Source organism: Streptomyces sp. NPDC002835, from assembly GCF_053591995.1.
The window spans coordinates 1-54,771 of sequence record NZ_JBSFUW010000029.1; the positions used below are offsets into that span (position 1 = coordinate 1).

At 72.2% G+C, this 54,771-nt stretch carries 53 protein-coding genes and 7 tRNA genes (1 of these 60 only partly in view); 19 read left to right on the forward strand and 41 right to left on the reverse strand.

Annotation, left to right across the window (positions count from 1 at the left end; all coding sequences use genetic code 11):
- Positions 1-177 precede the first annotated feature (177 nt).
- From ruvA to pgsA, 9 genes are all read right to left on the reverse strand, one after another.
- A complete protein-coding gene (gene ruvA, locus ACWD01_RS26445) occupies positions 178-786 on the reverse strand; it encodes a Holliday junction branch migration protein RuvA (RefSeq protein ID WP_451165298.1) in 609 nt (202 codons plus the stop codon).
- Entirely contained in the window at positions 783-1,325 is a 543-nt protein-coding gene (gene ruvC / locus ACWD01_RS26450) for a crossover junction endodeoxyribonuclease RuvC (protein WP_451165299.1), read from the reverse strand. The genes ruvA and ruvC overlap by 4 nt, the downstream gene beginning before the upstream one ends.
- A gap of 119 nt (positions 1,326-1,444) precedes the next feature.
- Positions 1,445-2,197: a YebC/PmpR family DNA-binding transcriptional regulator gene (locus tag ACWD01_RS26455; protein ID WP_356898259.1), complete on the reverse strand. Its 753-nt coding sequence runs from the start codon at positions 2,195-2,197 to the stop codon at positions 1,445-1,447.
- Between the two features lie 62 nt (positions 2,198-2,259).
- Positions 2,260-2,850: a pyridoxal 5'-phosphate synthase glutaminase subunit PdxT gene (gene pdxT / locus ACWD01_RS26460; protein WP_451165300.1), complete on the reverse strand. Its 591-nt coding sequence runs from the start codon at positions 2,848-2,850 to the stop codon at positions 2,260-2,262.
- Positions 2,850-3,758, reverse strand: coding sequence for a pyridoxal 5'-phosphate synthase lyase subunit PdxS (pdxS, locus tag ACWD01_RS26465; protein WP_451165301.1), 909 nt, complete (start codon positions 3,756-3,758; stop codon positions 2,850-2,852). Before pdxS ends, pdxT begins: the two co-directional genes overlap by 1 nt.
- 114 nt (positions 3,759-3,872) lie before the next feature.
- Positions 3,873-4,379, reverse strand: coding sequence for a hypothetical protein (locus ACWD01_RS26470; protein WP_451165380.1), 507 nt, complete (start codon positions 4,377-4,379; stop codon positions 3,873-3,875).
- 494 nt (positions 4,380-4,873) lie between these two features.
- On the reverse strand, positions 4,874-6,037 hold the full coding sequence (locus tag ACWD01_RS26475) for a glycosyltransferase family 4 protein (RefSeq protein WP_451165302.1): 1,164 nt from the start codon (positions 6,035-6,037) through the stop codon (positions 4,874-4,876).
- The gene (locus ACWD01_RS26480; RefSeq protein ID WP_451165303.1) at positions 6,034-6,930 is read right to left on the reverse strand and encodes a phosphatidylinositol mannoside acyltransferase; all 897 of its coding nucleotides are present in this window, start codon (positions 6,928-6,930) and stop codon (positions 6,034-6,036) included. The genes ACWD01_RS26475 and ACWD01_RS26480 overlap by 4 nt, the downstream gene beginning before the upstream one ends.
- On the reverse strand, positions 6,930-7,595 hold the full coding sequence (gene pgsA / locus ACWD01_RS26485; protein WP_451165304.1) for a phosphatidylinositol phosphate synthase: 666 nt from the start codon (positions 7,593-7,595) through the stop codon (positions 6,930-6,932). The genes ACWD01_RS26480 and pgsA overlap by 1 nt, the downstream gene beginning before the upstream one ends.
- Before the next feature lie 299 nt (positions 7,596-7,894).
- Here pgsA and ACWD01_RS26490 point away from each other — a divergent pair, with 299 nt between their 5' ends.
- Entirely contained in the window at positions 7,895-10,105 is a 2,211-nt protein-coding gene (locus ACWD01_RS26490; protein ID WP_451165381.1) for an elongation factor G-like protein EF-G2, read from the forward strand.
- Positions 10,106-10,359: 254 nt separating this feature from the next.
- Complete coding sequence (locus tag ACWD01_RS26495) at positions 10,360-12,015, forward strand: hypothetical protein (RefSeq protein WP_451165305.1); 1,656 nt, start codon at positions 10,360-10,362, stop codon at positions 12,013-12,015.
- Positions 12,016-12,026: 11 nt separating this feature from the next.
- On the opposite strand, the gene ACWD01_RS26500 is transcribed toward ACWD01_RS26495, so the two are convergent.
- The 4 genes from ACWD01_RS26500 to ACWD01_RS26515 form a co-directional block, all read right to left on the reverse strand.
- Positions 12,027-12,584: an HIT family protein gene (locus tag ACWD01_RS26500; RefSeq protein WP_356894934.1), complete on the reverse strand. Its 558-nt coding sequence runs from the start codon at positions 12,582-12,584 to the stop codon at positions 12,027-12,029.
- A gap of 147 nt (positions 12,585-12,731) precedes the next feature.
- Positions 12,732-14,705, reverse strand: coding sequence for a threonine--tRNA ligase (thrS, locus tag ACWD01_RS26505; RefSeq protein ID WP_451165306.1), 1,974 nt, complete (start codon positions 14,703-14,705; stop codon positions 12,732-12,734).
- A gap of 115 nt (positions 14,706-14,820) precedes the next feature.
- Entirely contained in the window at positions 14,821-16,056 is a 1,236-nt protein-coding gene (locus ACWD01_RS26510) for a hypothetical protein (protein ID WP_451165307.1), read from the reverse strand.
- Positions 16,056-16,622: a DUF4365 domain-containing protein gene (locus tag ACWD01_RS26515; protein ID WP_451165382.1), complete on the reverse strand. Its 567-nt coding sequence runs from the start codon at positions 16,620-16,622 to the stop codon at positions 16,056-16,058. The genes ACWD01_RS26510 and ACWD01_RS26515 overlap by 1 nt, the downstream gene beginning before the upstream one ends.
- 121 nt (positions 16,623-16,743) lie before the next feature.
- On the opposite strand from ACWD01_RS26515, the gene ACWD01_RS26520 reads away from it, so the two are divergent.
- Positions 16,744-17,469 carry a 3'-5' exonuclease gene (locus tag ACWD01_RS26520; protein ID WP_356894942.1) on the forward strand — a complete coding sequence of 242 codons (726 nt, stop codon included), beginning with the start codon at positions 16,744-16,746 and terminating at the stop codon, positions 17,467-17,469.
- Between the two features lie 69 nt (positions 17,470-17,538).
- On the opposite strand, the gene ACWD01_RS26525 is transcribed toward ACWD01_RS26520, so the two are convergent.
- Together ACWD01_RS26525 and ACWD01_RS26530 are read right to left on the reverse strand one after the other, a co-directional pair.
- Positions 17,539-17,610: transfer RNA gene (locus ACWD01_RS26525), tRNA-Val, on the reverse strand.
- 39 nt (positions 17,611-17,649) lie between these two features.
- Positions 17,650-18,096 (reverse strand): SRPBCC family protein, encoded by a 447-nt coding sequence (locus tag ACWD01_RS26530; RefSeq protein WP_451165308.1) that lies wholly within the window; start codon positions 18,094-18,096, stop codon positions 17,650-17,652.
- A 90-nt stretch (positions 18,097-18,186) separates the two neighbouring features.
- Between ACWD01_RS26530 and ACWD01_RS26535 the strand changes: the two genes are divergently transcribed.
- Complete coding sequence (locus tag ACWD01_RS26535) at positions 18,187-20,670, forward strand: SCO7613 C-terminal domain-containing membrane protein (RefSeq protein WP_451165309.1); 2,484 nt, start codon at positions 18,187-18,189, stop codon at positions 20,668-20,670.
- 69 nt (positions 20,671-20,739) lie between these two features.
- On the opposite strand, the gene ACWD01_RS26540 is transcribed toward ACWD01_RS26535, so the two are convergent.
- Both ACWD01_RS26540 and ACWD01_RS26545 read right to left on the reverse strand, forming a co-directional pair.
- Positions 20,740-20,814: transfer RNA gene (locus ACWD01_RS26540), tRNA-Val, on the reverse strand.
- 54 nt (positions 20,815-20,868) lie between these two features.
- Positions 20,869-21,357 carry a TIGR02611 family protein gene (locus tag ACWD01_RS26545; protein ID WP_451165310.1) on the reverse strand — a complete coding sequence of 163 codons (489 nt, stop codon included), beginning with the start codon at positions 21,355-21,357 and terminating at the stop codon, positions 20,869-20,871.
- Between the two features lie 190 nt (positions 21,358-21,547).
- Here ACWD01_RS26545 and ACWD01_RS26550 point away from each other — a divergent pair, with 190 nt between their 5' ends.
- Complete coding sequence (locus ACWD01_RS26550) at positions 21,548-21,961, forward strand: SsgA family sporulation/cell division regulator (protein ID WP_451165311.1); 414 nt, start codon at positions 21,548-21,550, stop codon at positions 21,959-21,961.
- 202 nt (positions 21,962-22,163) lie between these two features.
- Positions 22,164-22,721 (forward strand): CGNR zinc finger domain-containing protein, encoded by a 558-nt coding sequence (locus ACWD01_RS26555; RefSeq protein WP_451165312.1) that lies wholly within the window; start codon positions 22,164-22,166, stop codon positions 22,719-22,721.
- 314 nt (positions 22,722-23,035) lie between these two features.
- On the opposite strand, the gene ACWD01_RS26560 is transcribed toward ACWD01_RS26555, so the two are convergent.
- Positions 23,036-23,485: a hypothetical protein gene (locus tag ACWD01_RS26560; RefSeq protein WP_451165313.1), complete on the reverse strand. Its 450-nt coding sequence runs from the start codon at positions 23,483-23,485 to the stop codon at positions 23,036-23,038.
- A gap of 177 nt (positions 23,486-23,662) precedes the next feature.
- On the opposite strand from ACWD01_RS26560, the gene ACWD01_RS26565 reads away from it, so the two are divergent.
- The gene (locus tag ACWD01_RS26565) at positions 23,663-24,175 is read left to right on the forward strand and encodes a DsbA family protein (protein WP_451165314.1); all 513 of its coding nucleotides are present in this window, start codon (positions 23,663-23,665) and stop codon (positions 24,173-24,175) included.
- Positions 24,176-24,186: 11 nt separating this feature from the next.
- On the opposite strand, the gene ACWD01_RS26570 is transcribed toward ACWD01_RS26565, so the two are convergent.
- From ACWD01_RS26570 to ACWD01_RS26580, 3 genes are all read right to left on the reverse strand, one after another.
- Positions 24,187-25,038 (reverse strand): GNAT family N-acetyltransferase, encoded by an 852-nt coding sequence (locus ACWD01_RS26570; protein ID WP_451165315.1) that lies wholly within the window; start codon positions 25,036-25,038, stop codon positions 24,187-24,189.
- Between the two features lie 62 nt (positions 25,039-25,100).
- The gene (locus ACWD01_RS26575; protein ID WP_451165316.1) at positions 25,101-25,931 is read right to left on the reverse strand and encodes an aminotransferase class IV; all 831 of its coding nucleotides are present in this window, start codon (positions 25,929-25,931) and stop codon (positions 25,101-25,103) included.
- Positions 25,928-26,977: a chorismate-binding protein gene (locus ACWD01_RS26580; RefSeq protein WP_451165317.1), complete on the reverse strand. Its 1,050-nt coding sequence runs from the start codon at positions 26,975-26,977 to the stop codon at positions 25,928-25,930. The genes ACWD01_RS26575 and ACWD01_RS26580 overlap by 4 nt, the downstream gene beginning before the upstream one ends.
- Before the next feature lie 167 nt (positions 26,978-27,144).
- Here ACWD01_RS26580 and ACWD01_RS26585 point away from each other — a divergent pair.
- The 5 genes from ACWD01_RS26585 (at position 27,145) to ACWD01_RS26605 (ending at position 27,626) form a co-directional block, all read left to right on the forward strand.
- Positions 27,145-27,217: transfer RNA gene (locus ACWD01_RS26585), tRNA-Gly, on the forward strand.
- A gap of 37 nt (positions 27,218-27,254) precedes the next feature.
- A tRNA-Cys gene (locus ACWD01_RS26590) sits at positions 27,255-27,328 on the forward strand.
- 1 nt (position 27,329) lies between these two features.
- Positions 27,330-27,401: transfer RNA gene (locus ACWD01_RS26595), tRNA-Val, on the forward strand.
- Positions 27,402-27,421: 20 nt separating this feature from the next.
- A tRNA-Val gene (locus tag ACWD01_RS26600) sits at positions 27,422-27,493 on the forward strand.
- Positions 27,494-27,551: 58 nt separating this feature from the next.
- A tRNA-Val gene (locus tag ACWD01_RS26605) sits at positions 27,552-27,626 on the forward strand.
- Positions 27,627-27,683: 57 nt separating this feature from the next.
- On the opposite strand, the gene ACWD01_RS26610 is transcribed toward ACWD01_RS26605, so the two are convergent.
- Both ACWD01_RS26610 and ACWD01_RS26615 read right to left on the reverse strand, forming a co-directional pair.
- Positions 27,684-27,971, reverse strand: coding sequence for a TFIIB-type zinc ribbon-containing protein (locus ACWD01_RS26610; RefSeq protein ID WP_356894962.1), 288 nt, complete (start codon positions 27,969-27,971; stop codon positions 27,684-27,686).
- Between the two features lie 68 nt (positions 27,972-28,039).
- Positions 28,040-29,017, reverse strand: a complete 978-nt coding sequence (locus tag ACWD01_RS26615) for a phosphotransferase family protein (protein ID WP_451165318.1) — start codon at positions 29,015-29,017, stop codon at positions 28,040-28,042.
- 103 nt (positions 29,018-29,120) lie between these two features.
- Here ACWD01_RS26615 and ACWD01_RS26620 point away from each other — a divergent pair, with 103 nt between their 5' ends.
- Complete coding sequence (locus ACWD01_RS26620; protein WP_451165319.1) at positions 29,121-29,957, forward strand: endonuclease/exonuclease/phosphatase family protein; 837 nt, start codon at positions 29,121-29,123, stop codon at positions 29,955-29,957.
- A gap of 182 nt (positions 29,958-30,139) precedes the next feature.
- Here ACWD01_RS26620 and ACWD01_RS26625 read toward each other — a convergent pair whose 3' ends face one another.
- Together ACWD01_RS26625 and ACWD01_RS26630 are read right to left on the reverse strand one after the other, a co-directional pair.
- Positions 30,140-30,343 (reverse strand): hypothetical protein, encoded by a 204-nt coding sequence (locus ACWD01_RS26625; protein ID WP_451165320.1) that lies wholly within the window; start codon positions 30,341-30,343, stop codon positions 30,140-30,142.
- A gap of 222 nt (positions 30,344-30,565) precedes the next feature.
- On the reverse strand, positions 30,566-30,796 hold the full coding sequence (locus ACWD01_RS26630) for a hypothetical protein (RefSeq protein WP_356894970.1): 231 nt from the start codon (positions 30,794-30,796) through the stop codon (positions 30,566-30,568).
- 232 nt (positions 30,797-31,028) lie between these two features.
- Here ACWD01_RS26630 and ACWD01_RS26635 point away from each other — a divergent pair, with 232 nt between their 5' ends.
- A complete protein-coding gene (locus ACWD01_RS26635) occupies positions 31,029-32,201 on the forward strand; it encodes a serine/threonine-protein kinase (protein ID WP_451165321.1) in 1,173 nt (390 codons plus the stop codon).
- Positions 32,202-32,237: 36 nt separating this feature from the next.
- On the opposite strand, the gene ACWD01_RS26640 is transcribed toward ACWD01_RS26635, so the two are convergent.
- From ACWD01_RS26640 to ACWD01_RS26680, 9 genes are all read right to left on the reverse strand, one after another.
- The gene (locus ACWD01_RS26640; protein ID WP_451165322.1) at positions 32,238-33,053 is read right to left on the reverse strand and encodes a TrmH family RNA methyltransferase; all 816 of its coding nucleotides are present in this window, start codon (positions 33,051-33,053) and stop codon (positions 32,238-32,240) included.
- 64 nt (positions 33,054-33,117) lie between these two features.
- Positions 33,118-34,350, reverse strand: a complete 1,233-nt coding sequence (gene cobA / locus ACWD01_RS26645) for a uroporphyrinogen-III C-methyltransferase (RefSeq protein ID WP_451165323.1) — start codon at positions 34,348-34,350, stop codon at positions 33,118-33,120.
- Between the two features lie 223 nt (positions 34,351-34,573).
- The gene (cobT, locus tag ACWD01_RS26650; RefSeq protein WP_451165324.1) at positions 34,574-38,269 is read right to left on the reverse strand and encodes a nicotinate-nucleotide--dimethylbenzimidazole phosphoribosyltransferase; all 3,696 of its coding nucleotides are present in this window, start codon (positions 38,267-38,269) and stop codon (positions 34,574-34,576) included.
- Between the two features lie 309 nt (positions 38,270-38,578).
- Positions 38,579-39,829, reverse strand: coding sequence for a precorrin-6y C5,15-methyltransferase (decarboxylating) subunit CbiE (gene cbiE / locus ACWD01_RS26655; protein WP_451165325.1), 1,251 nt, complete (start codon positions 39,827-39,829; stop codon positions 38,579-38,581).
- Positions 39,830-39,957: 128 nt separating this feature from the next.
- On the reverse strand, positions 39,958-40,605 hold the full coding sequence (locus tag ACWD01_RS26660) for a GNAT family N-acetyltransferase (protein WP_451165326.1): 648 nt from the start codon (positions 40,603-40,605) through the stop codon (positions 39,958-39,960).
- Between the two features lie 165 nt (positions 40,606-40,770).
- On the reverse strand, positions 40,771-41,631 hold the full coding sequence (locus ACWD01_RS26665) for a MetQ/NlpA family ABC transporter substrate-binding protein (protein ID WP_451165327.1): 861 nt from the start codon (positions 41,629-41,631) through the stop codon (positions 40,771-40,773).
- Between the two features lie 76 nt (positions 41,632-41,707).
- Positions 41,708-42,379, reverse strand: a complete 672-nt coding sequence (locus ACWD01_RS26670) for a methionine ABC transporter permease (RefSeq protein ID WP_451165328.1) — start codon at positions 42,377-42,379, stop codon at positions 41,708-41,710.
- The gene (locus tag ACWD01_RS26675; RefSeq protein ID WP_451165329.1) at positions 42,376-43,431 is read right to left on the reverse strand and encodes a methionine ABC transporter ATP-binding protein; all 1,056 of its coding nucleotides are present in this window, start codon (positions 43,429-43,431) and stop codon (positions 42,376-42,378) included. Before ACWD01_RS26675 ends, ACWD01_RS26670 begins: the two co-directional genes overlap by 4 nt.
- 380 nt (positions 43,432-43,811) lie before the next feature.
- Positions 43,812-44,459 (reverse strand): HAD family hydrolase, encoded by a 648-nt coding sequence (locus ACWD01_RS26680; RefSeq protein ID WP_451165330.1) that lies wholly within the window; start codon positions 44,457-44,459, stop codon positions 43,812-43,814.
- An 86-nt stretch (positions 44,460-44,545) separates the two neighbouring features.
- Between ACWD01_RS26680 and ACWD01_RS26685 the strand changes: the two genes are divergently transcribed.
- Both ACWD01_RS26685 and ACWD01_RS26690 read left to right on the forward strand, forming a co-directional pair.
- Entirely contained in the window at positions 44,546-44,905 is a 360-nt protein-coding gene (locus tag ACWD01_RS26685) for a hypothetical protein (protein WP_451165331.1), read from the forward strand.
- Between the two features lie 2 nt (positions 44,906-44,907).
- Positions 44,908-45,327, forward strand: coding sequence for a hypothetical protein (locus ACWD01_RS26690; RefSeq protein ID WP_451165332.1), 420 nt, complete (start codon positions 44,908-44,910; stop codon positions 45,325-45,327).
- A gap of 28 nt (positions 45,328-45,355) precedes the next feature.
- Here ACWD01_RS26690 and ACWD01_RS26695 read toward each other — a convergent pair whose 3' ends face one another.
- From ACWD01_RS26695 to ACWD01_RS26705, 3 genes are all read right to left on the reverse strand, one after another.
- Entirely contained in the window at positions 45,356-45,859 is a 504-nt protein-coding gene (locus ACWD01_RS26695) for a GNAT family N-acetyltransferase (RefSeq protein WP_451165333.1), read from the reverse strand.
- A gap of 38 nt (positions 45,860-45,897) precedes the next feature.
- Complete coding sequence (locus ACWD01_RS26700; RefSeq protein ID WP_451165334.1) at positions 45,898-46,437, reverse strand: sigma-70 family RNA polymerase sigma factor; 540 nt, start codon at positions 46,435-46,437, stop codon at positions 45,898-45,900.
- 155 nt (positions 46,438-46,592) lie between these two features.
- On the reverse strand, positions 46,593-47,756 hold the full coding sequence (locus ACWD01_RS26705) for a glycerophosphodiester phosphodiesterase (RefSeq protein WP_451165335.1): 1,164 nt from the start codon (positions 47,754-47,756) through the stop codon (positions 46,593-46,595).
- Positions 47,757-47,903: 147 nt separating this feature from the next.
- On the opposite strand from ACWD01_RS26705, the gene ACWD01_RS26710 reads away from it, so the two are divergent.
- Positions 47,904-48,665, forward strand: a complete 762-nt coding sequence (locus ACWD01_RS26710; RefSeq protein ID WP_451165336.1) for a lysophospholipid acyltransferase family protein — start codon at positions 47,904-47,906, stop codon at positions 48,663-48,665.
- 141 nt (positions 48,666-48,806) lie between these two features.
- On the opposite strand, the gene ACWD01_RS26715 is transcribed toward ACWD01_RS26710, so the two are convergent.
- Together ACWD01_RS26715 and ACWD01_RS26720 are read right to left on the reverse strand one after the other, a co-directional pair.
- Positions 48,807-50,351: an MFS transporter gene (locus tag ACWD01_RS26715; protein WP_451165337.1), complete on the reverse strand. Its 1,545-nt coding sequence runs from the start codon at positions 50,349-50,351 to the stop codon at positions 48,807-48,809.
- On the reverse strand, positions 50,348-50,899 hold the full coding sequence (locus ACWD01_RS26720; RefSeq protein WP_451165338.1) for a TetR/AcrR family transcriptional regulator: 552 nt from the start codon (positions 50,897-50,899) through the stop codon (positions 50,348-50,350). The genes ACWD01_RS26715 and ACWD01_RS26720 overlap by 4 nt, the downstream gene beginning before the upstream one ends.
- Positions 50,900-51,101: 202 nt before the next feature.
- Between ACWD01_RS26720 and ACWD01_RS26725 the strand changes: the two genes are divergently transcribed.
- Complete coding sequence (locus ACWD01_RS26725; protein ID WP_451165339.1) at positions 51,102-51,608, forward strand: HAD domain-containing protein; 507 nt, start codon at positions 51,102-51,104, stop codon at positions 51,606-51,608.
- A gap of 42 nt (positions 51,609-51,650) precedes the next feature.
- Here ACWD01_RS26725 and argH read toward each other — a convergent pair whose 3' ends face one another.
- Positions 51,651-53,078, reverse strand: a complete 1,428-nt coding sequence (argH, locus tag ACWD01_RS26730) for an argininosuccinate lyase (RefSeq protein ID WP_451165340.1) — start codon at positions 53,076-53,078, stop codon at positions 51,651-51,653.
- 113 nt (positions 53,079-53,191) lie between these two features.
- Complete coding sequence (locus ACWD01_RS26735; protein WP_451165341.1) at positions 53,192-54,388, reverse strand: argininosuccinate synthase; 1,197 nt, start codon at positions 54,386-54,388, stop codon at positions 53,192-53,194.
- Between the two features lie 147 nt (positions 54,389-54,535).
- On the opposite strand from ACWD01_RS26735, the gene ACWD01_RS26740 reads away from it, so the two are divergent.
- Positions 54,536-54,771 carry the 5' portion of a hypothetical protein gene (locus tag ACWD01_RS26740; RefSeq protein WP_451165342.1) on the forward strand. The gene runs 1,186 nt beyond the window's last position, so only the first 236 of its 1,422 coding nucleotides appear in the window; the start codon lies at positions 54,536-54,538; the stop codon falls past the right edge of the window.

A 54,771-nucleotide genomic window follows, 5' to 3' on the forward strand; every position in this document is an offset into this window, starting at 1 on the left:
CTACCGGGCCGTGGGAGGTGCCCCCACCCACGGCCGCCAGGCCGTAGGGGGAGTTTGAGGCCACCGCGCGAAGCGCGGTACCGGGGTCCGGGGCCTGCCCCCCACGCGGCGGAGCCGCACATCCGGCACAGCGGGAAGGGGCGGGGTGGGGAACAAGCCCCGCCGCGGCGGACAGCGTCATCGCGCGCGGTTCAGGGACTGCAGTGCCGCCCGCAGCAGCGGCCCCACCTGCGGCGACTCCCCCATCGCCGCCGCCTGCGGCGCCACCGCCGTCACCGCTTCGTCCGCCTCCCGCGTCGCATAGCCGAGCCCGATCAGCGCCGCGTGCAGCTGGTCGCGCCAGGAACCGGTGAGCGGGGAGCCGACGGCCGGGGACGAGCCCAGCGGCTCGCCCAGCCGGTCCTTCAGCTCGAGCAGCAGTTTCTGCGCGCCCTTCTTCCCGATGCCGGGCACCGCCATCAGCGCCTTCTCGTCACCGCCGGCGACTGCGACCCGCAGCGCGTCGGGGCTGTGCACGGCGAGCATCGCCTGCGCGAGCCTCGGCCCGACGCCGCTCGCGGTCTGGAGCAGCTCGAAGACCTGGCGCTCGTCGTCGTCGGCGAAGCCGTACAGCGTGAGCGAGTCCTCACGGACGACGAGCGAGGTCGCGATCTTCGCCTCCTGCCCGATCCGCAGCGTGGAGAGCGTGTTCGGCGTGCACTGGACGGCCATGCCGATGCCGCCGACCTCGATCACGGCGGTGGTCGGTGCGAGCGCGGCGACGGGGCCGCTGAGATACGCGATCATGCGGTACGGCCTTTCGATGCGTACGCCGTGCGGTGCGCGGCGACGGCTTGCTGGAGGCGGTTCTGGGCGGGCGCGCGCCAGATGTGGCAGATGGCGAGGGCGAGGGCGTCCGCGGCGTCGGCCGGCTTCGGCGGGGCGTCGAGCCGCAGCAGCCGCGTCACCATCGCGCCGACCTGCGCCTTGTCCGCGCGTCCGCTGCCGGTGACGGCGGCCTTCACCTCGCTGGGGGTGTGCAGGGCCACGGGGATGCCGCGCCGGGCCGCGCAGAGCATGGCGACGGCGCTGGCCTGGGCGGTACCCATGACCGTACGCACGTTGTGCTGGCTGAAGACCCGCTCTACGGCGACGAATCCGGGGCGGTGCTCGTCGAGCCACTCCTCGATGCCCTGCTCGATCGCGACCAGCCGGCTGCCCAGCTCGGCGTCGGCCCGTGTCCGGACGACACCGACGCCGATCATCGTCAACGGACGGCCGGCGACGCCCTCGACGACGCCGACACCGCACCGGGTGAGCCCCGGGTCCACCCCCAGCACGCGCACGCCGCCGCCTCCTTCGCTCAACTGTTTGTGCAGGCTATCGGTCGGCACCGACAACGCACGGACGGGCCGACGGGAGTGTGTCCCGTCGGCCCGTCCGCGCACGCGGCCATGAGCGTCCGTCAGGCGTCGACCTTCTCCATGACCTCGTCGGACACGTCGAAGTTGGCGAAGACGTTCTGCACGTCGTCGCTGTCCTCGAGCGCGTCGATGAGCTTGAAGATCTTCCGCGCGCCCTCCTCGTCCAGTTCGACCTGCATGGTCGGGACGAAGTTGGCCTCGGCGGAGTCGTAGTCGATGCCGTTGTCCTGCAGCGCCGAGCGGACCGCGACCAGGTCGGTGGCCTCGCTGAGCACCTCGAAGGACTCACCGAGGTCGTTGACCTCCTCGGCGCCCGCGTCGAGCACCGCGCCCAGGACGTCGTCCTCGGTCAGCTCGCCCTTGGGGACGATCACGACGCCCTTGCGGTTGAAGAGGTACGACACCGAGCCCGGGTCGGCCATCGAGCCGCCGTTGCGGGTCATGGCGACCCGGACGTCGGACGCGGCGCGGTTGCGGTTGTCGGTCAGGCACTCGATGAGCACCGCGACGCCGTTCGGACCGTAGCCCTCGTACATGATCGTCTCGTAGTCGACGCCGCCGGCCTCGAGGCCGCCGCCGCGCTTGATCGCCGAGTCGATGTTCTTGTTCGGCACCGAGCTCTTCTTGGCCTTCTGCACGGCGTCGAAGAGGGTCGGGTTACCCTCCAGGTCGGCGCCGCCGGTACGGGCCGCGACCTCGATGTTCTTGATGAGCTTCGCGAAGAGTTTGCCGCGCTTGGCGTCGATCACGGCCTTCTTGTGCTTCGTCGTAGCCCATTTAGAGTGGCCGGACATCTGCCTGTCTCCTTCGCGTAACCCTTTACGATCCGAACCCGAGAGATCCTACCGGGATCGCGTCACCCGCCCGCGCGCACCATGTCCACGAACAAGCCGTGGACCCGGTGGTCGCCCGTCAGTTCGGGGTGGAAGGAGGTGGCCAGCGCGTTGCCCTGCCGGACGGCGACGATGTGGCCGTCGTGCTCGGCGAGCACCTCGGCCTCCGCGCCGACGGACTCCACCCACGGCGCGCGGATGAAGACGCCCTCGACCGGGTCACCGTCGATGCCCTTGACGTCGACCGCCGCCTCGAACGACTCGTTCTGCCGGCCGAAGGCGTTGCGGCGGACGATCATGTCGATGCCCCCGAACGTCTCCTGGCCCGACCTCGGGTCGAGGATCTTGTCGGCGAGCATGATCAGACCGGCGCAGGTGCCGTAGACGGGCATGCCCGCTCGCAGCCGCTCGCGCAGCGGCTCCATCAGGCCGAACAGCACGGCCAGTTTGGAGATCGTGGTGGACTCGCCGCCCGGGATCACCAGGGCGTCGACGTCGTCCAGTTCCTCGGGGCGCCGGACCGGCCTGGCCACGGCGTCGGCCGCGGCCAGGGCGATCAGGTGCTCCCGTACGTCGCCCTGGAGAGCCAGGACACCGATCACGGGAGTGGTCATCACCAGCCCCGGTTGGCGTAGCGCTCGTTCTCGGGCAGGGTGTCGCAGTTGATGCCGACCATGGCCTCGCCGAGGTTGCGGGAGGCGTCCGCGATGATCTTCGGGTCGTCGTAGAAGGTGGTGGCCTTCACGATGGCCGCGGCGCGCTTGGCGGGGTCGCCCGACTTGAAGATGCCGGAGCCGACGAAGACGCCCTCGGCGCCGAGCTGGCGCATCAGCGCGGCGTCCGCGGGGGTGGCCACACCGCCGGCGGAGAACAGCACGACCGGCAGCTTGCCGAGCTCGGAGACCTCCTTGACCAGCTCGTACGGGGCGCGGAGCTCCTTGGCGGCGGCGAACAGCTCGTTGTTGTCGTAGCCGCGCAGCCTGGCGATCTCGTTCTTGATCTGGCGCAGGTGGCGGACGGCCTCGACGACGTTGCCCGTGCCGGCCTCGCCCTTGGAGCGAATCATGGCCGCGCCCTCGGCGATACGGCGCAGGGCCTCGCCCAGGTTGGTGGCGCCGCACACGAACGGGGTGGTGAAGGCCCACTTGTCGGAGTGGTTGACCTCGTCGGCCGGGGTGAGGACCTCGGACTCGTCGATGTAGTCGACGCCGAGGGACTGGAGGACCTGGGCCTCGACGAAGTGGCCGATACGCGACTTGGCCATCACCGGGATGGAGACCGCCTCGATGATCTCCTCGATCATGTTCGGGTCGGACATCCGGGCGACGCCGCCGTCCTTGCGGATGTCGGCGGGCACGCGCTCCAGCGCCATGACGGCCACGGCGCCCGCGTCTTCCGCGATCTTCGCCTGCTCGGCGTTGACCACGTCCATGATCACACCGCCCTTGAGCTGCTCGGCCATGCCGCGCTTCACGCGCGCGGTGCCGGTCTCGGGGGTCTGCGGGGTGGGGGTGACGGACACGGGAACCTCACTAGATGACGACGTTGTGGTGCAACGTCGATGGAACACGCGCGGACCAGTCCACTGCAAGGGCCAATGAACAGCCGGTGGATTGTTTTCGCCGTGCGGTGCAGGTCATGCGCTGCCGGTCACGGGACGGTCCGCGAGGGCGACGGGCGGCTCGTCGTCCATCTCGAAGGCCAGCGGGAACGGGGCGTGGCCCGCGAGCCGGAACCAGCGGACCGTACGGTGCCGGCGCAGCGCGCGGGCGGCGCGCACGGAGTCGTTGTGGAACCGGCGCGCCATGGGCACTCGGCGCACCGCCTGCGCGAGCTCCCCGGCGGCCTCCTCGCCGCCGGGCACCTCCCGTACCGCCTCGACCTGCTCGACCGCGCCGAACACGGCCCGCAGCGCCGCGCTCAGCTCGCTCTCCGCGACCTCGCGGTGCTCCTCCTCCGCCTGGCGGGCCTCGTGCGCCGCCTCGTACAGCACGATCGACGCGGCGGGATCGAGCACGCCGGCGGTCGCGAGCTCCTGGGCGACTGAGGCGCGCCGCAGCAGTTGCGCGTCGAGCGCGGCGCGGGCGGCGTCGATGCGGGCGTGCAGCCGGTCGAGACGGCCGGCGGTCCAGGAGAGGTACATGCCGATGGCGACGAGCGCGACGACGATCCAGATCAGGGTGCTCACGGGCGGCAAGGCTACCGGTGCGTCCGCTGCGCGAGCCTGTTCCCCTACCCGCCCCTTCCCGAACCGGGGGCGCTGCCCCCGGGCCCCTGCGCCTCAAACGCCGGCGGGGCTGGGTGTGGCGGTCATGTCGGGGCTCCGCCCCGAACCCCGCGCCTCAAACGCCGGCGAGGCTGGAGTGGCCGGGTTCCGCCCGGTCCGGACACCTTGCGCGCCGGCTGGGCTGGGTGCCGCGCAGCGGCATTTCCAGCCCGGCCTGGGGGTACCTCCACAGCCGCCAGGCCGTAGGGGGGATTGAGCCCACCGCGCGGAGCGCGGTACCGGCCCGGGCGAAGCCCGGCCCACCGCCCGGAGGGCGGTACGGGGCCCGGGGGCGGAGCCCCCGGTTCGGGAAGGGGCGGGGTGGGGAAAGGGCCCCGCGCAGCCGCCCCCACCCGCCGCGGCCCGCCCCCTCAGTCCCGCGCCGCCAGCCCGAACCGCGCCCGCAGCCCCACCCGTTCGTCCGTCGCGACCGACGCCGCCCCGTCCGTGACGGTCTCGTAGACCGCCAGGATGTCCGCGCCGACCGTCGACCAGTCGAAGCGCCGCACGTGCGCGCTGCCCCGGGCCCGCAGTTCCGCGCGCCGGTCCGGGTCGCGCAGCAGCCGCACGGCGGCGGCGGACAGCGCCGACGCGTCCTCGTTGGTGAACAGTTCGCCCGCCCCGCCGTGGTCCAGGACCTGGGCGAACGCGTCCAGGTCGGAGGCGAGCACCGGCGCCCCCGCCGACATCGCCTCGACGAGGATGATGCCGAAGCTCTCGCCGCCCGTGTTGGGCGCCACGTACACGTCGACGCTGCGCAGCAGCCGCGCCTTGTCCTCGTCGCTGATCATGCCGAGGAACTCGACGCGTTCGCGAACGGCGGCCGGCAGGGTCGCGACGGCCTCCATCTCGTCGCCGCGGCCGGCGACCAGGAGCCGTGTCTCCGGGCACTGTTCGAGGATCGCGGGGAGCGCCTTCATCAGGACCGGCAGGCCCTTGCGGGGCTCGTCGATACGGCCGATGAAGCCGATCGTGTTCCCCTGCCACTCCTTCTTGGGCTCGGCCTTCTCGAAGAAGCCGACGTCGACACCGTTCGGGATGACGACGGCGTCACCGCCGAGGTGCTCCACCAGCGTCCGTCGCGCGTACTCGCTGACCGCGATCCGCGCGCTGATCTTCTCCAGCGCCGGCTGGAGGATCGGATACGCGGCGATCATGGCCCGCGACCGCGGGTTCGACGTGTGGAAGGTGGCCACGATCGGCCCCTGCGCCGCCCAGCACGACAGCAGCCCCAGCGACGGCGACGCCGGCTCGTGGATGTGGATCACGTCGAAGGTGCCGTCGTGCAGCCACCGCCGCACCCGGGCCGCAGACAGGAAGCCGAAGTTGAGCCGTGCCACGGAACCGTTGTACGGCACGGGCACGGCCCGCCCGGCGGAGACGACGTACGGCGGCAGCGGTGTCTCGTCGTCCGCCGGGGCGAGCACGGAGACGTCGTGGCCGAGACGGATGAGATGGTCGGCGAGGTCCCGGATGTGGAACTGCACACCGCCGGGCACGTCCCACGAGTACGGGCACACGATGCCGATCTTCACGCCCGGCGCTCCTCGAGGTCCGCGAGCCACAGCCGCTGCAACATGTGCCAGTCCTCCGGGTGTTCGGCGATCCCTGTGGCGAAGGCGTCGGCCAGCGCCTGTGTCATGGAGGACGTCTTCTCGGCCCGCGTACCTGTCTCCGGTACCTCGACGGGGGCGTGGACCCGCCCGTGCATGACCGGCTCCGCGCCGTACCAGAGGGTCACGGGCAGCAGCAGCGCCCCGGTCTGCTGCGCGAGCAGCGCCGGTCCCGCCGGCATGCGCGCCGTCTCGCCGAAGTAGTTGACCTCGACCCCGGACGCCGACAGGTCGCGGTCGGCGACCAGGCAGACCAGCCCGCCGGAGCGCAGCCGGCGCGCGAGGGTGCCGAAGGTCGCGCCGCCCGAGTGCGGCAGCACCTCCATACCGAGGCTCTCGCGGTAGGCGACGAACCGGTCGTACAGCGACTCCGGCCGCAGCCGCTCGGCGACCGTCGTGAACGGCACCCCGAGGGCCCTGGTCACCCACACCCCGGCGAGGTCCCAGTTGGCCAGGTGCGGCAGCGCCAGGACCACGCCCCGGCCGGAGGCCAGGCCGTCGGTCAGACGGTGCACGTCCTGGATGAAGACGTTGCGCTCGACGCGTTCACTGCTCCACGTCGGCAGCCGGAACGACTCCATCCAGTAGCGCATGTACGACCGCATACCGGCCTTGGACAGCTCCCGGAGCCGTTCGGCGCCGGCGTCCGGCACCACCCGGGCCAGGTTCGACTCGAGTCGCAGCACGCCCTTGCCGCGCCGCTTCCACGCGGTGTCCGCGATGGTCCGGCCCAGCCGGGCGGCCATCGGCTCCGGCATCTTCTTGACGGCGCCCCAGCCCAGTCCGTACAGCGCGTCCGTAAGCCTGTCCCGCATCACGACGCCTCCGCCCCGCGGTCGCCCTTCGCGGCCGCGTCGGCCTCCGCCGACTCACGCCGCACGGTCACCACCCGCTGCCCCAGCGTCACGGCACTGCCCACGGCGACGATCCACAGCGCGATCGGCAGCAGGATGTCGATCCCCGGCACGCCGAACCCGTGCAGACCCGCGAGCCCCGCGGCGACCAGCGAGATCACCAGGCGCTCCGCGCGCTCGACCAGCCCGTTGACCGCCACCGGCAGACCGATCGACTCGCCGCGCGCCTTCGTGTACGACACCACCTGCCCACTGGCCAGGCAGAAGATGGCCACCGCGCACAGCACGTTGTCGTCACCGCCGCCCGCGTACCAGAGCGCGAAGCCGCCGAAGATCGCGCCGTCGGCGACCCGGTCCAGAGTCGAGTCCAGGAAAGCGCCCCAGCGGCTGGAAATCCCCGCCTGGCGCGCCATGTTCCCGTCGACCAGGTCGGAGAAGACGAACAGCGTGATGACGATCGTGCCCCAGAAGAACTCCCCGCGAGGAAAGAAGACCAGCGCCCCCGACATCACCCCGGCCGTACCGATGAGCGTGACCGCGTCCGGGCTCACCCCGCGGCGGAGGAGAAACGCGGCGAACGGTGTGAGGACACGCGTGAAAAATGCACGCGCGTACTTGTTCAGCATGGCCTTCCCGAGGGTCCGGTGGGCCGCGTGGCCCCTACGGCCACCGGCTGGCCCATCGTAGCCACGACCCCGCCGCCCCAGCGCCGCGCACCCGTCCCCGGAGGCGGCGTCGGACGTATGGACGCACAGTGACGGGAGTGGAAAGCTCGAAAGACCACCGCGGGCACCGCCGGAGCTGCCCCGGACGCCCTTCGGGACGCCTTCACGGCTCCCCGCCCGCCCGCGGCTTCCTTCCTCACCGTGCATATCGACTTCCTCACCGTGCATATCGAGCCGTGAATCGACCGGGAGGCAAGACCATGGGCGACAAGGCGCACGCACACCACCCCGGAGCCGCCGGCAGGGCAGTAACGGCCGACCGCCCCGCATCCGTACGGAATGTGGTGCTGGTCGGCCACAGCGGATCCGGCAAGACGACCCTGGTCGAGGCGCTCGCGCTGACCGCAGGAGCGGTCAACCGGGCCGGCCGGGTCGAGGACGGCGCGACGATCTCCGACTACGACGAGATCGAGCACCGCCAGCAACGCTCCGTACAGCTCTCCCTCGTCCCCCTCGAATGGGGCGGCTGCAAGATCAACCTGCTGGACACCCCCGGATACGCCGACTTCGTCGGCGAGCTGCGCGCCGGTCTGCGCGCCGCGGACGCGGCCCTCTTCGTCGTCTCGGCCGCCCAGGAGGCCGACGCCGTCGACGGCGCGACCCGTGCCGTCTGGGAGGAGTGCGCGGCGGTCGGCATGCCCCGCGCGATCGTGGTGACCCACCTGGAGACCGCACGCACCGGCTACGACGAGCTCACCGGCGTCTGCGCCCGCATCTTCGGCGGCGACGACCCCGACGCCGTACTGCCGCTGTACCTGCCGCAGTACGGGCCCCAGCACGCCGACGGCCACGCACCCGTCACCGGCCTCCTCGGGCTCCTCACGCAGAAGGTCTACGACTACTCGTCCGGCGAGCGCAAGGAGAACCCGCCCCAGGACGACCAGGCAGCGCTGCTCGAGCAGGCCCGCGGCCGGCTCATCGAGGGGATCATCGCCGAGAGCGAGGACGAGACCCTCATGGACCGCTACCTCGGCGGCGAGGAGATCGATCTCAAGACGCTGATCGACGACCTGGAGAAGGCGGTCGCCCGCGGCACCTTCCACCCCGTCCTCGCCGCCGCGCCGGCGGCCGACGGCGCGGCGGCCGGCCTCGGCACCGTCGAACTCCTCGAACTGATCACCGGCGGCTTCCCCACCCCCCTCGAACCCGTCCCGCCGACCGTGACCACCCCCGACGGCAGGCCCGGCCCGCTGATCAGCTGCGACCCCGCCGGCCCGCTCGTCGCCGAGGTCGTCAAGACGGCCTCCGACCCGTACGTGGGCCGGATCTCGCTGGTCCGCGTCTTCTCCGGGACGCTGCGGCCCGACGACACCGTGCACGTGTCCGGCCACGGCCTCGCGGACCGCGGCCACGAGGACCACGACGTGGACGAACGCGTCGGCGCCCTGTCCGCCCCCTTCGGCAAGCAGCAGCGCCCCCTCCCCCACGCCGTCGCCGGCGACCTGGCCTGCGTCGCGAAACTCTCCCGCGCCGAGACCGGGGACACCATCTCCGCCAAGGACAACCCGCTCCTCATGGAGCCCTGGGCCATGCCCGACCCACTGCTGCCCCTGGCCATCGAGGCCCACAGCAAGGCCGACGAGGACAAGCTCTCCCAGGGTCTCGCCCGCCTCGTCGCCGAGGACCCGACCATGCGCCTCGAACAGAACCAGGCCACCCACCAGGTCGTCCTGTGGTGCCTGGGCGAGGCACACGCGGACGTCGCCCTGGAACGCCTCCGCAGCCGCTACGGCGTCCAGGTCGACGTCGTCCCCCACAAGGTGTCGCTCCGCGAGACCTTCAGCACCGGCTCCGTGGGCCGCGGCCGGCACGTCAAACAGTCCGGCGGCCACGGCCAGTACGCGATCTGCGAGATCGACGTCGACCCGCTGCCGCCCGGCTCCGGCATCGAATTCGTCGACAAGGTCGTCGGCGGCGCGGTGCCGCGCCAGTTCATCCCCTCCGTCGAGAAGGGCGTACGCGCCCAGGCCGCCCGAGGCGTCGCCGCCGGCTACCCGCTGGTCGACGTACGGATCACCCTGCGCGACGGCAAGGCGCACTCCGTCGACTCCTCCGACGCCGCCTTCCAGACGGCCGGCGCCCTCGCCCTGCGCGAAGCCGCCGCCGACGCCCGCATCAACCTCCTGGAACCCGTCGCGGAACTGCAGGTCCTGGTCTCCGACGAATACGTCGGCCCCGTCATGAGCGACCTGTCCGGCCGCCGCGGCAGAGTCATCGGCACCGAACAGACCGCCGGATCACGCACCCTCGTACGGGCCGAGGTGCCCGAACTGGAAATCGGCAGATACGCCGTCGACCTGCGGTCCATCTCCCACGGCACCGGCCGCTTCAGCCGCCGCTACGCCCGCCACGAGGCGATGCCGCAACAGGTCGCCGACAGGCTGCGCGAACAGGCCCCCGCCAACGCCTGAGCACAGCCCGCACCTGAACACCGCCCGCCCGCACCGCCCCGCCGACGCCGCCCGCCCCGGCCCCCGATCACGGACCGGTGGCGGGCGGCCGACCCGGTCGCCCTCTCGGCGGCCGACCTGATCGCCCCCTTATCCGACGGCCGCACCCTCGATAAGCTGGGCACTCCGACCGGGCCGGACGGCTCAGAAGGTGTGCGGGGCACGGCAGTTGGGAACAGGCCGCAGTGCGGAAGCACGCGGCGATGGGGGCGGCAGTGGCGAACGACCTATTCGATTTCACGCCCGGGGCACAGGTCCCGCTCATGGGCGCGGCCGGCCAGACCGCGGCGACCCACGCCCTCGCATCGGCCGCCTACCGGGACTCCGAACTCAAGGAGATCCTCAAAGCCAACAGCGAGTGGCACAAGTCCGAGGTCAAACCGGGAAAGATCTCGCTCTTCGAACCCAACCTCGGCGAAGGCTTCTGCCGCGCCGTACAGGCCCGCATGCTCGGCGGAGGCCGGGGCGCACTCATCCAGTCCTTCGGCACCGAACCCCAGACCGTCGTCGAACACTGTCTCGCCGCCACCCGCCTGCGCCGCGAGCGCGACGGCAGACTCACCGCCGTCATGGCCGCCTGCGGACTGCTCTTCCTGCCCGGACTCCTCCTGTGGCTCGGCGTCTTCCAGCTCCGCCGCACCCTCGCCGGCTCACAGAAGAAGAGCGCCGGAGCCCTCGGCAGCCTCCTGCTGGTGGGCATCGGCATCCTCGCCGTGATCTTCCTCGTCCGGCTGCCCTTCGGCGGCTTCTGGGCCTACTACGTCCGCGCCATGCTCGTCGCCCCGGTCATCGGCTGGTTCCTCGCCAAACGCATCTGCGAATCCTCCGCCCAGGACATGCGCGCCCGCTGGGACGGCCTGCTGTCCGGCGGCGGCATCGGCGCCAAAGTGCCCGAAGCCGTACCGGGAAACCCGGGCGACGCCTCCCGCGAGCAGCTCCGCCAGGGCCTCGAGAAGCTCACCGCGGAACAGCAGTCCAACGTCGTCTTCTACGCCGGCCCCAAGGGCATACTCGGCATGGGTACCCGCTGGGGCAGCTGGCAGATGGCCGAGGAGCTCGTCTCCAAGGACGCCACCAAGGAGATCAACCAGTTCCGCAGCTGGGACGTCGTACGAGCCATCCACGACAAGCTCAAGCTCCTGGAACGCGGCCCCCTCAACTCCGGCGGCTTCCCCACCCCCTCGGTCAAGCACTGGATCGTCTCCCCCGTCGGCGAGAACGTCGGCGCCGTCGCCCGCCCCGAGGGCCAGGAGGTCGAGACCTTCCAGATCAAGAGCCACGAAATACAGCGCATCTGCAACCACCAGCAGTTCGGCAGCGGCAACCGCCACTACCTGGGCGTGCAGTTCACCCTCTGGGACGGCCAGCTGGTCATCACCATGATGATCACCGTCACCGTGCTCCACGAGACCCTGCGCGTCGAGGTCACCGGCCACGCCCTCGGCCCCGTCCACTCCCTCTTCACGACAAAGCCGGAGCCCAAGACCGAGACGGTCAGCAAGACGATCCGCTTCTGGGAGACCGTCGACCGGGTCCTGCCCCTCGTCGACACCAAAGAGGTCGTACGCCTCGCCGTGCGCGCCCCGTTCACCTGGTATCCGCCGCTGCTCGACTTCCTCGGCGGCAAGCTCGTCCTCCCCGAGCCCTTCGGCCTCCGCCATGCCTGGGCGGAGAAGCCGTGGCGCCACCGGTTCATGGCCGACGACGCCATGCGCGCCGCTGCCCCCGTACTGCGCGTGGCGCACGCGGCCGCGATCCGCGTCCTCGAGGACAACGGCGTCGACACGGAGCGCTTCGGCAACCGCGCGTCGGTCGTCAGCGGCTTCATCCAGGACCCGTCGCCCGGCAAGGCCGACATCTACGACGCGTAAGGGCCGGGGAGCTACGCGGGCCAGACGTCCGCGAGCATCTTGCGGGTGTCGCCGAGGAGCTGCGGCAGCACCTTGGTGTTGCCGACGACGGGCATGAAGTTCGTGTCGCCGCCCCACCTCGGCACGATGTGCTGATGCAGATGGGCGGCGATCCCGGCACCGGCGGCCGACCCCTGGTTCAGCCCCACGTTGAACCCGTGCGCACCGGACGCCGTCCGCAGCGCGACCATGGCCCGCTTGGTGAACTCGGCCAGCTCGAGGGTCTCGGCGGCGTCCAGGTCCGTGTAGTCGGCGACGTGCCGGAACGGGACGATCATGGTGTGGCCGCCGTTGTACGGGTACAGGTTCAGCACGGCGTAGACCCGCTCGCCGCGGGCGACGACCAGGCCGTCCTCGTCGGACTTCGACGGAATGGAGCAGAAGGGACAGCCGTCCCCGGCACCCGAGCCGGTCGGCTTGTTCTCACCCTGGATGTACGCCATACGGTGAGGCGTCCACAGGCGCTGGAACGCGTCAGGCGTCCCGACCCCGATCTGCTGCTCCGGCTCTGTCGTCATGCGGGCCAGCATATTCGCCGCCGGCGCGGACATGCGGAGAGGGGCGGCCCTGGGTAAGGGGCCGCCCCTCGGTCACCCCCGCGAAGGCGGGGAGCAAGGCACCTTGAGCTTGTGGTGCTTCCGGATCTTGGGATCACCCCCGCTCACGCGGGGAACGCGTCACACCTGCACGCGGCGCTCGACCACATCAACGAGCTTGGCCAGCGCCTCGTCACGGGCGATCCCGTTCTCCTGCGAACCGTCGCGGTAGCGGAAGGAGACCGTGCCGGCGTTCATGTCGTCGTCACCGACGATGATCATGAACGGGACCTTCTGCCGCTGCTGGTTGCGGATCTTCTTCTGCATCCGGTCCGAGGACGAGTCCACCTCGACCCGCAGGCCCTTCTTCTTGGCGTCCGCCGCGAAGGCCTCCAGGTACTCGACGTGCGCGTCGCCGATCGGGATGCCGACCGCCTGCACCGGCGCCAGCCACGGCGGCATCGCCCCCGCGTAGTGCTCCAGCAGCACCGCGAAGAACCGCTCGATCGAACCGAACAACGCGCGGTGGATCATGACCGGACGCTGCTTGGTCCCGTCCGGACCGGTGTACTCCAGGTCGAAGCGCTCCGGGAGGTTGAAGTCGAGCTGCACGGTCGACATCTGCCAGGTCCGGCCGATGGCGTCGCGTGCCTGCACGGAGATCTTCGGGCCGTAGAAGGCGGCGCCGCCCGGGTCCGGGACCAGCGGGAGGCCCTGCTTCTCGGCGACCTGCCGCAGCGTCTCGGTGGCCTCCGTCCACGCCTCGTCCGAGCCGACGAACTTGGTCTCGTCCTTGGTGGACAGCTCCAGATAGAAGTCGGTCAGACCGTAGTCGCGCAGCAGGTTCAGCACGAAGGTCAGCGTCGAGTCGAGCTCGTCCGCCATCTGCTCCTTGGTGCAGTAGATGTGCGCGTCGTCCTGGGTGAAACCGCGGGCACGGGTCAGGCCGTGCACCACGCCCGACTTCTCGTACCGGTACACGGTCCCGAACTCGAAGAGACGCAGCGGCAGTTCACGGTAGGAACGCCCCCGCGCGTCGAAGATCAGGTTGTGCATCGGGCAGTTCATGGGCTTGAGGTAGTAGTCCACGCCCTCGTCGAGCTGCATGGGCGGGTACATGCCGTCGGCGTACCAGTCCAGGTGACCGGAGGTCTCGAAGAGCTTCCCCTTGGTGGCGTGCGGGGTGTAGACGAACTCGTAGCCCTCCTCCTCGTGCCGCTTGCGCGAGTAGTCCTCCATGACCCGGCGGATGATGCCGCCCTTGGGGTGGAAGACGGCGAGGCCGGAGCCGATCTGCTCCGGGACGGAGAACAGGTCGAGCTCGCTGCCGAGCTTGCGGTGGTCACGCTTCTCGGCCTCGGCGAGGAACTCGAGGTGCGCCTTCAGCTCGTCCTTCGACGGCCACGCGGTGCCGTAGATGCGCTGCAGCATGGGGTTTTTCTCGCTGCCGCGCCAGTACGCGGCGGCGTTGCGCATCAGCTTGAACGCCGGGATGTTGCGGGTCGTCGGCAGGTGCGGACCGCGGCAGAGGTCCTTCCAGCACAGCTCGCCGGTCTTCGCGTCCAGGTTGTCGTAGATGGTCAGCTCGCCCGCGCCGACCTCCACGTCCGCGCCGTCGTCCGAGGACGCCGAGCCCTTGAGCCCGATGAGCTCCAGCTTGTACGGCTCGTCGGCGAGCTCCTCGCGCGCGGCCTCGTCGGTGACGACGCGGCGCGAGAAGCGCTGGCCGCGCTTCTGGATCTCCTGCATCTTCTTCTCGATGGCCTTGAGGTCATCGGGGTGGAAGGGCTTCTCGACGTCGAAGTCGTAGTAGAAGCCGTCCTTGACCGGCGGGCCGATGCCGAGCTTGGCCTCGGGGAAGAGCTCCTGCACGGCCTGGGCCATGACGTGCGCGGTGGAGTGGCGCAGGATGTCGAGGCCGTCCGGGGAGGAGATCTCGACGGGCTCGACCTCCTCGCCGTCCTTCAGCTCGTACGCGAGGTCCTTCAGCTCGCCGGCCACGCGGGCGGCGACGACGGTGCGCTCGGGGAAGAGGTCGGCGGCCGTAGTGCCCGTCGTCACCACGCGCTCTTCCCGCTCGGAATCGCGTTGGATGATCACACGGACGTCTGACACCGGTCTCTCCTGACTGAAGGCGGATGCGGCGCCATGTCTGTCGCGCACGCACTCGGAATCGTACCGAGCCGGAGGGACCGCTCGCGAAACGGTTGTGTGCGCGTGGGGACGGCGCCTATCCGTCGGCCGCCTGTTCGCCCGGCTCCTCGAAGAAGTCCGGATTCTCCTGGAGCGACTTCATCAGCCGGTCGCGTTCCGCCTCGTCCACCGGTACCGGTACGAGTCCGGAGGCGTCGGTGAGCCGGCGGAAGCCGCCCCGGCTCTCCAGCCGGCCCGCGACCCGGACCGGCAGTCCCGCCAGGTGCGCGTGGCCCGCGGTGCGGTACGCGTCCTCGTCGAGCGCCACCCGGACATGCGGGACGTCGGCGCCGGCCAGGACCCGCAGCCGCACCGTGCCGGCGCCGCGCGGGCCCGAGCGCCGCATCCGGACGACGGTGCCGGTGATCCGTACGGGCACGGACGGCTCGTCCTGGAGGTAGCGGGCGCCGGCGGCCCGCAGTGCGGGGAGGTCGCCGGGTGAGAACTCGACGGGTTCCATGCGGGCGGCGCAGCCCGGCGGCACTCCGGCGGCCGGTGACCACGCCAGGGCGATGCGGGCGCCTTCAGAGCCGCGGACGAGGGCGATGACGGACTCGGTGAGTTCGCGGCTGACGCCGGCCCGGACCGCCGCGTCGAACGCCTCGGCGCCGCCGGTCGCGCGCTGGTAGTCGATGGCCTCCCTGGTGGCCTGGAGGGCGTGGCTGAGCCGGACGGCGAGGGTGCGCCCGGTCGCCACGGGGACGAACGCGGTGAGGGACCGGCCGCCCGGCGCGGGTCCGACGAGGACGCCTTCGAGGAGGGCCTGGGCAGCTCGGCGGTGGCGTGCGCCGTAGTAGCCGGCGCGTTCGCGTGCGGCGAGTGCTCCGGCGAGCAGCATCTGCCGGGCGGCGGAGCGGAACTGTTCCTGGGCGGTCCATGAGGCGGTGCCAGAGGGCCCGCCGTGCGGGATGTCGCGCCACCAGCGGATCTCGTCGCTGGGAACGGTGAGTCCGACGAGCACTTCCCTGGCGGAGGGCGCCGCGCTGCGGACGAGGGCGGTGATGGCCTCGCCGAGCAGGTCCTCGCAGTCGGGGAAGGCCCGGCTCTCGGGGACGAGCAGGCTGGTGCCGCCGGTGGCGGGTCCGGGCGGGGTCCAGCGGGTGTAGCGGCCGGCGGCGCCGCCGCGGCGGCGCCAGCCGTGCCGGTCGAGGAGTGCGCCGAGGACGACGGGGTCGACGTCCGCGGGGTCGGGTTCGGCCGCGCCGAGCCAGGGGCCGGGAGGTTCGGCGGTGCTCGGGTGGGGGCGCACATGGTCGTCGAAGGGCCGGTGCATCAGGGTCTCCCTCCCGCCCCGACACGCGTCATGATCTCGCAGAGTGCCCGGTCGTCGAAGATCCGCGAGGTCGGGATGCGCACGGTGGTCCTGCGCCTGCCGGTCACTTCTTGGCCGGCCAGGTTGGTCCAGTAGCAGCAGTGCCGCAGGTCGAGCCGGTCGTGGCCGGCCCGCAGCCATTCGTCCTGTGTCCTGGGGACGAGCATCACGACCAGGATCTTGTGCACGGAGACGGGGGTCCGGGCGAGCTTCACCAGATGGTCGTTGTCGAGGGTGAAGGAGAACGCGGGCCCCGGCGGGTGCGGCGGGATCTGGTAGGTGCACTTGAGCTGCACCTTGATGGTCACCTCGTCGTCGACCGCGTGTCCGGCCGAACTGTGGCTGACGTGCCAGTCGATGCCGTTGTCCGGGAACGGCTGGGAGAGCGAGCAGCCGGCGGCCGCGGCGACGGCGTGCAGATAGCCCACCTGAAGCGTCTCCATGCAGGCGGTGGTGGCGAGTGCTCCGCGCAGCGGGGGCGTCCGCTGCGGCAGCAGCCCTCCCTGCTCGGGCTGGGCGAGCGCCATGGCAATTCCCTTTCCCGTCATCTGTGTTGTCACCTGCCTGCGTACGGTGCAAACAGCCCGGGTATCACCGTTTCGGGCAGGGGCTCACGCCATCTGCCGGTTACGGGCGAGGAGTTCGGGGATGACGGACTGGTTCGACGGCCCACTGGCCGCATTTGACACAGAGACAACCGGAGTGGACGTCGAGGAGGACCGGATCGTGTCGGCGGCGGTCGTGGTCCAGGACTCGCCCGGCGGACGGCCGAGGATCAGGCGCTGGCTGGTGAACCCGGGGGTGCCGGTGCCGCCTGGGGCCGTCGAGGTGCACGGGCTGACGGAGGATCACCTCCAGCGCAACGGCCGCTGGCCGGCACCGGTGATGGAGGAGATAGCGAGGGCGCTGGCGGAGCAGTGCGCGGCCGCCCGGCCGCTGGTGGTGATGAACGCGCCGTTCGACCTGACGCTGCTGGACCGGGAGTTGAGGCGGCATCGGGCGTCGTCGCTGAGCCGCTATCTGGACCGGTCGCCGCTGTGCGTACTGGATCCGCGAGTCCTGGACAAGCATCTGGACCGCTACCGCAAGGGCCGGCGGACGCTGACGGATCTGTGCGCGCACTACGAGGTGGTGCTGGACGGCGCGCATGACGCGGCGGCGGACGCGCTGGCGGCGCTGGAGGTCGTACGGGCGGTGGGGCGGCGTTTCAACGCCCGGCTGGAGCGGTTGTCCCCGGCGGAGCTGCACACGCTCCAGGCGGTGTGGCACGCGGCCCAGGCGCGGGGCCTGCAGGCGTGGTTCGCCCGCAGCGGCGCCCCGGAGGCGGTCGATCCGGCGTGGCCGCTGCGACCGGACATGCCTGCGGCGGCCTGACGGCGGGCGGCCGGGTCCTCGCGGACATGAGCAAGGCCGGTCCGTCTTCGACGGACCGGCCTCTCCCGGTGGGCGATACTGGGTTCGAACCAGTGACCTCTTCGGTGTGAACGAAGCGCTCTCCCACTGAGCTAATCGCCCGGGAACGCACTGAACCATACAGGGCTCCGCGGGCTTGGTTCAAACCGCTTCGAGGTACCTCTCCAGTCCTCGCCGTCCACCGCGCATCATCAGCGCGTGGTTGGCGCGGAAGAAGGGGCGGCAGGGGATCGCGAGCCGTCTCATCAGGGGCTTGCGCACCACGACCTCCTGGTCGTACCGGACCCGGGTGCCTCGGCCGCCGGCCCGCAGGGTCCATCGCGACCAGCCCTCGAGGTCGCCGGCCATCCCGATCTCCAGCACGCCGCCCGCCGGGTCGCGCAGCTGTGCGCGGACGCTGACGTGCAGGTCGTACGGGAGGAAGGAACGGAACCTGGCGGTGCCGGAGTCGTCGTCGGCGGGTGTCACCTCGCGGACCTGCGGCCACCAGCGTGGGTAGTCCTCGGCGCGGGAGAGCACGTCGTAGACCCTGCCCGGTTCGGCGGGCAGGTCCCAGGTGCTGCGGAAGCGGTATCGGCACCAGTCCATGGGCCCAGTCTGCGCCTGCCGGGGGGTACTCAGCGGGAATTGAGTACCCGCACCCATGCCCTTGGCTGTGGTGGGGGCCACACTGCGGCCATGAAGAACGTGCCGTCACCGGCTGAGGAACTGGCGATGCTCGACCGTGAGCTGCGCCAACTTGATGCGCGACGCGGGCAGTTGCTGGCTCGCAGGGCCTGGCTGGTCGCCGCGCTGCGGCCTGCCGCCGCACCGTTCGCGCCGCCTGTGCCGCCCACGGCGCCGCCGGCCGGCTTCGGCCCGCCGTCCGGGGCGCCCGCGATGCCCGCGGCTCCGCCCGAGACGTCGGCGCCGGGTGTGCAGAATCTGCTGCTGACGCTCGGTGGCCTGCTGCTGGCGATCGCGGCGATCGCCTTCACCCTGGTCAGCTGGGGCGAGATGGGCATCGGCGGGCGCGCCGTGGTTCTGGGCGTGGTGACGGTCGCGGCCCTCGGCACGCCGGTCGTGCTGCTGCGCCGGGGTCTGGTCGCGACGGCGGAGTCCGTGGCCGTGCTGGGTCTGGTGCTGACGGTGCTCGACGCGTACGCCCTGCACCGGACGGTGCTGGCGGGCACGGACGGGCTCGGTTACGCGGCTCTCGCGTCGGCGGCGCTCGCGGCGCTGTGGTCCGGGTACGGGATGTCGCTGCCCCGGCTGGGTACGCCGCTGCCGGTGGCCTTGGCGGCCGTCCAGCTTCCGTTGCCGCTGTGGGCGCTGACCGCGGACGCCGCGGCCCCGCCCATGGAGTGGGCGCTGCTGCTGACCGCCGTGCTGGACCTGGCGGTCGTGCTGTGGACGCGCCCGGCCGGGGTGCGGGCGGTCGCGTGGACGGGGGCCGCCGCGACGGGCGGCGGGGCGCTGCTGATCGGCGTGTTCCGGTCGGTGGCGGCGGACGGTGCGGCGGCTGCCGCGGGTCCGGCGGTGCTGCTGGTCGTGGCGGCGGCGGTCGCGCTGTTCGCGGCGTGGCGGGTGCCCGCGGCCGGCTGGGTCTCCGCCGTGTCGGGCCTGGCGCTGGTGGCGGGCGTCGGCGGTGTGGTCCGCGCGGTGGTGCCGGACGGCTGGGCGGTCACGGGCTATCTGCTGTGCGCGGTGGCTCTGCTGGGTGTGGCGCGGGCCGTGCTGCCGGCGCGGCTGCTGCCCGGTGCGGCGAGTGCCGCCGGGGCGGTGCACGCCGCCGCGGTGATGACGGCGCTGCCGCTGACCGCGTTGGCGCTCGCCGGCCCCGTCGCGACGCTCGCGGACGTCTGGGCCGGTGCGCCGTCGCTGCTGGAGCCGGACGCGACAGCGGCGGGCCTGCTCCCGGTCCCTGTCGTGCTGCTGATCACCGCGGCGGTCCTGGTCGCGGCCTCGCGTCACAACGGCCCGGCGGCCGTGTCCGCCCCGCCGGCGGCCGGCACGCCGGCGCCCTGGCCGCCGCCCGTCGCGCCGCGCGACCGGTCCGGTCCGCTCCGCGCCGCCGCACGCTGCGGGGCCCTGGTGTCGGCGTGGGCGGCGCTCACGGTCGTGCCGGTCGTGTTCGGTCTGGTGCACGCCGCCGCGCTCTCGTGGCAGCTGGCGCTGACGGCGGCCGTCCTGGCGCTCGGCGTCCGCCGGTCCGGCCCGGCGGGGACGACCGCGCTGGTCTGTGCGCTCGCCGGGTCGGTGAGCGTCGCGCTGCTGGCGCTCGCGACGCGGCCGGGGACCTTCGCCGTGCTCGGCATCCTGGTCGTCGGGCTCGCGTCCGCCGCGCTGCGGACCCGCGGCCCGGTGCAGGCGCTGCTCGCCTGCGCGGCGACGCTCTACGGGGCCGGTTTCGCCGGGGCCGCGGCCGCGGCCTGGGAGCTGCCGCCGCACCGGGCCGCGCTGGTGCTGCTGGCGGTGCCGGCGGTGACCGCGCTGCTCGGCGCCGTACTGCGGCGCCGCCCGGTCGCGCTGTCGGTGGAGGTCACCGGCGCGGCCACGGGGCTCCTGGCGATCGCTCTGGCGGCGGGCGACGCACCGGCGCCGGATCTGGCGCTGATCCTCGCGCTGGCCGGCGTGATCGCCGCGGGCACGGCCGTCCGCCCGGAGCGGCGCCCGGTCGCCGGCATCGTCGCGGCGGTCCTGTTCGTGACGGCGACCTGGGTGCGGCTGGCGGCCTGGGACGTCGCGTCCCCCGAGGCGTACACGCTGCCCGTCACGGTCGCGGCGCTGGCGGTCGGGGTGCTGCGGCGCCGGCGGGATCCGCAGGCGTCGTCGTGGACGGCGTACGGGCCCGGCCTGGGCGCGACGCTGGTGCCGAGCCTCGTCGCCGCCTGGGGCGACGAGCACTGGGTGCGTCCGCTGCTGCTGGGGCTCGCGGCGCTGGCGGTCACCCTGGCCGGGGCGCGGTGGCGGCTGCAGGCGCTGCTGGTGCTCGGCGGCATGGTGCTGACCCTGGTCGCGCTGCACGAGCTGGCGCCGTACGTGGTGCAGGTCGTCGGTGCGCTGCCGCGCTGGCTGCCGCCGGCCTTCGCCGGCCTGCTGCTGCTGGCGGTGGGGGCGACGTACGAGCAGCGGCTGCGGGACGCCCGCAGGCTGCGCGACCACGTGGCCCGGATGCGGTGACGGTCGGGGCCGGGGCCCCGACGCCGAATGCCCCGGAGACTCGAGGGTCTCCGGGGCATTCGGTCCGGGTGGTGGGCGATACTGGGTTCGAACCAGTGACCTCTTCGGTGTGAACGAAGCGCTCTCCCACTGAGCTAATCGCCCGGGCGCATCGCAAACATTACCGCATGTCAGCCGGTGCCCCGGACCGCTTCCCGGTCACTGGTCGATCTTCCACGGCATGGCCAGGCCGAACTTCCAGAGGTAGACGGCGCAGAGCACCGCGACGATGACGAGACCGATCGTGGTGAGGATGATGTTGCGCCGCCGGACCTTCGGGTCGAGCGCCCGCTGGGCCGCCTCCGTGACCTTGCGCTTGGTCCAGCGCAGCACCAGCTGGGCCCAGACGAACTCGGTCGCCCAGATCGCCATGCCGCCGAAGATCACGACCCAGCCGGGACCGGGCAGCACCAGCATCGAGACGCCGGCGAGGACCACGGCGAGGCCGACGACGAAGACGCCGACCTGCCAGCTCACATGCAGCGTTCTGGAGCGCTTGATGAAGTGCGGCGCCCTGGAGCCGAGGGCCCGTTCCTCCTTGGCGGCCTCCGGGACCGGCTCGGCCGTCCCCGTCGTCACGTCCCCCGTCGCGAGGGGGGCCGCCGTCGCCGCGGCGGCCTCGTCCCGCTCGTCACTCTGCGCGTTCATAACTCCAAACCTACCGGATCGAACTCGGTCACCGGAATGGCCGTATAACGCAAAGTAATCCACCGCCGTACGAGCGACCTGAAGGACCCCAAAACGGTCAGAGGGGTTTACAACGGCACCCCAGGTGGCATGTCGATTTCGCCGACGTGCGAATCCCCGAGCGCACACTGAGCGAAAGGCCCTGGCGCTTATGAACACCACGGTCAGCTGCGAGCTGCACCTGCGCCTCGTTGTATCGAGCGAGTCCTCACTGCCTGTACCCGCGGGCCTGCGGTATGACACGGTCGATCCCTATGCCGTGCACGCCACCTTCCACACCGGAGCCGAAGAGACGGTCGAGTGGGTCTTCGCCCGCGACCTTCTCGCCGAGGGTCTGCACAGGCCCACCGGCACGGGCGACGTACGTGTCTGGCCGTCACGCAGTCATGGCCAGGGCGTCGTCTGCATCGCGCTGAGCTCCCCGGAGGGCGAGGCACTGCTCGAGGCCCCGGCGCGGGCCCTGGAATCGTTTCTCAAGCGGACGGACGCCGCGGTGCCTCCCGGCACCGAGCATCGGCACTTCGATCTCGACACGGAGCTGTCGCACATTCTGGCCGAGAACTGACTCCAGTCCGGCCGGCTGAAAGCCGCACGGCGCCGTCCGTCTCGGGGAGACGGCGCCGCGCGGACAACCGCATATGGCGAACACCGGCGCCGTCGTCGCGGAATCCACCGCGGCGACGGCGCCGGTGCGCTCTCGGCACGAACCGCTAGAGTCAGCGCAATTCGGCGGGCACCGGCCCGCATCCGGCCAGGGAGCGAATTACGTGCTGATCCCCCACGACACCCGTAGTGCCCTCGACACCGTGGTCGACCTGATGAACACCGCGCCGCAGAGCGGGCAGGACGACAATCTGGCGGACGTCGAAGCGCTCTACGACTTCGTACGGACGCACATGGTGAGCGGCGTGGGGGAACTGACCCAGCGGGATCTCAAGGCCGTGCACGGCATCCGCGCGCTGTTCGCGGAGGTGTTCGCGGCGACCGACAGCAGGGCCGCCGCGGAGACGATCAACCGCCTGGTGGCGGCGGCGGGCACGACTCCGCAGCTCACGGACCACGACGGGCACGACTGGCATGTCCACTACTTCGCACCGGGCGCGTCCGTGGCCGACCATCTCGCGGCGGACTGCGGGATGGCGCTGGCGTTCATCGTCGTCGCCGGTGAGCAGGAGCGGCTGCGGCGCTGCGACGCCCCGGACTGCGGGCGCGCGTTCGTGGACCTGTCGCGCAACCGTTCGCGCCGCTACTGCGACAGCCGCACGTGCGGCAACCGTCTGCATGTCGCCGCGTACCGGGCGCGCCGCCGGGAGGCCGCGGGCTGAGGGGGTGGTGTGTCATCGCGGCCTCATAACCAGAAGAGGTCGTGAACGGCCGCCATGAGCAGCAGAACGCCGATCACCCCGAGGAAGATCATCAGGGGCGGCTGGGAGAGCGCGAAAAGGCATCCGCGCGGCTCCTGGGTCGGGGCGGGGGGACGGCCCCGCGAGGTATCGAGCATCTCGGGGTGATGATGACGCAGGCCGGACCTTGATCATTACCCAACACGCCCCATGGGCAGGGTTGTTCATCACATCCCGTGGTGCGGCGCCGTGCCTCGCCGGGCCCGGTGGGCGCCGGATTCCGTGGCCGGCGGGCGTCAGATTCCGTGCTTCTTGAGGATGGCCTCGATGTCGCTGAAGTCGTCGTCGGCGGCGGACCCCTTGGGGCGGGCCGCCTTGGGCTTCTCGGCCGCCGGGGCGGAGCCGCCGAGCGAGGGCCGGGAGGCGGCCGGCTCGACGGTGTCCTGGCGGGCCGCCGCGGCGGCGGCCTTGCGTTCCTTGCGGGTGCCGCCCCCTCGGCGTTCGACGGCCCTGGTCGTGATGAACAGCAGCCAGGCGAGGCCCAGGACACCGAATCCGGCCCACGCGGTCGGGCTGAAGGCCGTGCCCACGGCCCACTCGACGGCGCCGGTCATGACCAGGGCGACGGGGACCAGGGAGTAGGCCGCGATGCGCGCCGCGGCGAGGAAGCGCCTGCGGTACGCCGTGATCGCGGCGATGCCCAGGCCCGCCGCGGACACCGCGGAACAAATGGTCTCGGCAAGCATCCGGTCCTCCAGGCGTAGGCGGCTCGAGCGGTTCGTGTCCTTCCATCCTGCACCGACCAGGGGGTCCGGGGCCACGGTCCGGGGCGGGCACCGTGACATCTGGGGGAGATCTCGGGGGCGGACTCCTCCCCAGGTCCCGGTTGGGGCGGCGGGCGGCAGGCTGGGAGACTGGGCGGCATGAGCGACTCCCCGACCGGCTCCCCCGTCGTCCTCGACGTCTGGTGCGAGCTCCAGTGCCCCGACTGCCACAGCGCCCTGGACGATCTGCGGGCGCTTCGTGCCCGGTACGGCGACCGGCTGGAACCGCGGCTGCGGCACTTCCCCCTCGACAAGCACAAGCACGCGTTCGCCGCCGCGCAGGCCGCGGAGGAGGCCGCGACGCAGGGGCAGGCGTGGCCGTACGCGGAGGCGGTGCTGGCGCGCACCGAGGAACTGGCCGCGCGGGGCGAGCCGTTCCTGCTGGAGGTCGCCCGCGAACTGGGCCTGGACGCCGACGAGTTCGACACCGCCCTGATCGACGGCCGGCACATCCTGATCGTCGACGCCGACCAGGCGGAGGGCAAGGCGATCGGCGTGACCGGCACACCGACGTACGTCATCGGCGGCGAGCGGCTGGACGGCGGCAAGAGCCAGGACGGGCTGCGGGCGCGCATCGAGGAGATCGCCGACGGGCTGCTGGCCGGCGGGTAGTGGGTAGCGGTCTAGAGCAGCCGCTTGGCGAAGTTGCGGTGGGTGGTGCGGTAGCCGAGGGACTCGTAGAGGGTGCGTGCCGGGTCGTTGCCCTCGAAGACGTGCAGACCGATCAGCGGCTGCCCGGCGTCGGCCGCGATCCGGTCGGCGAGCTGCATCAGGGCCCTACCGTGGCCGCGGCCGCGGTAGGGCTCGGCGACTGCGACGTCGAACACGTACGCCCCCGGCTCTCCGGGGCCCGCCTCCTGCTCGGAGACCCAGACGTGGCCGACCGCGGCGCCGTCGGCGAGGAGGCTGTGGATGTGGACGCCCGGGGTGGCGCGGCCGTCCGGGAGCAGGCGGGCGTGGATGGCTTCCGACTGGGCGAGGGCCTCGTCCTCGGGCGATCCGCCGGCCGTCAGGGCGTCTGCGAAGTGCCGTATCGCGTGGGAGTACCAGTGGTCGAACTCCGCCTCGGTCATGGGGCGGCTCTCGACGTGGCCGGGCAGTGGGGGCGGCGGCGCGGCCACCGCTTTGATCATGTTGCGGCCGCGTTCCGTGTAGCCGAGGGCGCCGGCCAGGCGCAGCGCGGGGACGGCGTCGCCGTCGGCGGGAATGGGGACGGACGCGCGCACCTCGGTGCAGTGCCACCCGCGCAGCACCTCCTCTGCCGCGAGGGCCGCGACGGTGCCGCGGCCGCGCCGGCGGTCTGCGTCGTCGATGCGCAGGGACCGTATGTAGCCGACGGGGCGGCCCGTGCGGGGTTCGGTGGCGAGCTCAAGGGCGCCGACGGGTCTGCCGTTGACGCACACGTCGTAGCCGCGGGAGGTGGCGCCGGACTCGTCGCGCTGGATCGGCCCGGTGGGCCGCAGAGTTGTGGTCATCGAGGAGTTTCTACCTGACCCGCGGCCGTCCGACACCCGGTTTTACCGCCGGAAGCCGGCCGTCAGCCGGACTTCGGGTCCTGGTCGGCCGCCGCGCGCTCCTCGAAGATGCGCATCGCCTTGCTCGTCACCGGCCCCGGGCCCTCGCCGATGCCGCGCCCGTCGAGGCGTACGACGGCCTGGACGTCGCGGAGTGTGGAGGTCAGGAAGATCTCCTCGGCGCTGTCGAGGACTTCGAGGGGCAGGTCCGTCTCCTTGGCGCCCGTCCATTCGACGGTGAGGGCGCGGGTGATGCCGGCGAGGCAGCCGGAGGCCAGGGGCGGGGTGTGCAGTTCGCCGTCGAGGACGACGAAGACGTTCGAGCCGGTGCCTTCGCAGAGCTGCCCGACGGTGTTGGCGAACAGCGCCTCGGAGGCGCCGTGCTGGTGGGCCCTGGCGAGGGCGACGACGTTCTCGGCGTAGGAGGTGGTCTTGAGGCCGGTCAGCGCGCCGCGTTCGTTGCGGGTCCAGGGGACCGTGACGACCGACGTGGTGTCGGGGCGGCGGGCGGTCTCGCCGATCGCGACGATCAGGGTGGGGCCGTCGGCGCCCCGGTCGGAGCCGAGGGGGGAGAGCCCTCCGGTGTAGGTGATGCGCAGCCGGCCGAGCGGCATCGGGTTGGCGGCCAGCACGGCGGCGCAGGCGCGGCGGACCTCGTCGAGGTCGGGTTCCGGCAGCCCGAGGCCGGCGGCGGAGCGGGCGAGGCGTTCCAGATGGCGGGTGAGGGCGAAGGGGCGGCCGTGGACGGCCTTCACGGTCTCGAAGATGCCGTCGCCCACGGTCATGCCGTGGTCGAGTACGGACACCCGGGCGTCCTCGAGCTCCGAGAGCGCGCCGCCTACCCAAACCTTCATCGAGCTGTCCTTCCGATTGCCGCGTACGCGCCCGACGCTACCGCCAGCAGCCGCGACGCCTTCAGTTCTGTCTCGGCCCATTCGCGCTCCGGGTCCGAGCCCCAGGTGATGCCCGCACCGGTGCCGAACCGCAGGGCGTTCTCCGTGCGGTCGATCCAGAAGGTGCGTATGCCGACGGCGAGCTCGGCGGTGCCGCGGTCGGCGTCGACCCAGCCGATGCCGCCGCAGTACGGGCCGCGCGGAGTGGTCTCCAGCGCCTCGATGATCTTCAGTGCGCTGGACTTGGGGGCGCCGGTGACCGAACCCGGCGGGAAGGTGGCCGCAAGCAGTTCTGCCCAGCCGGCTTCCGGGGCGAGGTCGCCGCGGACGGTGGAGACGAGGTGGACGAGTCCGGGGTGGGCCTCGATCGCGCAGAGCGCCGGCACGGTCACGCTGCCGGTGGCGCACACCCGGCCCAGGTCGTTGCGGACCAGGTCCACGATCATGACGTTCTCCGCGTGGTCCTTCTCCAGGAGGTCGTCGGCGGTGCGGCCCGTCCCCTTGATGGGGCCGGACTCGACGGAGCGCCCCTCGCGGCGCAGATACAGCTCGGGCGAGGCGGTCGCGATCTCCACGCCGTGCGCGGGCAGCCGAATCGTTCCTGCGTACGGGGCCGGGTTGCCGCGGGCGAGCAGGGCGGTCAGCTCGTCGACGTCCGCGGTGTCCGGCTCCGGCAGCGGCGCGGAGAGCACCCGGCACAGGTTGGCCTGGTAGACCTCGCCGGCCGCGATGTGTTCCCGGACACGTCGTACGCCGGCGATGTAGGCGGCGCGGTCCAGTGACGACGTCCACGCGTCGGCCGCCGGTCCCCGCCAGCGTCCCGGGGCCGGCTCCGGAACCGGCTCGGTGCGGACGTCGCCGAAGCGGGCGCAGGTCAGACGGCCCTCGAAGTCGGCCACGACGGCCCAGAAGCCGGTGGAGTCGAGGGCCGCGGGGTCGCTGGTGACGTCCCTGAGGTCGGTGGCGACGAGGGAGCCGAAACGGGCCAGAGGAGCGAGGTCGTGCACGTCTGTGAGTGTATGACCGGCATGGATGCGGCGGGGACGGGCGGCCGGTGAGCTGCCGCGACGTGAACACACGGCGGCAAGCTGCACAAACGCGTTTTTGTACTGGCCCGGGAATCCGCTAGAGTTCAACACGTCGCCGGGACGCGCAAGCGGATCGGAACCGACAAGCGGACGTGGCTCAGTTGGTAGAGCATCACCTTGCCAAGGTGAGGGTCGCGAGTTCGAATCTCGTCGTCCGCTCGAGAAAGTGGGGGATCTTTCCGACCCCCGCACTCCGGGTGGAGTGGCCGAGAGGCGAGGCAACGGCCTGCAAAGCCGTCTACACGGGTTCAAATCCCGTCTCCACCTCCAAGGACGATTAGCTCAGCGGGAGAGCGCTTCCCTGACACGGAAGAGGTCACTGGTTCAATCCCAGTATCGTCCACTGGGTCCGCGAGGACCCGAGCGCGATTAGCTCAGCGGGAGAGCGCTTCCCTGACACGGAAGAGGTCACTGGTTCAATCCCAGTATCGCGCACGCTGTACGCAGTAACGTGGGACGTGGTGACGCAGGTCACTTTGCACTCCGCCGCCCTGCGCGATTAGCTCAGCGGGAGAGCGCTTCCCTGACACGGAAGAGGTCACTGGTTCAATCCCAGTATCGCGCACCAGCCGAAACCCCCGGTCGTCTCGACGACCGGGGGTTTCGTCATGTCCTGCCCGGTCCGTCAGGAGGAGAAGAGCATCCGGCCGAAGCCGCGCTGACGGTGGTGCCCGTGGTGGCCGCCCTGGTGCGGCGCGCCCCAGGCCGGGGCCGCGGGTGCGGGAGCGGCCGGGTACGCCTGCGGGGCCTGCGGCGGGGGCGGGGCCTGCTGGGTCCACTGCGACTCGAGGCGGGTCAGCGACTCCAGCTCGCCGTAGTCGAGAAATATGCCCCGGCAGCCGCTGCACTGCTCGATCTGGACGCCATTGCGGTTGTACGTGTGCATCGCTGCATGGCACTTGGGACACTGCATCGTCCGGTCAGCTCCTCGCCGTCTCGTCGACGTCACCGGGATACGTGCCCGGGGACGAGGTCTTCAGCCTACGACGGAGCCCCGGACTCCAACTCGGGTGCCAGTGTCCCGATTCGGGTACAGGCGTCGAGCATCGCCCGTTCGTCCTCGTCCGGACCGCGGCCCTCCGCCGCCGACTTCGCCAGCGCCAGCGCCGCCGCCTGGACGGTCAACGCCCTGGCGGGCACTTCCAGTTGGGGCCACGGGTCGTCCGCGGACGCGATCGCGGGGCCGCCGGCCGCCGCGTACGCGCCGAGGAACCGCTGCCAGACCTCCGGCGGCAGCAGGCCCGCGGCGAACCACGCGGCCGGGCGGGCGAGGTCCCAGGCCGGGTCGCCGAGGCCGAGGTCGTCGACGTCTATCAGCAGCCAGGGGCCGTCGGGGGCGGGGTGGCGCACGAGTTGGCCGAGGTGGAGGTCGCCGTGGCACACCCTCCGGCGCTCCGCGGCCGAGGGCTCCTCGCCGCGGGCCCAGGCCGGCAGGTGCGCCCAGGCGCGCCGGACGTCGCGGGCGGCCGGGTCGTCGGCCGCGGCCGCCTCCATGCGGGCCACCGCGGCGGCGGCCTTCGCCGGGCCCCGCATCGGCGGCAGCGGGCCCGGGAGCCCCGCGGGCGCGACGCGGTGCAGACGCGCCAGGAGGACCGCCGCGTCCTCCCAGGGCGCGGCGTCCGGGTCCGTGGGGTCGACGGGCGCGCCGTAGGGCCAGGCGGTGACGGGGCGGCCGGGTGCCGGGGGGCTCGCTCCGTGCGGGAGCGGCGGCAGGAGGATGCCCGCCAGCGCCGGGTGCGCCGCCAGCGCCAGGCGCGCGCGGTGGGCGACCGGGTCGGTCCCGGGGGCGTGCGCCTTCGCCACGGCGGAGCCGTGGCGCACGACGGTGCCGTCGGGCCGGTCGGCGAGCGTCTGCCCGTCCTGCGCGGCGCCGCACGCGGCACAGGTCCCCCGCGGTGCCGCCAGGTGGGCGGCGCTCCGGGCGACGGAGGCGAGTACGCGTACGACGGAAGCGGTCACGCGGGGAGCGTAGCGCCGGGTACGAGCGTGTCGGTGACCACCCGGTCCCATAACCTCGTGCAGGAAGACGCCGGATTTCTCCATCCACTTCCAGGAGGCGACAGTGCGCCGAAGGGGCACGCTGCTGCTCGCGGGTGCCGTGATCGTGACCTGCACGGTGCTCATCGGCCCCAGCTCACTCGGCGATGCCCTCTTCACCAGGCCGCTGCCCGCCGAAGCCGTCAAGGACGTCGTGCCGAACCGGGTCATGACGTGGAACATCTGCAACCCGTGCGAGGAGAGCGACGTCGACCGGGCCGCGGAGATCGCCACGTACGCGCCCCAGGTCATCGGTCTGCAGGAAGCCTGCGAGCACGAAGTCGCGAGGATCCGGGACTATCTGGAGAGGCGTCACGGGCTGGTCTACCACGTCGAGTACGGAGCGGTTCTGCAGAATTGGGGGCGCTGCGGTGGAATGCCGTGGAGTCCGGGGGCCTACGGCCAGGCGATCCTCTCGGCGGCGCCGATGACGGACCGCGTCAGCGTGGAGTACCCCGACGGAGGGTCCGAGGACCGCGGATACATGGCTGTCACCACCACGGTGGACGGCCGGCCCGTCCGGGTCTTCAACACGCACCTCGCCGAACGACGCCAGGAGGCGGTCCGAGCGGGCCAGGTCGACGTACTCGCCGCGGAGGTCGCCCGGCACGACCGTGCGATCGTTGTCGGCGACTTCAACGCCGTGCCGGACGCTCCGGAACTCGCTGCGATGCGGGCCCTGGCCACGGACACCGACCCCGATTGCCGCCCCTCGCCCGCCGGCATGTGCAAGACGACGACCGACTGGCGGAGCAAGTTCGACTACGTCTTCCTGCGGGGCGTCGTCCCGCTCGACCACGGTGTGCACCCCACCCCGCACTCGGACCACCACCTGCTGCACGCCGACGTGGACGTCAGCTGAGACCGGCGGCCCCCGGCCACGCCCGGAGACCCGCACTGCCGCCCGCTCGAGGGCAACGCGCGATGGCCGGTCAGCTCCCCAGCTGACCGGCCAAACGCTGCCGTCCGCCGCACCCCCGTCCCCACGGGGTTGTTGGCCGGATGTCCCCGACCCGGACCGCTCTTCCGGGTCCGGGGCGCCGTTCAGCGCCCCAGCATCACGCCTACGGACGACGCCTGTGTGACCACTGCTTCCCAGCCGCCGAAGACGACCACCAGCAGTGCCGCGAGGGGAAGGACCATGGCCGTCGCCACCAGGGGGTGGCGTGTACCGGACCGGCCGCCGAACGCGGCGGATGCCTTGCGTCCCTGCGTGCGGATCACCGTCCGCGTTGCCGTGTCCGTCATGGTCCTTCTCCTGTCGTGGTTGGCAGCGGCGGGTGTCTGACCTCGGGGGACGAGTGCTGCACCCGCCGCTTGACATCAACATTAGGGAAACGGCGGGGCCGGGACGTCATGCCCTCGTACCGATTGCCTGGCCTCCCGGAGGATGAGCCGTCACCCCCCGATGTACTCCCCTGGGTGGAGACGGGGCTCCAGGTCCTGGGGTCTTCCCTGAGGGGACACCGGTCAGTCGGCGGTGTCCTCGCGCGGCACGGGCTGTTCGACCAGGGCGAGGACCCGGGTCGCCATGAATCGGGCGGTGCGGACGACGGAGCCGGAACGAGTGACTTCGCTCACTTCGACCACTCCTCTGCGCACCGCTGTCTCCACCCTGCGGCCCGCCCGGCTTGCCACCACTTCGTACGTACGCGTCGTGTCCCCCGCGTCCACCACTATCTCCACGCGGTCACCCTTCATCGATCCAATCCCCCTTCTGCGACGAGTCGTTGACATCTCGCACGGGTCGAAGGAGGGGGATCCGCCCTCCTTTGACCACTCCTCAAGTATCCCATCGGGCACTGACAATCGATCCGAACGGGAGGGCGCGGCCTATGAGCGCACCGGCGCGGGGGTACGTAAGCTGTGGCACGTCACAAGCGGACGACCGGGCAGCGGGGTGGGGCCTCCCCACCGTAGGTAGGGGACGGACATGGCGATGATGCGGCTCCGGCGCGAGGACCCGCGAGTCGTCGGCTCGTTCAGGATTCACCGGCGGCTCGGCGCGGGCGGCATGGGTGTCGTCTATCTGGGCTCGGACCGGCGGGGGCAGCGGGTCGCGCTGAAGGTGATCCGGCCGGACCTGGCGGAGGATCAGGAGTTCCGGTCGCGGTTCGCCCGTGAGGTGTCGGCCGCGCGCCGTATCCGCGGCGGCTGCACGGCCCGGCTGGTGGCCGCGGACCTGGAGGCGGACCGGCCGTGGTTCGCGACCCAGTACGTGCCGGGGCCGTCGCTGCACGACAAGGTCGTCGAGGACGGTCCGCTGCGGGCCGCCGACGTGGCCGCGGTGGGTGCGGCGCTGTCGGAGGGGCTGGTGGCGGTCCATGAGGCCGGTGTGGTGCACCGTGACCTGAAGCCGTCGAACATCCTGCTGTCCCCCAAGGGGCCGCGGATCATCGACTTCGGCATCGCCTGGGCGACGGGCGCGAGCACGCTGACGCATGTGGGCACGGCCGTGGGGTCCCCGGGTTTCCTCGCACCGGAGCAGGTGCGCGGCGCGGCGGTGACGCCCGCGACGGACGTCTTCGCCCTGGGCGCGACGCTGGCGTACGCGGCGATGGGCGACTCGCCGTTCGGGCACGGCAGTTCCGAGGTGATGCTGTACCGGGTGGTGCACGAGGAGGCGCAGCTGCACGGGGTGCACGACGCGCTGGCCCCGCTGGTGTCGGCGTGTCTGGCGAAGGACCCGGAGGAGCGGCCCAGCACGCTGCAACTGTCCATGCGGCTCAAGGAGATCGCGGCGCGGGAGGCGCAGGGGCTGCAGCACGACGCCCGGCCGCCGGCGCAGCGGGAGCGGGTCGAGTCGAACCGGCCGACCGCGCGCTATCCGGAGCGGCCGGAGCGCACCGAGCGCCTGGAGCGGCGGACGGGCGGCTCGTCGCGGCCGCAGGCGCCCGCCCGCACGGGTGGCGGGTCCCGGCCGCAGCAGCCGCGTACCGCGGGCCGTACGAACGGCCGGCAGGGCAACGGCACCCGGCCGGGGGTGCGGACGACGTCGACGGGCCGGCGGCCGGCCAATCCGCGGCTGCTGCGCCAGCGGATCACCGTCTTCTTCGTGGTGACGCTGATCGTGGCGCTCGGGATCGCCGCGGCGCAGAAGCTGTAGCGGCTACCGGGGGCCTCGGCGCGGAAAGCTGTAGCGCTACGCGGGGCGGCCGGTGGCGACCGCGTAGAAGGCGACGGCGGCCGCCGCACCGACGTTGAGCGAGTCGACTCCGTGGGCCATGGGGATGCGTACCCATTCGTCGGCGGCCATGAGCGCCTTGGTGGACAGCCCGTCGCCCTCGGCGCCGAGCATGAGCGCCACGCGGTCCAGGCGGTGCGGGGCTGCCTCGTCGATCGAGGACGCCTTCTCGTCGGGGGTCAGGGCGAGCAGCCGGAAGCCCGCCTCGCGGACCGTTTCGAGGCCGCGGGGCCAGCTGTCGAGGCGGGCGTACGGGACGGAGAAGACCGCTCCCATGGAGACCTTGACCGAGCGGCGGTACAGCGGGTCGGCGCAGTCCGGGGAGAGCAGCACGGCGTCCATGCCGAGAGCCGCCGCGCTGCGGAAGATGGCGCCGATGTTGGTGTGGTCGTTGACCGACTCCATGACGACCACCCGGCGTGCCGTGCCGAGCAGGTCCCCGGCATCCGGCAGCGGCTTGCGCTGCATGGAGGCGAGGGCGCCGCGGTGCACGTGGTAGCCGGTGACGCGTTCGGCGAGGGCGGGGTCGACCGCGTACACGGGGGCCGGGACCTCTTCGATGACGTCGCGCATGACGTCGACCCACTTGGCGGACAGCAGCATGGAGCGCATCACGTAACCGGCCTGTCCGGCGCGGCGGATGACCTTCTCGCCCTCGGCGATGAACAGCCCCTCCGCCGGTTCGCGGCGGCGGCGCAGTTCGACGTCGGTCAGGCCCGTGTAGTCGTGCAGACGGGGGTCGTCGGGGTCGTCGATGGTGATGAGATCGGCCACGGGGTGATACTGCCTTCTTGGATGTGCGGTGCCAACGGTTCCCGCAAAGTCGGGTTACCGATGGTTACTTGGGCAGGCCGACGGCGACGACGTCACCGATGACGATGACGGCCGGCGGGCGCACGTCCTGGGCCCTGACGGTCTCCGCGACGGTCGCGAGCGTGGCGTCCACCCTGCGCTGGGCCGCGGTCGTCCCCTCCTGGACGAGGGCGAGCGGGGTGTCGGGCGCCTTGCCGTGCGCGACGAGCGCCTCGGCGATGGCGCCGATCTTGTCGACGCCCATCAGGATCACAAGCGTGCCGCGCAGCCGGGCGAGGGACTGCCAGTCGACCAGGGAGCGCGGGTCGTCGGGGGCGACATGGCCGCTGACGACGGTGAACTCGTGCGCGACTCCGCGGTGGGTCACCGGGATGCCGGCCGCGGAGGGGACCGAGATGGAGCTGGAGATGCCGGGCACGACCGTGCAGGGGATACCGGCCTCGGCGAGCGCCTGGGCCTCCTCCATGCCGCGTCCGAAGACGTACGGGTCGCCGCCCTTCAGCCGGACGACGGCCTTGCCGGCCTTCGCGTGCTCGATGAGCGCGTTGTTGATGGCCTCCTGGGCCATGAACCGCCCGTAGGGGATCTTGGCCGCGTCGATCACCTCGACGTGCGGCGGGAGTTCGTCCAGGAGGTCGCGCGGGCCGAGCCGGTCGGCGATGACGACGTCCGCCTCCGCGAGCAGCCGGCGGCCCCGGACGGTGATCAGGTCGGGGTCGCCCGGGCCGCCGCCGACGAGGGCGACGAACGGGGCGCGGCTGCGGCGGTGCGGCGCGGCGAGGGTGCCGTCGCGCAGGCCTTCGACGATCGCGTCGCGGACGGCGGCGGAGCGGCGCGGGTCGCGGCCGGTGAGGACGGCGACGGTGACGCCGTCGCTGCGGCCGGTGGCCGGGGTCCAGGCGGTGGCGGCGTCCGCGTCGTCGCTGCGTACGCACCAGGTCTTGGTGCGCTCGGCCTCTTCGGAGGCGCGGGCGTTGGCGTCGGGGTCGCTGGTGGCGACGAGGGCGTACCAGGCGTCGGCGATGTCGCCGTCCTCGTAGCGGCGACGGGTCCAGGCGATCTCGCCGGACTCGGCCATGGCCTCGACGGAGGGCGTCGCGGACGGGGAGATCAGGGTGACGTCGGCGCCGGCCGCCACCAGGGCGGGGAGCCTGCGCTGGGCGACCTGTCCGCCGCCGATGACGACGACGCGGCGCCCGGCGAGTCGCAGGCCGACGGGGTAGGCGGGGTGCTCGGCGGGCGGGACGTGCTCAGCCATGGCGGTGCGGCTCCTCGGGCAGGGCAGTGCGTGAGTGACGCCGCTGCGACGGTGAAGCGGCTGGCGGGGACAGGTGCGGGGTCCTGGCGACCACGATACGGCCCCGGCCACGGGGCTGTCGGGGGCCGTTGCGGAACGGTTGCCTCCGAGTTCGTCACGCACCCGGCGCGGAGGCGGACCGGGTGCGTGACGCAGGGCGTGCGCGGTGGTGCGTGGCGGGGTGCTACTTCTCGGTGACTCCGGCCGAGTCGAACGTCGCCACCTCGTGCATGGCCCGTGCCGCGCTCTGGACGATCGGGAGCGCCAGCAGGGCGCCCGTGCCCTCGCCGAGGCGGAGGTCCAGGTCGACGAGGGGACGCAGGCCCAGCTTGTTCAGCGCCGCCACATGGCCCGGCTCGGCGCTGCGGTGGCCCGCGATGCAGGCGGCCAGCGCCTCGGGGGCGATGGCGCGGGCGACGAGCGCCGCCGCGCCGGTGCTGACGCCGTCGAGGACCACCGGGGTGCGCAGGGAGGCGCCGCCGAGGATGAGGCCGACCAGCGCGCAGTGCTCCAGGCCGCCGACGGCCGACAGGACGCCGATCGGGTCGGCCGGGTCGGGCCGGTGCAGCTCGAGGGCACGGCGGACGACATCGACCTTGCGGGCGTGCATCTCATCGTTGATGCCCGTGCCGCGGCCGGTGATCTCCGACGGGTCGACGCCCGTGTAGACGGCGATCAGCGCGGCGGAGGTGGTGGTGTTGGCGATGCCCATCTCACCGGTGAGGAGCGCCTTGTTGCCGGCGGCCACCAGGTCACGGGCGGTCTCGATGCCGACCTCGATCGCCGAGAGGACCTCCTCGCGGGTCATGGCGTGCCCGGTGGTGAAGTCGGCGGTGCCGGCGCGGACCTTGCGCGGCAGCAGGCCCGGGGTGGCGGGCAGGTCGGACGCCACGCCGACGTCGATGACGCAGACCTCGGCGCCGACCTGGTTGGCGAAGGCGTTGCAGACCGCTCCCCCGCCGAGGAAGTTGGCGACCATCTGGCCGGTGACCTCCTGGGGCCAGGCCGTGACGCCCTGGGCGTGCACTCCGTGGTCGCCCGCGAAGATCGCGACGGCCGCGGGCTCCGGGATCGGCGGCGGGCACATCCGGGAGAGACCGGAGAGCTGCGCGGAGATGATCTCCAGCATCCCGAGCGCGCCGGACGGCTTGGTCATCCGCTTCTGGCGCTCCCACGCCTCGCCGAGCGCCTTGGCGTCCAGCGGACGGATGTTGGTGACGGTCTCCTGCAACAGGTCGTGCGGCTCCTCGCCCGGCAGCGCACGGCGGCCGTAGGTCTCCTCGTGGACCACCCAGGACAGCGGGCGGCGCTTGGACCAGCCTGCCTGCATCAGCTCGGGCTCCTCCGGGAACTCGTCGACGTACCCGACGCAGAGGTAGGCGACGACCTCCAGGTGCTCGGGCAGCCCGAGCGTACGGACCATTTCGCGCTCGTCGAAGAACGACACCCAGCCGACGCCGAGGCCCTCGGCGCGGGCCGCGAGCCACAGGTTCTCGACGGCGAGGGCGGACGAGTACGGCGCCATCTGCGGCTGGGTGTGCCGGCCGAGGGTGTGGCGGCCGCCGCGGGTGGGGTCGGCGGTGACGACGATGTTCACCGGGGTGTCGAGGATGGCCTCGATCTTCAGTTCCTTGAACTGCTTCGCCCGGCCCTTGGGCAGCGACTTGGCGTACGCCTCGCGCTGGCGCTGGGCCAGTTCGTGCATCGTGCGGCGGGTCTCCGCCGAGCGGATGACGACGAAGTCCCACGGCTGCGAGTGGCCGACGCTGGGCGCGGTGTGGGCGGCTTCGAGGACGCGGAGCAGGACCTCGTGCGGGATGGGGTCGCTGCGGAAGCCGTTGCGGATGTCGCGCCGTTCCCGCATGACGCGCAGGACGGCCTCGCGCTCGGCGTCGGCGTAGCCGGGGGCCGGGGGTGCGACGGGGTGGTCCTCGGCCGGCTCGGCGTCCTCGGGGGCGTCCGCGGGGGCGGGCTGGGCGGCGTCGGGGGCCGGCTGGGCGGGGGCGGGTTCCGCCTCCGGCGGTGCGGCGGCGGCCGGGGCGGCTTCGCCGGGCTCGGGTGCGGCTGCCGGGCCGGCCTCCACGGGCGCGGACGCCTCGTCGGCGGCGGGCTGCGGCACGTCGTGCGCCTGGGTGTCGACGGCGGCGGGCGCGGGGGCCGGCTCTGCCGTCTCGGCCACAGGGGCGGCCTCGGGCTGCGCGTCGGGCACCTGCGGGTCGGCGGGCACAGCGGCGGGCGCCGGCTCCTCGGCGACCGGAACCGCCGGGGCCGGGTCGGCGGGGGCTACCGCATCGGGCTCGGCGGCGGGCGTCTCGGGGGCGGCCGGCGTCGGATTCTCAGCCGGGGGCGGCGTGGCGCCCTCCGGGGCCGTAACGGGGGCGTCCTGAACGGCGGCGGCTTCGGGCGCGTCCGCGCCCGGCTGCTGCTCCGGCTGGGGAGCCGGCGCTTCCGCCTCCGGTGCGACGGCCACCGGCTCCGCCTCGACGGGTACGGGCTGCGCCTCTACGGGGGCCTCGGCCTGCGCGGGCGGCTCCGGAGCGACGGCGGTCTCGGGGGCGACCGTCTCCGGCGCGTCGGCCACGACCGGAGCGGCCGGCTCGACGGCCGGAGCGGGCGCCGCCGCGGGTGCGGGGGCCTCCGGCTCGGCGACTGCCGCCTCCGGTACGGCCGCCTCCGGGGCCACCGGCTGGTCGGACCCGCCGACCCGCGGCGCGGGCACGGTGGCCTGCGCGTTCTCGGGCGCGGGCTCGGGGGCGTTCTCCGGGACGGCCGGGGCGGCCGGGGCGACCGTTTCTGCCGGGGCCGCCGTCTGCTCCTGTACCGGCTGGGGGTCCCAGGGGGCCCCGGCCTGCGGCGGGATCTCGCCCAGCTGCGGGCCCGGCAGTCCGGCGCCCGGGTCCTCCCGCGGCACGTCGAGGTACTCCACGCCGGTGGTGGTGGCGGCGGCCTGGGCCTGCGGGGTGCGGACGACCATCGGGTGCGGCGGCGTACCGGCCGGCCCGCGGTCGGCCAGCGAGCGGACCACACCGCTGGAGGTCTCTGGCACGGGCGGTCCCATGTGGAGCGGGCGGCGCGCGGGCGCCGGCGTCGGCATGGCGGAGGTCGCGGCGGCCGGCGTCCGTACGGCTCCGAGGTCGACGGCGCCCGAATCGCGACCGCCCGCCTCGTGCGCACCGGTCTCGTGAACCGCCGCCTGCGCGGCGGCCTGTGCGGCCTCGGCCTCCACGGCGGCCGGGGCGTCCGCGACGGCCGCGGGCTCCGCGCCCGTCGGCGCGACGCCCGGAACGACGGACATGGTCCCCTGCACCTGCGCCAACGGCTCGTGGGCCGCGGCCTCCTGCGGCTGGACCTCGTGGAACTGCGCCTGCCGGGGCTGCTGCTGCGCGTACTCCGACGCTCCGGCGGCCTGGGTGACCTCGACGAACTCGGGCGCGGGCGCTGCCGCGTTCTCCGTGACCGGGGGAACGGGCTCCGCCGTCTGCTGTGCTCCGTGCGCGACCGGCGCGGCCTGGTAGTCGTGGGGCGCGTAGCCCACCGCGCCGTGGTCCGGCCGGTACTCGCCGCTCTGGTGCTGTGGTCCGGCGGCGTGGTTCGCCATCGGGTGAACGGACGCGGGCGCGGCCGCGTACTGATCGGCGGCGGGCACGCCCTGCGGGTGGTGCCCGCCCTGGGCGGGGGCCGCGTGCTGGGCGGGGGCCGCGTGCTGGGCGTCGCTCCAGGCGCCCTGGGAGCCCGGCATCAGCAGCAGGTCGTCCTCTTCGGGGCTGTTCTCGGAGTTCTCGAGGTAGGTGTACGCGTCCGGAGCGGGGATGCCCGGCTGCTCCACCATGCCTGCGTTCTCCGGCAGCCCCTCGCCCGGGATCTGGCCGGTGTCAGTCATGCGCGTACCCCTCGCCCATCGGTTTGCTCCTTCGCCCTTCGCCCGGGACGTCCGACAGCGGCACACCGGACGCCCGTGAACAAGAACGAGCGTGTGCGCCGCGCGGCACGATTGACCCACGGACCAAAGCATTGTCGCGGTCGTTCGCCGCCACGGCAGCAAGATCCGCCGTGGTTCGCTGTGGGCTGCGCCACGTCGCGCGACCCCCCGGTATCGACGTACCACATACGGGAACCAAAGTGACTCCCTTTTCCGGACATTGACGAACGAAGCGACGAACGCCCGGCTGCGGTACAACGATCGGCCAGCCTACCCCGGACCGTCTGTCACGGGGGGCCGGGGCCGAGGCTCGGACTGCCTTCCGCAGAGCAGGAAGACCACCGAGCGTTCCCGCTCCGACCAGTCGGAGGTGTCCATTTCGACGGACTGGAGGAGGGCGCACTCGACGGTGTATCCACCGGCCGCGAGGGCCGCGCCGATGGCCTCCGCCTCGTCGCGCGTGGAGGCATGGGTGACGATGCGCTCGGGCCTGCGGTCGGCGACGGCGGTGACGACCGGCACCCCCCCGCCGCCGATGCGCACGACGTCGGGCTCGGGCAGCCGTTCGAGGACATGCGGCGCGCGTCCGTGCACGACGTGGAGCTGGACGCCGAGGCGACGTGCCGCCGCCTCGCTGCGGCGGCAGGCTTCGGGGTCGTTGTCGACGGCGATGACGGCCGCGCCGAAGCGGCCGGCCTCCGCGGCGAGCGCGCCGCTGCCGCAGCCGATGTCCCAGACGAGGTCGCCGGTGCGCGGGCCGAGCCGGGCCAGCTGGGCGGCTCGCAGCCCGGCGTACTCGCCCTCGCCGCGGGCGGGCGCCTCTTCTGGCGGCAGCGCCCAGCCGCGTTCGGCCGGCGGATAGCCCGGGTCGCGGCCGGCGATCCAGCCGCCGGTCCCGGTCGGGGAGGGCGCGCTGCCGGTGCCGCCGATGACGATGACGACATTGGGGTCGCGCCACATGTGGTCGGCGACCTTGTCGGAGGTGAGGACGGTGACCTGCTCGCGGGCCGTGCCCAGTTCCTCGCAGATCACGAAGGTGCGGTGGATGCCGTCGAGCAGCAGCGCCAGTTCGGCGGGGCCGGCGCCCGGGGAGGTGAGGACCCCGACCTTGGTGTGGGCGCGGCACACATTGACGGCGCGGCGCAGGGTGCGGCGGTGTGCGACGACGATCTGGGCGTCGTCCCAGGGCATACCGGCCCTGGCGAAGGCCGTGGCCACGGAGGAGACGGCGGGGACGACCTCGACCTCCAGGCCGTACTCGGGCGCGCGCAGGGTGCGTACGACGCCGAAGAAGCCCGGGTCGCCGTCGGCGAGGACGACGGCGCTGCCGCGGTGTCCGGCGATACGGCGGGCGGCGAGGCCGACGCTGCCGAGCCGGATGCGTTCGGCGCTCGGCGGGACCTCGGGCAGTGCCAGGTGGTGGGCGGCGCCGGCCACCAGAGTGGCGGCGGAGAGGGCGGACCTCGCTGCTCGGGTGAGAGGCGAACCGTCCCAGCCGATCACCGTGACCCGGTCGGCCATCGTCGTCAGTCTCCGTCAGTCAGTTGTCGCAGGTGGTGGGCAGTACCGCGGGTACGCGTCGCACCGTGAGCGTACCTGGCGGCCATGACCGTGGGCCGTACGGAGGGTGTCCGGAAGCCCGGAGGGCCTCAGTTCCAGTCGGTGAGGGGGCGGTAGCCGGCCTCGGCCATCCGGTCGGCCTCCAGATCCTCGGGGAGCAGGCTCCAGACGATGAGGTCGGTGCGGATGTCCGTCCAGCTTCCGGTGCCGTCGTCGGGCCTGGTCCGGGCTATCCAGGCGTTGCGCAGGACGCCTTCGCTGATGCAGCCGATCTTCTGCGCCACCTGCTGGGAGGCGGTGTTGTCGGCGGCGGTGCGCAGTTCCATGCGTTCGAACTTCTGGTTGCGGAAGAGCCACCGGGCGACGGCGAGGACGGACTCGGTGGCGTATCCCTCGCCGCGTGCCCAGGGGGCCGTGACGTAGGAGACCTCGGTGGACAGGGTCCGCCAGTCGGTGTTGCGCAGGTGGACGACGCCGACGAGCCGCTGGGTGAGGAACTCGGTGACGGCGAGGACGATGCCGCGACCCTCGGTCCGCTCGGCAGGAGCGATCCTGCGGACCCAGTCCTCGGCGTCCGCCGTCGTATAGGGGTGGGGCACGGAGGTCCAGGCGGTGACCATCTCGTCGTTCATCATCTCGGTGTGGGCCGCGATGTCCGCGTCCTCGTAGGGGCGCAGCACCAACCGCTCCGTGCTGATGGACACGTCCGGGAAGGTGGTAGTCATGCGCAGCTCCATGCCGAAGACTGTCGATAAATGGTCAAAGCCGTTGGGTTGTCGTAGCCGTAAAGGCACAGCATGCAACATCGGATGCGGGCCGCGCATGGCCGGGTGGGGGTACGACACGGCCCCGCGCACCTTCGTAGGTGCGCGGGGCCTGCGTCAAGTGGAGCTGCCGGGGCCCTACTTGGCGGCGTCGAAGGCGGGGACGACGGAACCGGCGTACGTGTCCTCGATGAACTTCTTCACCTCGGGCGAGTTGAGGAGCTTCACGAGCTTCCGCACGCGCGCGTCGTCCTCGTTGCCCTCCTTGACCGCGAGGAAGTTGGCGTACGGGTTGCCTTCGGCCTTCTCCAGGGCCAGGGAGTCCTTGGCGGGCTCCAGGTCGGCCTCGATGGCGTAGTTGCCGTTGATGACGGCGGCGTCCACGTCGTTCAGGGCGCGGGGCAGCGTCGCGGCCTCGAGCTCCTTGAACTTCAGGCCCTTGGCGTCGGCGATGTCGGAGAGCTTGGCGTCGGTGCCGGCGCCGTCCTTGAGGGTGATGAGGCCGGTGTCGGCGAGCAGGGCGAGCGCGCGGCCCTCGTTGGTGGTGTCGTTGGGGACGGCGATCGTCTGGCCGGCCTTGAGGTCCTTGAGGTCGTCGGCCTTCTTGGAGTAGAGGCCGAGGGGCTCGAGGTGGACGTCGGCGACGGGGACGATGGTCGTCCCGTTCTTCTTGTTGAAGTCGTCCAGGTACGGCTTGTGCTGGAAGAAGTTCGCGTCGACCTGGCCCTGCTGGGTGGCGGTGTTCGGCAGGACGTAGTCGGTGAACTCCTTCACCTCCAGCGTCAGGCCCGCCTGCTTCGCCAGGTTGTCCTTGACGTAGTTCAGGATGTCGGCGTGCGGCATCGGGGACGCGGCGACGACGAGGGCCTTGGACGCGTCCCCCTTGGACCCCGAGTCGGCCTGGGCGGCCGGGTCGGAGGCCGTGCCGCAGGCGGTGAGGCCGAGGGCGAGGGCGGCGGAGGCGGCGGTGGCCGCGGTGAACTTGATGGTGCTGCGCACGAAAAGTGCCTCTTTCTTGTGGTGGTGCGTCGCCCGGACAAGGAGTGCGGGCCGTGTGGGGAGAAGGTCTGTGGGCTCAGCCGGCGGTGCGTCCGCGGCGGGCGAGGAGCCGTACGACGCCGTCGCCGGCGAGCTGCACGACCGTCACGAGGGCGATCAGGATCACGACCGTGACGAGCATGAACTGGGTCTCGAAGCGCTGGAATCCGTAGGTGACGGCCTTGGACCCGAGGCCCTCGCCGCCGACCGCGCCGGCCATCGCCGAGTAGCCGACGAGGACGATCACGGTGGTGGTGACGGCGGAGACGAGCGAGGGCAGGGCCTGCGGGAGCAGCACCTTGCGCACGATGGTGGGGACGGAGCCGCCCATGGCCTGGACCGCTTCGACGAGTCCGTGGTCGACCTCGCGGACCGCCGTCTCGACGAGCCGGGCGAAGAAGGGGATGGCGCCGACGGCGAGGGGCACGATCATCGCGGTGGGGCCGATGAAGGTGCCGACGACGAGGGTGGTGAAGGGGATCAGCGCGATCAGCAGGATGATGAACGGCAGCGAGCGGCCGATGTTCACGATCACGCCGACGACCTTGTTCACCGGCGTGTTCTGGAGCAGTCCGCCCTTGTCGGTGAGGACGAGCAGCACACCGAGCGGCAGGCCGCCGGCGACGGTGACGAGGGTGGACCACAGCACCATGTAGAGGGTGTCGAGGGTGCCCTGGCTCAGCAGTGGCTGCATCTCGGACCAGGTCACTTCGCGACCTCCTTGACCAGCGCGGGCGCGGCGGCGGCCACTGTGTCGGTGTCTACGACGTCGATCTGGAGGCCCTGTTCGCGCAGGAAGCCGACCGGGACGACGTTCTCCTCGTAGCGGCCGGGGAGTTCGATCCGCATCCGGCCGATCTGGCGGCCGGCGACGGTGTCCATGGCGGCGCCGAGGATCGATATGTCGATGTTGTAGGTGCGCGAGAGCTGGGAGATGACCGGCTGGGTCGCGGCCTCGCCGTGGAAGGTGACGTCGATGACGGTCCGGTCGGGGCCGGACGCGTCGCCGCCCACCGGGAAGAGCTCGTGGGCGAGTTCGGAGCCGGGGGTCGCCAGCAGTTCGCTCACCGTGCCGGATTCGATGATCTTTCCCTTCTTCATCAGGGCGGCCGAGTCGCAGATCGTCTTGACGACGTCCATCTCGTGGGTGATCAGCAGGACCGTGAGGCCGAGCTGCCGGTTGAGGTCCCGCAGCAGTTGGAGGATCGAGCGGGTGGTCTCCGGGTCGAGGGCGCTGGTCGCCTCGTCGGACAGCAGCACCTTGGGGTCGCCGGCGAGGGCGCGGGCGATGCCGACGCGCTGCTTCTGGCCGCCGGAGAGCTGGCCCGGGTAGGAGCCGGCCTTGTCGGCGAGGCCGACCAGGTCGAGGAGTTCGAGGGCCTTGCGGGAGCGCCGGGCGCCGGGGACGCCGAGGATCTCCAGGGGCAGTTCCACGTTGTCCTGGACGGTGCGCGACGACAGCAGGTTGAAGTGCTGGAAGACCATGCCGATGCGGCTGCGCGCCTCGCGCAGTTCCCTGGAGGCGCGCCGGCCGCGGCCGGCCAGGGCGGTGAGGTCCTCGCCGGCGACGGTCACGGTGCCGGAGGTGGGGCGCTCGAGGAGGTTGACGCAGCGGATCAGCGAGGACTTGCCGGCGCCGCTCTGTCCGATGACGCCGAAGACCTCGCCCTCACGGACGTGCAAGTCGACGCCGTCCAGGGCGGTGACCTCGCGGCCGCCTCGCGACTGGTAGACCTTGGTCAGGCCCGTAGTGGTGATCACAGGGGGTTTCCGTCACTGTCGAGTGCGCGGCGAGGTGTCCGCCGGGCACGGGGCATTTCGGTTCCGACGCGGCACGGGCGGGCTCGGCCTGCGGCCGGGGCGAACGCGTGCGCGGGGCAGCTCGGTCCGGGGCGTTCCTGATCTACGGGGACGGTCGGACGCGGCGCGGCTGTCGGTCTCGCTTCGGGGCGCGAGGCTCAGTCAGGGGCCCTCAGATGGCGCACATTCGACACATGCGGCGAGCACCGGGCGTCGTGTCCGCCTCGGTCGCAGGGGTGCGGCTGCTCGTCGTGGTCATGGCTGCAAGTAAAACAGACAGGTCGGGCACCGAACCGTTCCTGTCCGCATAGCGGACTGGAACGTCGCACCATGTGGACGGATTACTGCGCCGCGGTGATCTCGAAGCCCTCCGACGTGACCTGCACCGACACCGCGGAGAGGTCGGGGACGACGAGGTCGGCGGTGAGTTCGGCGCGGGAGTGCGTTGTGGTCAATGCCACGGTGCGCATACCCGCGGCCCGTCCGGCCGTCAGCCCCGCGGGGGCGTCCTCGAAGACGACGCAGCGGGCGGGGTCGACACCGAGGCGGCGGGCCGCGAGCAGGAACGGCTCCGGGTCGAGCTTGCCCCGGGTGACGTCGTCGGCGGAGACCGTCATCTTGGGCCGTACGCCGACCTCGGCCAGCCGGGCCTCGGCGAGCCTGCGGGTGGCGGAGGTGACCACGGCCCACCGCTCCGGCGGCAGCTGCGCGAGCAGCCGGAGCGTGCCGGGCAGCGCCACCACTCCCCCGGCGACGTCCTCCACCTCGAGATGCTCGATGCGGGCGACCGCCTCGGGGACGAGGTGTGCGGGCAGCAGGTCGGCGGCTATCTCCGCGGCCGGGCGGCCGTGCAGTGCGATCCGGGCGAACGCCTCCGCGGTGATGCCGTACTCGCCGGCCCACCGGGTCCAGCAGCGGTTCACCGACTCCAGGGAGGAGACGAGCGTCCCGTCGTTGTCGAACAGCAGGGCTTCGGCGTGCAGCTTCATGCCCCTGACCCTAGGGTTCCGGTCCTTCTCCCCGTGCGCCGGGGCCGCGCGCATCGCGGCCTTTGGCCCGTAATACCCTCGGGCCCATGCTTGACGCCCTGACGGTCGCGGTCGGTGTGACCGCGCTCGCCCTCGCCGCGTGGTGCGGCTTCGCCGCCTTTCGGGACCAGCCCACCAAGGACTGGCACTTCATCGGCATGGCCGTGGTGACGGTGCTGGCGGTGGCCCAGCTGGTCGTCGGCATCGTGTGGCTGGCCCGCGGCGAGGAGCCCGACCAGGGCACCGCGATCTTCGTGTCGTACCTGATCGGCTCGGCCCTCGCGGTACCGGCGGCCGGTTTTCTGTCGCTGGCGGAGCGGACCCGCTGGGGTTCCGCGACGGTCGCGGCCGGTGCCGTGGTGCTGGCCGTGCTCGAAGTGCGGCTCCACGACATCTGGGGAGGCTGACGATGGCCGGGACCGCGGCGAAGCAGAAGCGGACCAAGCTGGTCGAGGGCCCCGGGCTGCTGCTGGTGTGGCTCTACGGCGTGATGTCCGTCGGCGCCGTGTCCCGGTCCGTCTACCAGATCATCGACGACTTCGGCAGCGCGCCGCTCGCCCATGTGCTGTCGGCCGTCGCGGCCGTCGTGTACGCGTTCATCACGTACACGCTGGTGCGGGGCGGGGAGACCGCCCGCAGGGCGGCGCTGGTGTGCTGCGCCGCCGAGCTGGCGGGCGTCCTCGTCGTGGGGACCTGGACGGTGCTGGAGCCCTCGGCGTTCCCCGACTCGACGGTGTGGTCCGAGTACGGGATGGGCTACCTCTTCATCCCGGTGCTGCTGCCGGTGACCGGGATGCTCTGGCTGCGGCGCTCCCGATCGTCCTCCTGATCCCCCGCGGGTTCCGGCGGGGGACTCCTCAGGCGCCGGCGACGTACGAGCCGGCCTCGGCCTCCTTCTCCAGCGTGACCAGGGTCAGCCGCGGGCCCACCTGCTCGCGGGAGACCGGGACATAGCCGCGGCTGCGGTACAGCCGCAGATTGCTCTCGCTGCGGTGGCCGGTGAACAGCTGGAACCGCTTGGCCGCCGGGTCCCCGGCGAAGCGCGTCTCGATCGCGTCGAGCAGCCGGCCGCCGAGGCCGTGCCGCTGCATCCGCGGATGGACGATGAGCTTGGCGATACGGGCGGTCCCGGTGTCGTCGACCCTGGCGCGTACCGAGGCGACGACCTCGTCCCCGAGCCTGGCCACGAGCGCGGGGCCCTGGGTGAGCTCGGCGCGGAGGTCGGCCAGCGACTGGGTCAGCGGCTCGATGCCGTAGTCGCCGTAGAGCTCGGCCTCGGTCTGATAGCACAGATACTGCAGCTTGAGGATGTGCTCCGCGTCAGCCTCCGCCGCCGCCGAGATGGTCACGCTCATGCCCATGTGCGCACGCCTCCCGCTCACCTGTCACCGCCGGTTGTCTACCGCTCCTTTCCCCGATGTTCAGGAGCTGCAACCTCTGCCGCCAGCATTCTGCGCAGACATCCCAGGCAGCGGGAACGCATCGGCCCCAGACTTCCTTGTGAGATACCCAACGTCCCTGCGATTTCCCGGTAGGTGGGGTCCTGCGGCGACAGCATCGCAGTCAGCAGACGGGGGCAGTTCCCGGGAGTGCGGGCGACGGCCGCCCGCACGGCGCGGCGGCGCTCGTTCCTGAGCAGGGCGCGTTCCGGGCCGGCCACGGGGTCGGCGGAGGGGTCGTGGCGGTGCGGGAGCTCCCGCCGGGCGGTGCGGCGGGCGCGGCGGGCCTCCGCCCGTACGGCCGTCCTGACCCAGCGGGCGGCGTCGGCCGGCGGCCCTTCGCCGTCGAGCCGCTCCAGGAGCCGTACCCATACGGCCTGTTCGAGGTCGCCCGCCTCGATCGCGGCGGCGGGCGCTTCCGCCGTCGCCTCCGCGCTCACCAGCGCCCTCAGGGCGCCGACGACCTGGCCGGAGGTGGCTGCTGCTCGGGATGCGGTCATGCCCGGCGGGACGGCGCCGGGCCGGGCTCCGGTTGCCCGAGCGCGGCAGCCGTCACCCGTACGAGAGCGCCGCGGGCACCGGAATCCGGTGCCCGCGGCGGTGACGGGGCGTCAACCTGACGGTCGTCCCGGGGTTGACGCTCCGGCGGCGCGCGTCAGCCCTTGAACTCGGCGGCGGCCAGCAGGCCGGTGTCCGGGTTGTCGGTGAAGATGCCGTCGATGCCCGTCGCGAAGTACGTCTTGTACGCGCCGAAGACGTCGCCGTAGGCGTTCGGGTCGGTGCCGCGCCGGAAGTCGGCGGGGAGGAAGGCGTTCTCGTTGCGCATCGTGTAGGGGTGCAGGACCAGGCCGCGCGCGTGGGCGTCCCGTACCAGCGTCGTCGGCTCGGTCAGCCGGCCGGCCGCGTCCTTGGGGATGACGAGGTCCAGCAGCGGACCGATGCCCTGGGCGAAGCCGGCGATCCAGTCCAGGCCCTCGGCCGTGATCAGGTCGGCGACCGTGCGCGGGTCACCCGCCTCGCGGAAGTCCCACGGGCGGTCGTCCGGGGTCCACAGCAGGACGACCCGCGGGGTGCCGACCAGGCGGGCCATCCGCTCCATGCTCGTCGGCTCGAAGGACTGCAGGAACGTCGGGGAGTCCGCGCGGTGCCGCCCGTACCGGCGCAGCAGCTTCGCCAGCCGCTCCTCGAGGCCGAGGCCGATGCTCCGGAAGTAGCTGGGGTGCTTGGTCTCGACGTAGAGCCACACCGGGCGGCCGCGGCGGCGGCCCTCCCGCTCGGCCCACTGCAGCACCTCCTCGAAGGTGGGCACGGTCCAGCGGCCGTCGTAGAGGGTGTTCTCCTGGCGGGTGCCCGGGATGCGCTCCTTGGCGCGCAGCGTCTTCAGCTCGGCGAGCGTGAAGTCCTCGGTGAACCAGCCGGTGAGGCTGACGCCGTCGACGGACTTGGTGGTCCGGCGGGACGCGAACTCGGGGAGGTCGGCGACGTCCGTCGTGCCCGTGATGTCGTTCTCGTGACGGCATACGAGATGGCCGTCCTTCGTGGGCACCAGGTCCTGCTCGATGACGTGCGCGCCCATGTCGAGGGCGAACTGGTACGCGCCCATCGTGTGCTCGGGCCGGTAGCCGCTGGCGCCGCGGTGGGCGATCACCGTGGGCACGGGCAGCTCCCGCCGGTCCCTGCCGGACGGGCCACCACCGTGACGCTCGTCCGCACGTGCCGTCGCCGCCGTGCCGACGCCGGCCCCGAGGGCGGCGGTGGTCACGACCGCTGCTCCCAGCACGCTGCGGCGCGCCGGACTGCTGCTCGCACCCTGTGTCATGAAACGTTCCTCCATATGATCTTCGTGTGATGTCCCGCACCTGCCAAGCGACGCCTGATGGTAGGCAGTTGCGCCTTACCTGTGGCAGACCCTGCACGAACACCGTGCAAACGCGCGTCAACACCGCGTATCTCCTGCGTGAACCCGATGTGCGATCGGGGGCGACCCGCGAGTATCGTCCTCACCTGCAGAGATTTCACGGTCATGACCGCCCGTCCCATGACACCGGAGGACCCGTTGTCCCGCTTGACACTCATCAAGGCAGTGCTGGGGCCGATCCTGCGCCTGATGTTCCGCCCCCGTGTGGAAGGCGCCGAGAACATCCCCGGGGACGGGGCGGTGATTCTCGCCGGCAACCATCTCACCTTCATCGACTCGATGATCCTCCCGCTGGTCTGCGACCGCCCGGTGTACTTCATCGGCAAGGACGAGTACGTCACGGGCAAGGGCATCAAGGGCCGCGCGATGGCCTGGTTCTTCACCGGCAGCGGCATGATCCCGGTCGACCGTGACGGCGCCAACGGCGGCGTGGCGGCGCTGATGACGGGGCGGCGGGTGCTGGAGGAGGGCAAGGCCTTCGGCATCTACCCGGAGGGCACGCGCTCCCCCGACGGCCGCCTGTACCGGGGCCGTACGGGCATCGCCCGCCTCACCCTGATGACCGGCGCGCCGGTCGTCCCGTTCGCCGTCATCGGCACCGACAAACTCCAGCCGGGCGGCGCGGGCCTGCCCCGACCGGGCCGGGTCACCCTCCGTTTCGGCGAGCCGATGGAGTTCTCCCGGTACGAGGGCATGGACCGGGACCGGTATGTGCTGCGTGCGGTGACGGACTCCGTGATGACGGAGGTCATGCGGTTGTCGGGGCAGGAGTACGTGGACATGTACGCGACCAAGGCGAAGGCGGCGTAGCGCGTCGCGTGGGGGCTGGAACTTGCCGGTCTCGTCGGGGCGCCGCCCCCGAACCCCGCGCCTCAAACGCCGGCGGGGCTGAAGTTGCCCGGCGCCGGCGCTGCCCGGTAGCGCCGGCGGGCAGGGGAACAGGCGCGTCGCTCAGACGTCCGCCGTGTCCGCCAGCGTCTGGCCCCGCAGCAGGAACCACGCCGCCACCGCCGCCCCCAGCAGCACCGCCGCTCCCACGCCCGCCGCAAGCCGCAGGCCGTCGACGAACGCCTCCTGCGCCGCACCGAGGAGCACTTCCGCGCGGGCCGGCGTGAGCGCCGAGGACGCCTCGACCGCGCCGCCGAGCGACTCGTGGGCGGCCGCGGAGACGCTCGCCGGCGTACCGTCGGGCGCGCTGAAGCCGCCGTAGACGCCGGTCACGATCGAGCCCAGCAGGGCGATGCCGAGCGCGGCCCCCAGTTCATAGGCGGTCTCGGAGACCGCGGACGCGGCGCCAGCCTGTTCCTTGGGGACGCTGGAGAGGATCACGTCCGCGGTGACCGTGAACGAGAATCCCGCGCCCGCGCCGACGACCAGCAGGGCCGCGCCGAGCAGCGGGTAGCCGGTCGCCTTGCCGAGCAGGGTGAGCACGGCCAGCGACAGGCCGACCGCCGCGAGGCCGCCCGCGACCACCGAGCGTACGGAGAAGCGGCGGGCGACCCGGCCTGCCACCAGCCCGGTGGCCACCGCGCCGATCGCCGCGGGCAGTTCGGCCAGCCCCGCCTCCAACGGCTGGCGGCCCTGGACCAGTTGCAGGAACTGGGACAGGAAGAACACGAGCCCCGACAGACCGAGGATGGTCAGCAGATCGGCCAGCACGGCGCCCGAGAACCCCCGGTGCCGGAACAGCCGCATGTCGAGCAGCGGTGTGCTCAGCGTGAGCTGGCGCCGGACGAATCCGTACAGGCCGGCGACGCCGACGAGCGCCGCCACGCCCGCCTCCCAGCCCGGTCCGTGGCCGGCCGCCTCCTTGACCGCGTAGACGACGCCGACCATGCCGACGAGCGAGAGCCCGACACTGGGCAGGTCCCAGGGGCCGGTGACCGGGTTCTTCGACTCGGGCAGCAGCTTGACGCCGACGACGACGAGGACCGCCATCACTGGCAGATTGATCAGGAAGACGGAGCCCCACCAGAAGTGCTCCAGCAGCAGGCCGCCGACGACGGGGCCCACCGCCGCGCCCGCGGACGCGGTGGCGCCCCAGATGCCGATGGCGAGGCTGCGTTCCCTGGGATCGTGGAAGATGTTGCGGATCAGCGCCAGCGTGGACGGCATCAGCGTCGCGCCGGCGACGCCGAGCAGCGCCCGGGCGAGGATCATCATCTCGGGAGTGGTGGCGTACGCGTTGAGCACGGAGACCGCGCCGAAGGCGACGGCGCCGGTCAGCAGCAGCTTCTTGCGGCCGATGCGGTCGCCGAGGCTGCCCATGGAGACGAGCAGGCCGGCGATCACGAACGAGTAGACGTCGCCGATCCACAGCAGCTGCGCCCCGGTCGGCTTCAGGTCCTCGCTGAGGAACGGGGTCGCGAGACCGAGGACGGTGGCGTCGACGGCCACCAGCAGGACGGCGAGGACCAGGACCGCGAGCGCCAGCCAGCGCCCGGGGCGGTACACGGTCTCGTCCGTCCCGCTCGTGGCCCGGACGGTGCTGCTCATTGATCCACTCTCCGTAGTGCGCCGCCGAGCAGCAGCTCGACGGTCATGTGCTGGAAGTCCTTCTGGGCGACGCGGCCGTCCATGACGGCCCAGGCGCAGGAGCCGATGAGGGCGTACAGCGCCTCGGTCAGCCAGGCCGGTGTCAGGTCGATCCGGAACTCGCCCTGATCCTGGCCGCGGCGGAACAGGGCGGCGACCCGGGCGTCGAGGCGGGCCCAGCCCTCGTTGACCTCGTCGCCCTCGAAGAGCTGGCTCTCGCTGTAGAGGAAGGCCAGCAGGTCGGCGGCCGGTTCCACCTCGCCGATCAGCCGGCGCAGTGCGTCGCCCGCGCCGCCTTCGTCCAGGCGCGCCTTGTCCAGAGCGGCCTCGAACTCCTGGATGCCGTGCTGTTCCAGCGCTCTGACCAGCGCGTCCCGGCCCGCGAAGTGCCGGTGCAGGGTGGCTCGGCCGATGCCCGCGGCCCGGGCGACCTCGTCCATGGTGGCGGTCGACTTACGGGCGAGGAGGGCGGCGGCTGCGCGCAGAACATGCTCTCGATCCATGACCATGAGACGACTATAGACCATGTGAGACATCAATGTCTCATTCAGGAGCCGGACGTCTCCTTGCCGCAGGTCCTGAGACCACACTGGACGACGCCGCTAATCTCAAGCGGGGCCTATCAACCGTCGACGGCGTGCGCGCCATGAACGTCGGCTACGCGCGAGCCGTCCGAACCGCCCCCTCTTCCCTTCCTCCAGGAGTGCGCCCGTGAAGCCGTTGCTGTTGATCGACGTCGACGGACCGCTCAATCCGTACGCCGCGAAGGCGCAGCGCAGACCGGAGGGTTACAGCACCCACCGGATGCGGCCCACGGGCTGGACGGAGGGCAAGCCGCTGCGGGTGTGGCTCAACCACGGCCACGGTGCGGAGCTGCTGGCGCTCGCGGAGCACTACGAGCTGGTGTGGGCGACCACCTGGAAGGGCGAGGCCAACGAGTGGATAGGACCGCATCTCGGGCTGCCCGAGCTGCCGTTCATCGACTGGCCGCAGATGCACGGACGGGCGCCGCGGGGCACGTTCTGGAAGACGCAGTACATCCTCCAGTACGCGCCCGGGCGCCCGTTCGCGTGGATCGACGACGACATCACGCGGCTCGACCACGAGTACGTGGAGCAGAACCACCTCGCCGCCGCCCTGCTGCTGCGCATCGACGAGCGGATCGGGCTGACCCGGCCGGACTTCGACGCGCTGGCGGACTGGGCGGCGGCGCTGTAGTGCCGTCGGCTGCCTCTCGGCGTGGAGCTACTTCTTGGCGGCCTACTTCTTGGCGTCGGCCCAGGCGTGCTGTATCACCAGGTCGGCCTTGACCTCGTTGAGCTGGGTCCGGACGGCCGAGGGGGCCGTGCCGCCGCGGCCGTCGCGGGAGGCCAGCGCGCCGGGGACGTTCAGGACGGTGCGGACCTCCGGGGTGAGGTGCTCGGAGATCTTCGCGAACTGCTCGTCCGTGAGCTGGTCCAGCTCGATGCCCTGCTGCTCGCACTCCTTGACGCACTCGCCGGCGACCTCGTGCGCGACGCGGAACGGCACGCCCTGCTTGACCAGCCACTCGGCGATGTCCGTGGCGAGGGAGAAGCCCGCCGGGGCCAGCTCCTCCATCCGCTCGCGGTTGACGGTGAGCGTGGCCATCATGCCGGTGAACGCCGGGAGCAGGACTTCCAGTTGGTCGCAGGAGTCGAAGACCGGCTCCTTGTCCTCCTGGAGGTCTCGGTTGTAGGCGAGCGGCAGGGCCTTGAGGGTGGCGAGCAGCCCGGTCAGATTGCCGATGAGGCGGCCCGACTTGCCGCGGGCGAGCTCCGCGATGTCCGGGTTCTTCTTCTGCGGCATGATCGAGGAGCCGGTGGAGAAGGCGTCGTGGAGGGTGACGAAGGAGAACTCCTTCGTGTTCCAGATGATGATCTCCTCCGCGATCCTGGACAGGTTGACGCCGATCATCGCGGTGATGAACGCGAACTCGGCGACGAAGTCCCGCGAGGCCGTGCCGTCGATGGAGTTGCCGACAGAGCCGCGCTCGAAACCGAGGTCGGCGGCGACCGCCTCCGGGTCGAGGCCGAGCGAGGACCCGGCGAGCGCGCCGGAGCCGTACGGGGAGACGGCGGTCCGGGCGTCCCACTGCCGCAGCCGCTCCGCGTCCCGCGACAGCGACTGCGCATGTGCCAGGACGTGGTGGGCGAAGAGGACGGGCTGCGCGTGCTGGAGGTGCGTACGGCCCGGCATGGCGACGTCCGGGTGGGCCTCGGCGAGAGCGACGAGGGCGTCCTGGAGGTCGGCGATCAGGCCGCCGATGACGCGGGCGTGGTCGCGCAGATACATCCGGAAGAGCGTGGCGACCTGGTCGTTGCGGGACCGGCCTGCGCGGAGCTTGCCGCCGAGGTCGGGGCCGAGCCGCTCCAGCAGGCCCCGCTCCAGGGCGGTGTGGACGTCCTCGTCGGCGATGGTGCCGGTGAAGGAGCCGTCGGCGACATCGGCCTCGAGCCGGTCGAGTCCGGCCAGCATCCGGGTCAGCTCGTCGTCGGTGAGCAGGCCCGCCTTGTTGAGGACGCGGGCGTGGGCACGGGAGCCGGCGATGTCGTACGGCGCGAGGCGCCAGTCGAAGTGCACCGACGCGGACAGCTTCGCCAGCGCCTCCGCGGGGCCGTCGGCGAAACGGCCGCCCCAGAGCCGGACGTCACCGTTGTTGCTGCTCACAGCTGAAACTCCTCGGAGTCCTCAAAAGGTTGGATGTGCGGCCTCCTCCCCGCCCGTACGGGGCGGGGAGACGGTCTGCTTGACGGGCGGGGGTTACGCGAGGTCCCGCCGGGCTAGGCTCGCAGATCACGCCGCGCGGCGATCTTCTGCGACAGGCCGAAGATCTCGATGAAGCCCTGGGCCTTCGACTGGTCGAAGGTGTCGCCCGAGTCGTAGGTGGCGAGGTTGAAGTCGTACAGCGACTCGTCCGACCGCCGGCCGGTGACGACGGCGCGGCCGCCGTGCAGGGTCATCCGGATGTCGCCGGTGACGTACTGGTTGGCCTCGTCGATGAAACCGTCCAGGGCCCGCTTGAGCGGGGAGAACCACAGGCCGTCGTAGACCAGCTCGCCCCAGCGCTGCTCGACCTGCCGCTTGTAGCGGGCGAGTTCGCGCTCGACGGTGACGTTCTCCAGCTCCTGGTGGGCGGTGATCAGCGCGATCGCGCCCGGGGCCTCGTAGACCTCGCGGGACTTGATGCCGACGAGCCGGTCCTCGACCATGTCGATCCGGCCGATGCCCTGGGCGCCGGCCCGCTCGTTGAGCTGCTGGATCGCCTGGAGGACGGTGACGGGCCTGCCGTCGACGGCGACCGGGACGCCGGCCTTGAAGGAGATGACGACCTCGTCGGCCTCGCGCTGCTCGGCCGGGTTCGAGGTGTACTCGTAGATGTCCTCGATCGGACCGTTCCAGATGTCCTCCAGGAAGCCGGTCTCGACGGCCCGCCCGAAGACGTTCTGGTCGATGGAGTACGGCGACTTCTTGGAGGTGGCGATCGGGAGCTGCTTCTCCTCGCAGAAGGCGATCGCCTTGTCCCGGGTCATCGCGTAGTCGCGGACCGGGGCGATGCACCGCAGCTCGGGGGCGAGGGCGACGATGCCGGCCTCGAACCGCACCTGGTCGTTGCCCTTGCCGGTGCAGCCGTGGGCGACGGTGGTGGCGCCGTGCTTCTGGGCGGCGGCGACGAGGTGCTTGACGATCGTGGGCCGCGACAGCGCGGAGACCAGCGGATAGCGGTCCATGTAGAGGGCGTTGGCCTTGATCGCGGGGAGGCAGTACTCCTCGGCGAACTCGTCCTTGGCGTCGGCGACCTCCGCCTCCACGGCACCGCAGGCGAGAGCGCGCTTGCGGATGACGTCCAGGTCCTCGCCGCCCTGACCGACGTCCACCGCGACGGCGATGACCTCGGCACCCGTCTCCTCGGCGATCCAGCCGATGGCGACTGAGGTGTCCAGGCCGCCCGAGTAGGCGAGTACGACGCGCTCGGTCACGGGTTTCTCCTTACGGTGCCTACGCTGATGGGCATAACTATGCAATCCTCCGTATGGTTTGTCAATCGACAGAGAAAAGCGCTGGTCGCGTGCGTGCGGCCGCTCCTACAGTGGCCCGACCGGAACGGCACCGAGGGGGCGTGGGGCATGGGCGGGCGCTGGGACGAGGCGGCGGGCCGCGAGGCGGTCGAGCATCTGCTGGACGGCGTCGCACCGGACCGGGCGCTGTCCTTCACCGACCCGGCCTGCTGGACGTCGCTGGACCAGGCGGTCCGGAGGTTCTGGGTGTACGGGTGGGGCGGCCAGGGCGCGCAGACCTCTGCCCGGCTGGGCGCACGGCAGGAGACGGCCCTGTGCCACCGGGACGGATACGTGCGCGAGCG

What these genes read in the sequence shown, in the direction of transcription:
- ACWD01_RS26630 (WP_356894970.1), bottom strand. Translation starts at nt 30,796, where the DNA reads ATGAAGGGTGACCGCGTGGAGATAGTGGTGGACGCGGGGGACACGACG.
- ACWD01_RS26510 (WP_451165307.1), bottom strand. Translation starts at nt 16,056, where the DNA reads ATGCACCGGCCCTTCGACGACCATGTGCGCCCCCACCCGAGCACCGCC.
- cobT (WP_451165324.1), bottom strand. Translation starts at nt 38,269, where the DNA reads ATGACTGACACCGGCCAGATCCCGGGCGAGGGGCTGCCGGAGAACGCA.
- ACWD01_RS26720 (WP_451165338.1), bottom strand. Translation starts at nt 50,899, where the DNA reads ATGGTCATGGATCGAGAGCATGTTCTGCGCGCAGCCGCCGCCCTCCTC.
- ACWD01_RS26550 (WP_451165311.1), top strand. Translation starts at nt 21,548, where the DNA reads ATGAACACCACGGTCAGCTGCGAGCTGCACCTGCGCCTCGTTGTATCG.
- ruvA (WP_451165298.1), bottom strand. Translation starts at nt 786, where the DNA reads ATGATCGCGTATCTCAGCGGCCCCGTCGCCGCGCTCGCACCGACCACC.
- ACWD01_RS26710 (WP_451165336.1), top strand. Translation starts at nt 47,904, where the DNA reads ATGTGCGATCGGGGGCGACCCGCGAGTATCGTCCTCACCTGCAGAGAT.
- ACWD01_RS26635 (WP_451165321.1), top strand. Translation starts at nt 31,029, where the DNA reads ATGGCGATGATGCGGCTCCGGCGCGAGGACCCGCGAGTCGTCGGCTCG.
- ACWD01_RS26695 (WP_451165333.1), bottom strand. Translation starts at nt 45,859, where the DNA reads ATGGGCATGAGCGTGACCATCTCGGCGGCGGCGGAGGCTGACGCGGAG.
- ACWD01_RS26480 (WP_451165303.1), bottom strand. Translation starts at nt 6,930, where the DNA reads ATGCGGGACAGGCTTACGGACGCGCTGTACGGACTGGGCTGGGGCGCC.
- ACWD01_RS26455 (WP_356898259.1), bottom strand. Translation starts at nt 2,197, where the DNA reads ATGTCCGGCCACTCTAAATGGGCTACGACGAAGCACAAGAAGGCCGTG.
- ACWD01_RS26690 (WP_451165332.1), top strand. Translation starts at nt 44,908, where the DNA reads ATGGCCGGGACCGCGGCGAAGCAGAAGCGGACCAAGCTGGTCGAGGGC.
- cbiE (WP_451165325.1), bottom strand. Translation starts at nt 39,829, where the DNA reads ATGGCCGACCGGGTCACGGTGATCGGCTGGGACGGTTCGCCTCTCACC.
- ACWD01_RS26515 (WP_451165382.1), bottom strand. Translation starts at nt 16,622, where the DNA reads ATGGCGCTCGCCCAGCCCGAGCAGGGAGGGCTGCTGCCGCAGCGGACG.
- ACWD01_RS26560 (WP_451165313.1), bottom strand. Translation starts at nt 23,485, where the DNA reads ATGCTTGCCGAGACCATTTGTTCCGCGGTGTCCGCGGCGGGCCTGGGC.
- pgsA (WP_451165304.1), bottom strand. Translation starts at nt 7,595, where the DNA reads ATGCTGAACAAGTACGCGCGTGCATTTTTCACGCGTGTCCTCACACCG.
- ACWD01_RS26530 (WP_451165308.1), bottom strand. Translation starts at nt 18,096, where the DNA reads ATGGACTGGTGCCGATACCGCTTCCGCAGCACCTGGGACCTGCCCGCC.
- ACWD01_RS26565 (WP_451165314.1), top strand. Translation starts at nt 23,663, where the DNA reads ATGAGCGACTCCCCGACCGGCTCCCCCGTCGTCCTCGACGTCTGGTGC.
- ACWD01_RS26610 (WP_356894962.1), bottom strand. Translation starts at nt 27,971, where the DNA reads ATGCAGTGTCCCAAGTGCCATGCAGCGATGCACACGTACAACCGCAAT.
- cobA (WP_451165323.1), bottom strand. Translation starts at nt 34,350, where the DNA reads ATGGCTGAGCACGTCCCGCCCGCCGAGCACCCCGCCTACCCCGTCGGC.
- ACWD01_RS26625 (WP_451165320.1), bottom strand. Translation starts at nt 30,343, where the DNA reads ATGACGGACACGGCAACGCGGACGGTGATCCGCACGCAGGGACGCAAG.
- ACWD01_RS26570 (WP_451165315.1), bottom strand. Translation starts at nt 25,038, where the DNA reads ATGACCACAACTCTGCGGCCCACCGGGCCGATCCAGCGCGACGAGTCC.
- ACWD01_RS26535 (WP_451165309.1), top strand. Translation starts at nt 18,187, where the DNA reads ATGAAGAACGTGCCGTCACCGGCTGAGGAACTGGCGATGCTCGACCGT.
- ACWD01_RS26705 (WP_451165335.1), bottom strand. Translation starts at nt 47,756, where the DNA reads ATGACACAGGGTGCGAGCAGCAGTCCGGCGCGCCGCAGCGTGCTGGGA.
- ACWD01_RS26545 (WP_451165310.1), bottom strand. Translation starts at nt 21,357, where the DNA reads ATGAACGCGCAGAGTGACGAGCGGGACGAGGCCGCCGCGGCGACGGCG.
- ACWD01_RS26680 (WP_451165330.1), bottom strand. Translation starts at nt 44,459, where the DNA reads ATGAAGCTGCACGCCGAAGCCCTGCTGTTCGACAACGACGGGACGCTC.
- ACWD01_RS26500 (WP_356894934.1), bottom strand. Translation starts at nt 12,584, where the DNA reads ATGCTGGCCCGCATGACGACAGAGCCGGAGCAGCAGATCGGGGTCGGG.
- ACWD01_RS26700 (WP_451165334.1), bottom strand. Translation starts at nt 46,437, where the DNA reads ATGACCGCATCCCGAGCAGCAGCCACCTCCGGCCAGGTCGTCGGCGCC.
- ACWD01_RS26470 (WP_451165380.1), bottom strand. Translation starts at nt 4,379, where the DNA reads ATGTACCTCTCCTGGACCGCCGGCCGTCTCGACCGGCTGCACGCCCGC.
- ACWD01_RS26715 (WP_451165337.1), bottom strand. Translation starts at nt 50,351, where the DNA reads ATGAGCAGCACCGTCCGGGCCACGAGCGGGACGGACGAGACCGTGTAC.
- ACWD01_RS26685 (WP_451165331.1), top strand. Translation starts at nt 44,546, where the DNA reads ATGCTTGACGCCCTGACGGTCGCGGTCGGTGTGACCGCGCTCGCCCTC.
- ACWD01_RS26660 (WP_451165326.1), bottom strand. Translation starts at nt 40,605, where the DNA reads ATGGAGCTGCGCATGACTACCACCTTCCCGGACGTGTCCATCAGCACG.
- ACWD01_RS26520 (WP_356894942.1), top strand. Translation starts at nt 16,744, where the DNA reads ATGACGGACTGGTTCGACGGCCCACTGGCCGCATTTGACACAGAGACA.
- ACWD01_RS26575 (WP_451165316.1), bottom strand. Translation starts at nt 25,931, where the DNA reads ATGAAGGTTTGGGTAGGCGGCGCGCTCTCGGAGCTCGAGGACGCCCGG.
- ACWD01_RS26490 (WP_451165381.1), top strand. Translation starts at nt 7,895, where the DNA reads ATGGGCGACAAGGCGCACGCACACCACCCCGGAGCCGCCGGCAGGGCA.
- pdxT (WP_451165300.1), bottom strand. Translation starts at nt 2,850, where the DNA reads ATGACCACTCCCGTGATCGGTGTCCTGGCTCTCCAGGGCGACGTACGG.